This is a genomic window from Streptomyces sp. JNUCC 64, from assembly GCF_054484115.1.
Genome location: NZ_CM137015.1, coordinates 1,495,765 through 1,553,435, shown reverse-complemented (window position 1 = coordinate 1,553,435; position 57,671 = coordinate 1,495,765). Strand labels below are relative to the sequence as shown.

Below are 57,671 nucleotides of genomic sequence, written 5' to 3'. Positions count from 1 at the left end.
TGGTGCCCGGGATGTGCTTCTCCGTCGAGCCGGGCATCTACCTTCCGGGCCGATTCGGCGTCAGGATCGAGGACATCGTGACCGTCACCGAGGACGGCGGTCGCCGACTCAACGACAGCGCGCGCGAGATGGCCATCGTGCACTGATCCGCGCCATGGACCGGCCCTGGAAACGAGAGATGCAGCGACCTCCCACTGATGACCGGAGAAGCGTCGACTCAGCCCCGCCTCCCGGCCCCGAAGCGTTCCCCGACGACCGGACGTCCCCCGACCCCGAGACCGCCCCCGGCGGCCGACCACCCCACGCCCCGCCGCCGGGCCGCCCCCCGCGTCCCACCGACGAGGAGGCGCGGCGCCTGGTCCGCGCCGCCCTCGAAGGCGCCCCCACCGCCCCGGACGGCGCCGCTTCGGACGGCCCCCGGGTCCGTCCCGTCGACGAGGGCGGCGAGTTCTTCGGCTGGTGGGCGGGGGCCCGGCACGTGCTGCGCCTGGCACCCGACCGCGACGCCTCCCTGCGGCTCCGGCGCGAACTGCGGCTACGCGAGCTGATCCGCCGTCAGCTGACCGTGCCGGTCCCCGTCAGCGTCGCCTCCGGCCTCTGGAACGGCTCCCTCGCCTACACGCTCGACCAGCGGCTGCCCGGTGCCTCCGGGGAGGACGCCCCCGTGTCGGCGGCGGGGGAGTCGGACCTCGCGGCCCTGCTGTCCGGACTGCGGGAGACGTCCGCGCGGGACGCGCTGGCCCTGGGGGTGCCGAGGGTCCCGCCGCGCTCCCTGGACAAGCTGCGGGCGGACGCCCGGCACGCGGCGTGGCTGCTCGTCCCCGACCGGGAGTTCGACGTGGCGGGGCTCGCCCGACTGACCCCCCACGCCGTCGCGCAGCTCGCCCCCCACCCGGGCGAGACGCTGACCCACGCCGACCTCAAGGGGGAGCACCTGAGGGTCACCGGGGACGGCCGGGTCTGCGGCGTCCTCGACTGGACGGACGCCGGGGTGGGGGACCCCGCCGAGGACATCGGCGGACTGGCGGTCTCCGTCGGGGCCCCCGCCGCGGTCCGCGCGGCGACCCTCGCGGGCTACGGCGCCCGCGCGTGCCTGCGGGGCCTCTGGCTGGCCCGCTGCGACACGGTGATCCGCCTCGCGGAACGGCTGCACGGCACCGACGACAGCCCGGTGCCGCTGCTGCGCGCCCAGCTGGCCCGCGCCTGGGAGCCGATCCTGCTGGAGCTGCTGGGCGACGAGGACTGATCCCGGGGCGTCGCCCCTCCCGTCGCTTCCGTCCCCTCCGGCACCGCTGACGCCGCCGGAGGGGGCGCGCTCCCGGGGAGACCTGCCGCGTCCCGGAGCGAAACGCGGTGACGGCGCCCGACGCGCCCCCGCCCGGGGCGGGCCGGGCGCTCAGGTCTGGAGCAGCACGGCGCAGGACTCCCCCGGGACGGTGAGCAGTCCGTCCGGGCCGGGCGGGGCGAGCGCTTCCCAGGCGGCCAGCACCCGGGCGGGGCGGGTGCCGAACGGGACGGTGACCTCCCCGGCGGAGGCGTTGACGACCACCCGGACGTCCCCGCGCCGGAACGCGATCCAGCGGGCCTCCTCGTCGCACATCACCCGCACCGCCGTCAGGTCCGTGTCGGTGAGGTCGGGCAGCGAACGCCGCAGCGCGATCAGCTCCCGGTACCAGCCGAGCATCCGCGCGTGGACGCCCTCCGTCCGCTCCGGCCAGCGCAGACAGGCCCCCTCGCGGGTCGCCGGGTCCTGCGGGTCGGGGACGTCCCCGGGCGCCCAGCCGTGCGCCGCGAACTCCCGCCGTCTGCCGGTGCGCACGGCCCGCGCCAGCGCGGGGTCGGTGTGGTCGGTGAAGTAGGGCCAGGGCGTCGTCGCCGCCCATTCCTCGCCCATGAACAGCATCGGGGTGAACGGGCCGGTCAGGGTCAGCGCCGCCGCGCCCGCCAGCAGCCCCGGGGAGAGGGTCGCGGCGAGCCGGTCGCCGCGCGCCCGGTTGCCGATCTGGTCGTGGTTCTGCGCGTACCCCAGCAGCCGGTGCGCGGAGACCCGGGACCGGTCCAGGGGGCGGCCGTGGCGGCGGCCCCGGAACGACGAGTAGGTGCCGTCGTGGAAGAAGCCGCCGGTCAGCGTTTTGGCGAGGGCCTCGAACGGCGCTTTCGCGAAGTCCGCGTAGTAGCCCTGCTCCTCCCCGGTGAGCGCGGTGTGCAGGGCGTGGTGGAAGTCGTCGTTCCCCTGGGCGTGCACCCCGAGCCCGTGCCGCTCCCGGGGGGTGATCAGACGGGGGTCGTTGAGGTCGGACTCCGCGACGAGGAACAGGGGGCGGCCCGTCGCGCCGGCGAGGGCGTCCACGGCCGCCGACAGCTCCTCCAGGAACGGGTAGGCGCGGGTGTCCCGCAGCGCGTGCACGGCGTCCAGCCGCAGCCCGTCCAGCCGGTAGTCCCGCAGCCAGGCCAGCGCGCTGTCCCGGAAGTAGGACCGCACCTCGTCGGAGCCGGGCGCGTCCAGGTTCACCGCCGCGCCCCACGGGGTGTGGTGGGTGTCGGTGAAGTACGGGCCGAACGCGGAGAGGTGGTTGCCCGAGGGGCCCAGATGGTTGTGGACCACGTCGAGCACCACGCCGAGGCCCAGCTCGTGCGCCCGGTCGACGAACCTCCGCAGCCCCGCCGGACCCCCGTAGGGCTCGTGCACGGCCCAGGGCGCCACGCCGTCGTAGCCCCAGCCGTGCCGTCCGGGGAAGGGGCACACCGGCATCAGCTCGACATGGGTGATCCCGAGGTCCGCCAGGTGCTCCAGCCGCTCGGCCGCCGCGTCGAAGGTGCCCGCGCGGGTGAACGTGCCGATGTGCAGCTCGTACAGCACGGCCCCCGGCAGCCCCCGGCCGCGCCAGGGGACCCGCCACACATGGGCGTCCCCGTCGACGACGGCGCTGAGCCCGTCGGGGCCGTCGGGCTGGCGACGGGAGCGGGGATCGGGCAGCACCGGTCCGCCGTCCAGCCGGAATCCGTACCGGGTGCCGTCGGCCGCGTCGGCCTCGCCCGCCCACCAGCCCGCCCGGTCCGGGTCCCGCGCCAGCGCGCGCACCGCGTCGTCCACGTGCAGGACGACCTCGTCGGCTTGTGGTGCCCACACCTCGAACAGCACGGACGACGCTCCTCGTTCCCGGGTCTTCCGGGTTCTCTGGTGTTCTCTGGGTCCGGGTTCCGGGTCCCGGATTCCGGGTTCCCGTCCATGGTCGGGCACGGACGGCCCGGAAGGCCCCGCGCAGCGCCGGGAGCGGGCCGGAACCCGGCCGCCCGGGCGCACGGTTCACCGCACCGGGTGCCCCGGGCGGGGGCCGTCGCGGGGGAGGGGCGGGCGTGTGGACACCCCGGGGCGCGCTGTCCGACAATCTGCCCTGTGACGCCGCCCTCCGAGTCCTCCCCGCCGTCCCCGCCCGCGTTCCCCGCCGTCTCCCCGGAGCCCACCGGCGGCGACGGGCTCCCCGGGCATCCGGGCCATCCCGCGCGGATCTCCGACACCGACCGGGACCGGGCGCTGACCTCGTTGCGGGAGGGCGTGGCCCAGGGACGGCTGTCGCAGGACACCTACCAGCGGCGGATGGAACTCGCCCTGGTCGCCCGGCACGCCGACGAACTGGCCGTCCTCACCGCCGATCTGCGCTCCGAGCGGGGCTGGTCGCGGGCGGTGCTCGACGGGGTGTCCGCCGTCTCGGGGTTCAGGGAGCGGATGCGCCGGGCGTGGCGCGGCGAGCGGCTCCCCAAGCTCCAGTTGCCGGGCCACATGGCAAAGCAGCCGCTGCGGATAGGCCGGGACCCGGGCAACGGGCTGCGGCTGAACCACGAGACGGTGTCCCGGGTCCACGCGGAGCTGTTCCACCAGAGCGGGCTGTGGGTGCTGCGGGACCTGGGGTCGACCAACGGGACCACCGTGAACGGGCGGCGCGTCGTCGGCTCGGCGGTGGTGCGCGACGGGGACCACGTCGGCTTCGGCCATCTGGTGTACCGGCTCACCGCCGGGTGAGGCCGGGGCCGGGCGCCGGGAGGTGACGGGCCGTCGGTCTCAGGGCCCGGCGGGGCGGGCGTGCCGGGCGGCCGCCAGCACCGTGCGGACCTGGTGCTCCACCTGGTGCTCCAACGGTATCCACCGGGCCTGGAACCCTTCCGCGAACGTCTCGCACCACCGGGCGACCAGCCGTTCCAGCCGGGGCGCCGCGCGGTCGCCCTCGGCCTCCAGGGCGCGCAGCAGCATCGCGGCGGACCGCAGCGGCAGCCGCCGTCCGAAGGCGTCGACGTTGCGCACGTAGGCGGTGGAGGCGTCCGGGGGCGGGGGCCGGGACCAGTCCTCGGCGAGTCCGGGGGAGAGGTCCAGGGCCCAGCGGGCGGCCCGCAGCAGGGGGGCGTCCGGGGCGCGCAGCCGGGGCGCGGTCTCCTCGAAGAAGCCCGTCACCAGCCGGGCGTCGGCCCGCAGCCGCCCGGCCAGCCCGCGCAGTTCCCGGGCGGCGGCGGGGTGCGGGGTGTGGTCCCCGACCAGGTCGCTCGCCCACATCGGTACCTCGATCACGGCGGTCAGCCCGCCGTACCGGTGGGCGTGGTGCCAGGTGCTGGCGCGGGCGTCGTCGGGCAGGCTCGGGAACGCCACGTGGGAGCCGGGCGGCGGCATCACATGGACCCCGAGTCCGGAGGTGGGCCAGCCCGCCGCGTCCGAGGGGCCCACGTCCACCGGGATGTTCAGCTCCGCCGCGGACTTGCCGAACGGCTCCGCGAGTCCGGGGACGTCCCGGGTGAGCTGCACCCAGCTGCCACCGAGTTCGATGCTGTGCAGGGACACCTGGAGGTAGGGCCGGGTCCGGTCGATGACCGCCTTGATGGCCCGGGTCTCCGGCGGCAGCCTGCCGGGCGGCAGCAGGGACGGCGCCCACTCCGGCTGTTCGTGCCCCGGCGGACGGAAGAAGCGCCGGTGGTACTCCAACAGGGTGCGCGGCGCCGGGGTGCGGTGCAGGTCCGCGCCGTCCGGGTCGGCGCAGAGCAGGAAGTGCCAGGACAGACCGGTGCGCAGCGCCCGCTCGCGCAGCACCCGTTCGGCCAGTCGCAGGACCGTGGCGCCGCCGGTCGGCTCGTTGGCGTGGGCGCCCGCCACCACCAGGACGGCGGGCCGGGCGCGCCCCACCGACAGCAGATGGATCGGCCGTCCCCCTCGCGAGGTGCCGACCCTCCGCAGGGCGGCCGCCGAGGGCCGCCGGGCCGTCATCCGCCACGCCGCCGCCACCATCTCGGCCACCGTGGGATAGCGCTGCTCCGTCAGGTGACTCACCCCCGTTTGGTCCTCCCGCCGTGCATGCGCAGTAGTCCACGCGCGTGCGAGCCTGTCAAGGACATGACGCCCGCTCACCAGCCGAATCACTCCTTCGGGTGTATGCGGTGGTTACGTGGTTCGACGCAGGACGACCGGACGCGCGGGCCCGGACCCGGCCCCGCGAGGAGGGCCGGAAGGAGGCTGGACGGGACCGGGCGAGGGCCGGGCGGTGGACCGGAGCGAGGGCCGGACGGTGGACCGGAGCGAGGGCCGGACGGAGGGCGGGGCCCACGACCGGACGGGGGCGGGTCAATCACCAGGCGGGGCCGGGCCGACGACCGGACGGGACCGGGCCGACGACCGGTGGGGCGACCCGGGCGGGACTACCGGCCGGGACCGGGCAGGGAACGGCCGGAGACCGGGACGGAGGCCGGGGACCGGGCGGAGGGAGGGCGGCGCCGTACGCCGGACGGCGGGTCAGGGCGTGGCGTCCGCGCGCTGGAGGAGTGCCACCGGCAGGTCCGTCAGCAGCGCCCCCACCGGCACCGTCCCCGAGTGCGCCCGGCCCGGCGCCAGCAGGTCCCGCCAGCTGCCCCGGGGCAGCGTCACCGTGGTGGAGCCCCAGCCGCCCGCGTCGGCGAGCCGCCCCGACAGCCGGGTGACGGCCGTCAGCACCCGCTGGGCGCCTCCGGCGCGCGTGAACCCCACCCAGTGCCCGGCCGCGCGCCCCGTGGCGCGCAGCGGCGTGTAGGAGGCCCCGGCGCCGAACGCCTCCGGGTGCCGCCGTCGCAGCCGCAGCGCCACCGTCGTCAGGGCCGTCTTCTCGGCGGACAGCCCCCCTCCGGCCACCGGGCCGCCGCCCGGCTCCGGCGGCGGGCCGTCCGGCCCGCGCGCCGGACCCCGGTTGTCGGGGTCCACCAGCGCCAGGTACTCCTCCTCCGTCCCCTGGTACAGGTCCGGGACGCCCGGCACGGTCAGGTGCAGCAGCGCGGCCCCCAGCACGTTCGCCCGCACCAGGGGCGCCAGCGCCGCCCGGAAGGCGGCCACCCGCTCCGGCGCGGCGTCGCCCCCCGGGCCCGCCGTCACGAAGTCGGTGACCGCCCGCTCGTACCCCGGGTCCGGCTCGGTCCACGAGGTGCGCAGCCCCGCCTCGCGCACGTGCTTCAGCACCGCCCCCGCCAGCCTGCCCTCCCCCGGGAACCCCAGCGCCACCGCCGACTGCCAGGCCACCCACGCCACCCGGGGGTCCGGCGCCGGGCCGCCCGGGGCCCGCTCCGGGTCCCCGGTCAGCTCCGCCAGCAGCCCGGCCCACGCCGCCGGACGCTCGGTGAGGGCGGCCAGGGCGGCCCGGACGTCCCCGCTGCGCTTGGTGTCGTGGGTGGACAGCACCGTCCCGGTGAGCGGCCAGTCGCGCTGGACGCGCGCGTGGTGCGCGTGGAAGGCGTCGGGGTCCAGCGCGGGGGCGTCCGGGGCGCCGCCCACCTCGGTGGCCGACAGCAGCGGGGTGTACCGGTAGAAGGCGGAGTCCTCCACGGACTTGGCGCGCACCGCCGACGCGGTCTGCGCGAACCGCGCCCGGAACGCCTCCCGCTCCGGGCCGTCGCCGTCCGCCAGCAGCGACCGCACGGCGTCCACCGCCGTCGCCTCCTCCGCCACCGCGAACGCTTCCCGGGCCGCCCGTACGGTCTCCTCCGGCAGCACCCGCGCGGTGTCCCCGGCGCCGTAGGGGCGGTACACCCGCAGCCGGACCAGCAGCTCCCGCAGCGCGGTCCGCAGTGCCCAGGGCGCGTGGTCGCGCAGCGCCGGGTCCCCGGCGCACAGCGCGTGGCAGGCCCGGGTCAGCCGCGCCACCTCGGCGGCCAGCTCCCGGGTGACCACCCGGTGGGCGGCCCGGCGCGCGGTGGCCTCCCAGTGGCCGCCCCGGTCGGCCTCCGGGGCGACGAACTCCCGGTGCCGGTCGAGCAGCTCGCGGGCCCCGTCCGGGTCGGTGAGCACCCCGTCCACCGTCCGCAGCGCGTCGTACCCGGTGGTGCCCGCCACCGGCCACGAGGCGGGCAGCCGTTCCCCGGGGGCGAGGATCTTCTCCACGACCGTCCAGCGCCCGGCCGTCCCCGCGTCCAGCCGCCGCAGATACCCCTCCGGGTCGGCCAGCCCGTCCGGATGGTCCACCCGCAGCCCCTCCAGGACGCCCTCGCGCACCAGGGCCAGCACCTTGGCGTGGGTCGCCCGGAACACCTCGGGGTCCTCCACCCGCACCGCGATCAGCTCCGCGACGGTGAAGAACCGGCGGTAGTTCAGCTCGGTGCGGGCCAGCCGCCACCAGCCGAGCCGGTACCACTGGGCGGCCAGCAGCCGTTCCAGGGGCAGTCCCCCGGTGCCGGGGCGCAGCGGGAACGCGTGGTCGTGGTAGCGCAGCACGTCCCCGTCCACCCGCAGCGCGCCGAGTTCGTCACCGATCCGGCGGCCCAGCACCGGCAGCAGCACCCGGCCGCCCTGCGCCTCCCAGTCGATGTCGAACCAGCGCGCGTACGGGGACGCGGGGCCGTCGCGCAGGGTCTCCCACAGCGGCCGGTTGAGCCGGGGCAGCGCCGCCATGTGGTTGGGCACGATGTCCGCGACCAGCCCGAGCCCGTGGGCCCGGGCGGTCCGCGCCAGCGACCGCAGCCCGTCCTCGCCGCCGAGTTCGGCGCGCACCCGGGTGGGGTCCACCACGTCGTAGCCGTGGGTGGAGCCGGGCACCGCCTCCAGCACGGGGGACAGGTGCAGATGGGAGACGCCGAGCGCGGCGAGCCGGGGCACGGCCGCCTCGGCGGCGGCGAACGGGAAGGCGGGCTGGAGCTGGAGGCGGTAGGTGGCGGTCGGCGGGGCGGGCTCACGGGGCGCGACGGGCTGGGGGCTCATGGGCTCGTGGGTACCGGTGCGCCCGGCGCGCTGTCGCGGGGCCCGCCGGGGCGGTCACCCGGGCGGCGCGGCGGAGGGCCGCCGCAGGACCGCCAGGCTCCGGTCCACCAGGGTGATCCGCTCCCCGGCGGCCACCGGGGTTCCGCCGTCCGCCGCCACCGGCTCGGGGCGGGCCGTGTCGACGAGCAGCCGCCACCCCCGCCCGTGGCCGGTCGGCACCACGAAGTCCAGCGGCTCGGCGGAGGCGTTCACCATCAGCAGGAACGAGTCGTCGCGGATCCGTTCGCCCCGGGGCCCGGGCTCGGAGATCGCGTCCCCGTTCAGGAACACGCTCAGCGCGCGGGCCTGCGCCGCGCCCCAGTCCCGCTGGCGCATCACCTCGCCCTCCGGGGTGAACCACACGAGGTCCGACAGCTCGCCGGAGCCGCCCTCCACCGGACGGCCCCGGAAGAACCGCCGCCGCCGGAAGACCGGGTGGTCGCGGCGCAGCCACACCATCGCCCGGGTGAAGGCGAGCTGGCGCCGGGCGAGGGCGTCGTCCCCGTCCTCCCCGTGGCGGTCCCCGCCGCCTCCGCCGTCGCCGTGGCCGTCACCGGCCCGGCCGTCTTCGTCGGGTGCCGGCGCCGTGCCTGAGGGGCCCGTCCCAGAGGGGCCCGTCCCGGAGTGACCGGTGCCGGGGTCCGTCCCGGGGGAGTCCGTCCGGGAGGAGACCCCTGCGGAGGGGGCACCACCGGAGGAGCCCGTCCCGGTGGGCCAGCGGACCCAGGACACCTCGTTGTCCTGGCAGTAGGCGTTGTTGTTGCCGCGCTGGGTGCGGGCGAACTCGTCGCCGTGGCTGAGCATCGGCACCCCCTGGGACAGCAGCAGGGTGGCCGTCATGTTGCGCATCTGGCGCTCCCGCAGCGCGCGCACCCCGGGGTCGTCCGTCTCGCCCTCCACCCCGCAGTTCCACGACCGGTTGTGGTCCTCGCCGTCCCGGTTGTCCTCGCCGTTGTCCTCGTTGTGCTTCTGGTCGTACGACACCAGGTCGCGCAGGGTGAAGCCGTCGTGGCAGGTGACGAAGTTGACGGAGGCGTGGGGGCGCCGCCCGTCGTCCTGGTAGAGGTCCGAGGAGCCGGTCAGCCGGGACGCGAACTCCGCGAGCCTGCGGGGTTCGCCGCGCCACAGGTCGCGGACCGTGTCGCGGTACTTGCCGTTCCACTCGGTCCACAGCGGGGGGAAGTTCCCGACCTGGTAGCCGCCCTCGCCCAGGTCCCAGGGCTCGGCGATCAGCTTCGCCCGGGACACCACCGGGTCCTGCTGCACCAGGTCGAAGAACGACGACAGCCGGTCCACCTCGTGGAACTGCCGGGCCAGGGTCGCCGCGAGGTCGAAGCGGAAGCCGTCCACCCGCATCTCGGTGACCCAGTAGCGCAGCGAGTCCATGATCAGTTGCAGTACCTGCGGGGAGCGCATCAGCAGCGAGTTCCCGGTGCCGGTGGTGTCCGTGTAGTGGCGCCGGTTCTCCGCGAGCCGGTAGTAGGACGCGTTGTCCAGTCCGCGGAAGGAGAGCGTGGGGCCGAGGTGGTTGCCCTCCGCGGTGTGGTTGTAGACCACGTCGAGGATCACCTCGATGCCCGCCTGGTGCAGGGCCCGCACCGCCGACTTGAACTCCAGCACCTGCTGCCCCCGGTCGCCCCAGGAGGCGTACGCGTTGTGGGGGGCGAAGAAACCGATGGTGTTGTAACCCCAGTAGTTGCCGAGTCCCATCCCGACGAGCCGGTGGTCGTGGACGGACTGGTGCACCGGCATCAGTTCCAGCGCGGTCACCCCCAGCTCCGTCAGGTGCTCCAGGACCGCCGGATGGGCGAGCGCCGCGTAGGTGCCGCGCAGCTCGTCCGGCAGCGCCGGGTGCGTCATCGTCAGGCCCTTCACATGGGCCTCGTAGACCACGGTGCGGTGGTACTCCGTCCGGGGCGGGCGGTCGTCGCCCCAGTCGAAGTACGGATTGACCACCACCGAGGCCATGGTGTGCGCCGCCGAGTCGAGGTCGTTGCGCCGGTCGGGCGACCCGAAGGGGTACCCGTACACCTCCTCCCCCCACTCGACTGTGCCGCTCATGGCCCGCGCGTAGGGGTCCAGCAGCAGTTTCGCGGGGTTGCAGCGCGGTCCGCGCTCCGGCGCGTACGGGCCGTGGACCCGGAAGCCGTAGCGCTGACCCGGCATCACCCCGGGCAGATAGGCGTGCCGGACGAACGCGTCCGTCTCGCGCAGCTCCACCCTGGTCTCGGAGCCGTCGTCGTGCAGCAGGCACAGCTCCACGCGGTGGGCGGCCTCGGAGAAGACCGCGAAGTTGGTTCCGGCGCCGTCGTACGCGGCACCCAGCGGATACGCCTGTCCCGGCCAGACCTGCATGGGGGTGTCGGTCCCCTTCCCGCCCCCGTGTTCACAGAGGCCACTCGGGTACCAGAGTCTTCCCCAAACGAAGGCAACCTCCTAGGACGTCGATCCGTCCTACCGGGTGACCGCGATCGTTCGATTGACGGTTTCACGCAGGGGGGAGTTGGGGGAGCAGTGCGTCAACTGGTGAGACGCCATGTCGGGAAGGTCATGGCGGGTGGAGCCATAGCGGTGGCGGGAACGGCCGTGATGGTCGCCGTCACCCTGCCCGGAATGGCGGGCGCGGACGACAACAAGGCGACCGACCGTCCCACCCAGAGCCAGGGCGAAGCGCCCGGCCGGGGGGACGCCACCGTCACGGCGGACGGGGCCGCGGGCGAGGGCACGCAGGACGGGGCGAAGGGGAACTCCGGGAGCGCGGACACTCCGCCGCCGCCCGGCGAGGTCGCTCCGGTGGTCCCCGAGGGCAAGAAGGGCATCGGCAGCGACCCGCTGACCGACGACGAACTGAAGCGCGCCGAGGGCGCCGCCGAGGCGGACGACCTGCGCCGCACCGCGCGGGACGTCGAGGGGAAGAAGGGCCCGGAGCACCTCTACACCAGCCTCCAGGAGCCCGACCCGGACGCTCCGGCGGGGCAGACCGGCCGCCGGGCCGAGGTCGTCTTCTACGACTACGAGCAGGAGGGCACCGTCACCAAGACGGTGGACCTGGACTCCGGCGAGGTGGTGGACACCGCCGTCTCGCGCGGCACCCAGCCCCCGCCCAGCGAGGGCGAGCTGGCCGAGGCGGCGCGGCTGCTGATCGCCCACCCGCTCGGCGCGGACCTCAAGAAGGACTTCCGGCACGCCACCGGCAAGGAGCTGACGGACCCCGCCCAGGCGGAGCTCACCGGGATGATCTTCACCAAGCAGACCACGCTGAAGGTGCCCGGCACCCTCAAGGACTGCGGTAAGAACCGCTGCCTCAGCGTCATCTTCAAGGTCAAGGACGGCCCCTGGTTCGACACGCGCAGGAGCGTCGTCGACCTCAGCGCGCGCACCGTCGCCCGCATCGGCTGACCCTTCCCCGACCCACCTCCCGACGAGGAGTTTTCCCACATGCAGGACCAGAGACTTCCGCGTGCCCGGAAAGGCGCCGGACTCGCCCTCGCCGTGACGGCGCTCGTGGGCGGCACGATGGCGGGCACCGCCCAGGCGTCCGCCCCGCAGGCACCCCGCACCGCGCCCGCCGCCCCGGCCGCCGACTGCAGCGCCGCCAACCGCGTCGAGCAGAAGCTGGACGGCGGCACCACCTGGCGGATGTGCTTCCGCCACGACCCGCTGGCCGGTGTCGTCCTCGACAAGGTCAGCTACCAGCCCAAGGGCGAGGCCCAGCCCATCCGGGTGCTCAACAGCGCCCGCCTCGCCCAGATCCACGTCCCCTACGACGACGGCCAGGCCGAGTACGAGGACGTCACGGGCACCAACTTCGGCAACGAGCTCCAGGCCCTCAAGGGCGGCGAGTGCCCCGGCGGCACCATCCGTCCCGTGAAGGTCGCCTCGCGCGGCGACGTCAAGGGCCTGTGCACCACCACCCGCGCCCGCGGCCACGCCTACCGGCTCGCCAACGACACGGGCACCAAGGTCTGGCAGGCCCAGGGCACCGACCTGCTGGTCTACTCGATCAACAAGGCCGCCTGGTACGAGTACATCACCGAGTGGCGGTTCTCCTCCGACGGCACCATCACCTCGAACGTCGGCGCCACCGGCATGCTCTCCCCGTACGACTACGACGGCGGCGACGACCGGGGCTGGCCCATCGGCAAGAACAACGCCGCGAAGGCCGAGAGCCACAGCCACAACGTGTTCTGGCGGGTCGACTCCGCGCTGGACGGCAACACGAACAACCGCGTCGAGCAGTTCGACTCCACGGTGACGCCGGGCCGCAACGGGGCCTCCCCGACCACCAAGACCAAGCGCACCAAGGTCACCAAGGAACTGGCCGGGGACGCCAAGAACATGCGCTGGTGGCGCCTGGTCAGCACCACCGGCAAGAACAAGGACAACCACCCGCGCAGCTACGAGATCGTGCCGGGCCGCAGCGACAAGTTCCCCGGTCGCCCGTACACCAAGCACGACGTGTACTTCACCGAGTACAAGAAGTGCGAGAAGTACGCCAGCGGCAACCCCAGCTGCCCCACCAGCTCCCCCCGGAGCGTGGACAAGTGGGTCAACGGCCAGACCCTGAAGAACCCGATCACCTGGGTCAACATCGGCTTCCACCACATCGCGCGCGACGAGGACCAGGAGCCCATGCCGGTCCACTGGCAGGGCTTCTCGATGGTGCCGCGTGACGTGACGGCCATGAACCCGCTCACCCCGGCGGACCTGAAGAACCGCAACGGCAACGTCGGCCCGCTGCCGTAGCCGTCAACCCGGTTCACCCCGGAACGGACGACCCTGTCCATCCGGCTGCACCGCCGACCGCTCCCGGAGTACCCTTCCTTGATCGTTGACCAGGGGGGTCACACGGGGTGCGGAAGGCGGTGCGGCGGGTGTCGGGAGGGCTGCAGCTGCCGCCGGGTGACGGCGGTCAGCGGGAGGGCTCCCCGGAGGCCCCGCACACGGGGGTCTCCCTGGCCCGTCCCCTGGACACGGGCTCGCAGATCGGACCCGAGCTGGACTGGGGCCCCGAGCAGTGGACCGAGGTCCGCACCCGCGCCCAGCGCGCGGGGCGGGCCTACATCTGGCTGAACCTGGTCGAGCAGCGGCTGCGCGCGGTCGTGGGCGCCGTGCTGCGGCCCGTCTACGAACCCGTCCACGGGGACGACTGGGTCGTGGCCGCCGCCGGACCCGCCGGACAGGAGTGGGTGCAGCGGGCCGTGGCGGTCCGCGAGGTCAGCAGACGCAAGGGCTACCTCCTCGACCCGGCGGACGACAACGTCCTCAGCTTCCTGACCCTCCCGCAGCTGCGGGAGCTGATGGTCCAGCACTGGCCGTGCTTCGAGCCGTACTTCGACGACCGCCGGGACGTCGAGCTGGCCCTGGACGAGCTGGAGGTCACCCGGAACGTCGTCTCCCGCAACCGGGCCCTCTCCGAAGCCGTCCTCGCCCAGGCCGAACGCGCCTCCGCGCGCCTCCTGGAGATGCTGGGCGCCGGGTCCGACGCCCCGTCCGGCGGACGGCTGCCCGTCGACGCCGTCGAGGACCTGGTGGGGGACCGCTACGCGGACGTGGTCGCGGTCCACCCGGACCGGGTCCGGCTGCTGCGGCAGTTCCCCGCGGAGGACATCTTCGGCGGCGCCCGCCGCCTCGACGCCACCGGCATCGGACTCAACCTGCTGGTGCAGAACTTCTCCGGACGGCGGCTGGTGCGGCTCGCCGAGTCCGGCTGCCGGGTCCGGCTGCTCTTCCTCAACCCCGCCTCCAGCGCCATCAAGCGCCGGGAGCGGGAGCTGGGGCTCAAGCGCGGCGAACTGAGCCGCTCCGTGGAGATGAACATCCTGCACATGCGCCGGGTGCGCTCCCGGCTGCGGGACCCGGGCGCCTTCGAGATCCAGGTGTTCGACGAGACCCCCCGGTTCACCGCCTACCTGGTGGACGGCGACGGGGCGGACGGAGTCGGCGTCGTCCAGACGTATCTGCGGCGCACCCGGGGTATGGAGGCCCCTGTACTCGTCCTGCGGGGCGGCGGCCGGGTGGTCAAGCCCGGCGAAGCGGGTGAGAGCTGCCTCTTCGAGACGTACCGCGAGGAATTCGACCTGGCGTGGAGCGACTCCCGGCCGGTGTCCTGACCCCCGGCCGCGGCGGCCCGCCGTCCGGTTGTCAGTGGCACGTGCGAGGGTGAGGTCACCGGGGGAGAGCACCACGAGGAGGGGGCCCACATGAGCTGGTACCGGGAACGGCTGGTCGGCTTCGATCTGGAGACGACCGGCACCGACGTCGAGACCGACCGCATCGTGACCGCGGCGCTCGTCGCCCTCGGACCGGACGGGCGGGTGACGGACGAGCGCACCTGGCTGCTCGACCCCGGGGTCGCCATACCCGACGAGGCCGCCGCCATCCACGGGGTCACCACCGGACACGCCCGCCGGCACGGGGCGCCCGCGGCCACCGCCGTCGCGGAGATCACCGGGGCCCTCGCCGAGGCACTGCGCGACGGCGCCCCGCTGGTGGTCATGAACGCCCGTTACGACCTCTCGCTGCTGGACCGCGAGTGCCGCCGCCACCGGATACGGCCGCTCTCCGAGGACCCCGCCACCGAGGCGTTCCCCGTGCTGGACCCGCTGGTCCTGGACAAGCACGTGGACCGCTACCGCAGGGGGCGGCGCACCCTCCAGGCGCTGTGCGCCCACTACGGCGTGGAGCTGGACAGTGCCCACGAGGCCCGCTCCGACGCGGTGGCCGCGGTCCGGGTGGCGCGCCGGATCGGGGAGGAGCACACGACGGTGGGCACGGTGCGCCCCGCCGAGCTGAGGGAGCTGCAGGTGCGCGCGGCGGCCGAGCAGTCCGCCTCCCTGGAACGCTTCCTGCGGCGCACCTCCGACCCCACCGCCCGGGTCGAGTCCGCCTGGCCGGTGATCCCCGCCCAGCGCCCGGCGCACGGACCGGCCGACCAGCCGGCCGGTGAACCGGCGCGCGGACCGGTGGACCGCTGACGGGTCCCCGACGGCTCGCTGACGGGCCGCCCGGGAGCGCCCGGACGGGCGCCCCGCCCGGGCGTGTCCTGACGGCACGGCCATGACGGGATCAGCCCGGTCGGGAACCGTGCTGACGAGGGGTCCGTCCGGAGGGACCGCACCGCCGGGAAGGCGCCGGAGGACGCGCCGGACGGGAAGGGCCGGACGGGAAGGCACCGCAGGACGCGCGCCGGGCGGGACGGCGGTCCGCTGTCAGAACGGGTACCAGCGCACCGTCTCGTCCCCGTCCCGCAGCGAGGCCACCCGACGGCGGAACTCGACGAGGGCCCGGGGATTGCCCGGCGCGTGCTGCGCCACCCACGCGCAGCTCGCGGTCTCCCGGGCGCCCCGCAGCACCGCGCAGCCCTCCCAGTCCCGCACGTCCCAGCCGTAGACGTCGACGAAGGCGGCGTAGGACTCGTCGGGCAGCCCGTAGCGGTCGTGGGAGAGGGCCATCACCACCAGGTCGTGTTCCCGCAGATCGTGGGAGAAGGTCTCCAGATCGACCAGCACGGGTCCGTCCGGCCCCACCTGGACGTTGCGGAGGAGGGCGTCCCCGTGGATCGGGCCCGGCTCCAGCCGGGGCACCAGCGCGGCGGCGGCCTCCGCGAAGCCGTCCCGGCGCTCCCTCAGGAACGCCGCGTCGGCGGGGTCGACCGCGTCCCCGGCCAGCCGCAGCCAGCGCTCGACCCCGCCGAGCAGCTCCCGGCGGGGCAGCGCCAGCGCGGGCGCGGGCAGGGCGTGCACCCGGCGCAGCAGCTCCGCGAGGTCGTCGCCCCGGGCCGGGCGGACCGCGTCGGGCAGCCGGTGCCACACCGTCACCGGGTGGCCGTCCACCAGCAGCGCGTCGGGGCGGGCCGCGCGGACCGCGGGGACCCCGGCCCCGGCCAGCCAGCCGGCGACGGCGACCTCCCGCCGGGCCCGTTCCCACAGGGTCGCGTCCCGGCCGATCTTCACCACCAGGCCGTCGGCCGCGAACACCGCGTTCTCCCCGAGGGCCAGCAGCCCGGCCCCGGTGCCCGGCGGCAGCACCCGCGCCGCCTCCAGCACCCGCCGTGCCCGTGCCTCGTCCATCGCCAGCCTCCCGGTCCGGTGCGCCGCCCGGGTCCGCCGGTCCGTCCGGCGGGGGCGATCGTCGCCGCAAGTGTCGCATCAGCCCTGTTCACGGGCGTCCGGCGGGCATCCGGACGCGCGCATGGCAGTGTGGCGCGTTTCCGTCAGGCCCGGGGAATCGCCTTGGCCCGGGGAGCGACCCCTTCCTACGGTGACGGCATGACCACCTCCCGACCCGCACACATCGCCATGTTCTCCATCGCCGGTCACGGACATGTGAACCCGAGCCTCGACGTGATCAGGGAGCTGGTGGCCCGTGGCCACCGCGTCACCTACGCCGTCCCGCCCGTCTTCGCCGACAAGGTCGCCGCCACGGGCGCCGAGCCGCGTCCGTGGGACTCCGTCCTGCCGCTGGACGAGACACCCGGGACCTTCGAGGACGGCGATCTGATAGACAACATCGGGCCGTTCTTCGCGGACGCCCGCCAGGCGCTGCCCCAGCACCTGGCCGCGTACGAAGGGGACGAACCCGACCTCGTGCTGTACGACGCGGGTGCCTTCGCCGGGCGGGTCCTGGCCCGCCGCTGGGGCGTCCCGGCGGTCCAGCTGTCGCCCAGCGTGGTGGCCTGGGAGGGGATCGAGGAGGAACTCCTCCGGCCCGTCGCCGAGCCGCTGAAGCAGACCCCGCGGGGCAAGGCGTTCTACGAGGAGACCGTCGCCTGGCTCACCGAGCACGGCGTGGACGTGACGCCGGAGCACTTCGTCATCCGGCCCGACCGGGGGATCGTCCTCGTCCCCCGGGCCCTCCAGCCCCAGGCCGACCGGGTCGACGAGACCCGGTTCTCCTTCGTCGGCGCCTGCCATGGCGAGCGTGCCGAGGAGGGCGCCTGGCGGCGTCCGCCCGGCGCGGAGAAGGTGCTGCTGGTGTCGCTGGGCTCCTACTTCACCCACCGGCCGGACTTCTACCGGGCCTGTGCCGAGGCGTTCGGGGACCTGCCCGGCTGGCACGTGGTCCTCCAGATCGGGAGGTTCACCGATCCGGCGGACCTCGGGGAGCTGCCCGCCAACGTCGAGGTCCACTCCTGGGTGCCCCAACTGGCGGTCCTGCGGCAGGCCGACGCCTTCGTCACCCACGCGGGAGCGGGCGGCAGCCAGGAGGGCCTGGCGACGGCCACCCCGATGGTCGCCGTCCCGCAGGCCGTCGACCAGTTCACCAACGCGGACACCCTCCAGGCGCTCGGCGTGGCCCGGGTGCTGCACACCGGGGACGTGACCGCCGAGTCCCTGCGCGCGGCCGTCCTCGGGGTCACGGACGACCCGGAGGTCGCGCGGCGGCTGGCGGAGGTCCAGCGGGAGACGGCCGCCGAGGGCGGCACCCCGCGTGCCGCCGACCTGATCGAGGCGGAACTCCCCGAGGCGCTCCGCCCGCGCCGCTGACGCACCGCCCCCGCCCCGGGCCCCGCCCCGCGCGCGGCCCGCACCGGCCCGTCCCTGATCCGGCCCGGGCCCGTCCCTGATCCGGCCCGGGTCCGCTCCGGTCCCGTCCCGGACCCCACATGGACCCGGGACGGGCGGAACGCGGTGGTGGAGTGGCCCTGGGGCCCGTCCCACCACCGCGTTTCCACCCTCCTGACACCGGCCGCCTCCGGGGGCGCACAGCGTCCCGGGTCCGCTTCCGGTCCGTGCGGACCCGGGACGGGCCGGGCGCGATGGCGGGGCGGCCCCTGAGGCCCGCTCCACCACCGCGTCCCGCCCCTGGGCACGGACCGCCCCGGGGCACCGCGCCCCGCCCCTCGGGCACCGACCGCCCCTGGGCACCGCGTCCTCCCGGGACGTCCACCGTCCCGGGCGCGCCGGGTCCTAGACCCCGATCCGGGTGCCGTTCCCGGTGACCTCCGCCGTTTCGGTCTGCCGCGCCCCGGCGGTCACCGCCGGGACCGGCTCGGGCGTCTCGTCGTGCGACAGGTCCGGCAGCCAGCGGAGCCACCGGGGGAAGTACCAGTTGGCCTCCCCGAGCAGGGCCATCACCGCGGGCAGCAGCACCCCGCGGATGACGGTCGCGTCGATCAGCACGGCCGCCGCCAGGCCCACGCCCATCTGCTTCATCGACTGCATCGACAGCGTGGCGAAGATCGCGAACACCGCCACCATGATGACCGCCGCGCTGGTCACCACCCCCGCCGTGGTGACGACCCCGTGGGTGATGGCGTCCCGGGTGGCGTAGCCACGGGTCCGCGCCTCACGGATCCGGGACACCACGAACACGTGGTAGTCCATCGACAGCCCGAACAGGATCACGAAGAGGAACAGCGGCAGCCAGGTGACGATCGCGCCCACGCCCTCCGCGCCGACCAGCGAGGCGCCCCAGCCGTGCTGGAAGACGGCGACGAGGATGCCGTACGCCGCGCCCACCGACAGCAGGTTGAGGACGATCGAGGTGACGGCGACGGTCAGCGAGCGGAAGCACAGCAGCATCAGCAGGAAGGCGAACACCACCACGAAGGCGAAGACCGGGACGACGGCGCCCGTCATCTGGTCGTTGAAGTCCTTCGAACCGGCGACCTGACCGGTGACCGGCGCCTCCACTCCGTCCACCGCGCCCAGCGTCGCGGGCCGTACCTCGTCCCGGATCAGGGCGAGGCTCTTCTCCGCCCGGTCCAGGTCGGAGCCGCCGACCAGCGGCACGGACACCAGGGCCACGTTCTCCTCCGCGTGCACCTTGACGTCGACGGGCCCGCGCGAGGCGCCCGAACTCACCACCCGCTCACGGAAGTCGGCGAGCGCCGCCTTCACCCGGGGGGAGTCGACGTCCTTCGCCCGGACGACGACCGTGGCCGGGTCGGAGCCCCCGGGGAACGCCTCGTTCAGCCGGTCGTAGGTGGCGACGATCGGCACCGAGGAGCCGAACTCCTGGTTCAGGGTGAGTTCCTGGGTACGCATCCCCAGCGCGGGGGCCGCGACCGCCAGCAGGACGCCGCCCGCCAGGGCCAGGGACAGTCCGGGCCGCGCCAGGACGACCTTCAGCACCGACTTCCAGATCCGGGACCCGTCCCGCGCCGCATTGCTCCCGCCCCCGCGCCGACGGCGCCGGTCCGGGTGGAGGAACGGGAGCCGTCCGGTCTCCACGCGCTTGCCGAGCAGCGACAGCAGCGCGGGCAGCACCGTCACCGAACCGACCATCGCGACCGCCACGGCCATCAGTGAGGCGAGGCCCATCGCCTGGAAGTCCGCCAGCCCGGTGAACATCATGCCCGCCATGGCCACGCACACCGTCACCCCGGAGACGATCACGGCCCGACCGCTGGTGGCCGCCGCGATCCGCAGCGCCGTGGCGGCGTCCCGGCCCGCCGCGCGCTCCTCGCGCTCCCGCCGCAGATAGAACAGGCAGTAGTCGACGCCGACCGCCAGACCCACCAGCAGCATCACGGAGTTGGCGGTGTCGCTCATCGGCTGGAGGTGGCTGACCACGCCCATCAGCCCCATGGTCGCCATGATGGCGGTGATCGCGAGGATCACCGGCAGCAGCGCGGCGACCACTGCGCCGAACGCGATCAGCAGGATGCCGAGGGCCACCGGCACCGCCGAGTACTCGGCCTGCTTGAAGTCCTCCCCGAAGGCGTCGTCGAAGGTCTTGCCCATGCTGGCGCCGCCGATCTGCTCGATCCGCAGCGCGTCGTGGTCCTCCTGGACCTTGGCCACCGCGTCGAGGACCGGCTCCACCCGCTCGCTCGCGGTGTCGCCGTCGCCCTTCATCTCGAACTGGACCAGCGCGGTGCGGCCGTCCCCGGAGACGCTGCCCGTGTCGTACGGGGAGGTGACGGCGGTGACCTCGCCGGTGGCCTCCACGGCCTTCATCACCTGGGCGACGGCGGCGCGGAAGCCCGCGTCGGTGGCCTTGCCGCCCGCCTCCTCCGTCTGGACGAGGACCGACTCCCCGGCCGGTTCCGCGACGCCCGCGTCCTCGATGATCCGGGCCGCCTGGCTGGTCTCGCCCTTCAACTGGTCACCGGACGACACGTCCACCCGGCCCATCGCCGACCCGGCGGCCATCGACAGGACCACGAACAGCACCCAGATCCCGACGGCGGCCCACCGGTGCCGGGCGCTCCACCCCCCGGCCCGGGCGGCGAAGCCCCGTACGCGTGCGTCTCTGTGTCCCATGACGGGATGTGCCCCCTCGGCCGTGGCGGGGGCCGTGCGCCGCGCCGCCTGACCCCACGAAGTTACGTCCGCCGGAAGGGGGTTGCCGTCGTACCGCCCGCCGATAAGGAGGGCGCCCGGGTAGGCACCGGGGAGGACTCGTACCCCGAGGTTCCTCAGGGGCGGCCGGGGCCGCCTCTCGGGGGCGCCCGGGGTCCCTGAACGGCGCGCACCGTGCCCCGTACGGCCCGGAGCGACCCTGAGAGGGTCCGCGTCTCCCCTAGGAGGTGTCGTCGAGCGTGACGCCGTGTCAGGCGCGGGGCCCACGGCCGCTGGTAGAACGGGGCCGTGCCCGCCCCGGGGCCGACGCCCGACGGCTCCCCTTTCCGGCGGCCCCTCTTCCCCCGCTCGCACCCTGGAGACCGCTGTGCCCTTGCGGACAGGTACCACCCGCCCGATACCCCTGCTCCTGGCGACCGCGCTCGTCGGCGTGACGCTCACCGGCTGCTCGTTGATGGACCTGGCCGCGGACTGCGAGGGGACCGACGGCCGGGTGAAGGAGCTGGCCGCGCTCGGCATCCTCGACTCCCGGCCCGACGGGGCCACCGTCCCCCGGGGCTTCGAGGAGGTGGACGCCGGTTGCTGGGCCGACAGCGGCGACGTCGTGGTGCACGCCGAACGGACCTACGCCTTCCCCGGCACCCGGGCCGAGGTGACGGCGCACTACCGGAAGGCGGCGGCACGGGACGGCTGGACCAAGGCCCCCGACGCCCCGCCCGGCGGGCTGTGCTTCACCAGGGAGGGCATGGCCCTGTGGGTCGGCTTCCTCACCGCCGAGCGCCTCGCGGAGGACGGCCACGGCAAGCGCCCCGACCTCACCACCGGGGCCGGTTACTCGGTCGGCGTCGACACGTATGTGAACAGCGGTGCCCAGGCGGGTTGCTAGCGCCGTCCCCTCCGTGTGCCCGACCGGCGGACCACGGCCGGGGCGTCCTGGCGGGACCACGGCCGGTACCCGGGCGGCCGCCCCCCCCGGGCCCGGCGACCGAGGAGCCCTCGGTCGCCGGGCGTAGGTCCCCCGCCCCATGCGCGCGACGGGTCCGCTGGCTAGGGTCGGCACCCATGCGGACCACGGAGATCGTTCGCCGTCGGACGGCGGAGCGCAGACGGGACACTCTGGAACGGCTCGTCGCCGAGCGGGACGTGTGGGTGTCGACGGCGCACCCCGATCGCGGGCCGCACCAGGTCCCGCTGTGGTTCCTGTGGGACGGGCGCGCGGTGTGGCTGTGCACCAGCGCCACGTCCGTGACCGCGCGCAACGTCCGCGAGGAGCCGCGCGTGCGCCTGGCGCTGCCCGACACCTTCGACGTCGTGCTCCTCCAGGGCGAGGCGGAGTGCTTCCCGGACCGGGAGGTGCCCGACGAGGCGGCGGAGGCGTTCGCCGCCAAGTTCGGATGGGACCCGCGTGCGGAGGAGGGTCCCTTCCTGTACGTGCGCGTGGTGCCGGGGACCGTGCGCGCCTGGCGCGGCGAACCGGAACTGCGCGGCAGGGTCATCATGCGCGACGGCACCTGGCGGGAGTAGCGGCCGTCCGCCGCGCGGGCTCAACCGTCCTCGCCGTCCGGGCGGTCGGCGGCGGCCGCGCGCGCGGCGATGCGGTGGGCGAGGCCGTCCAGATAGATGTCGAGCTTGTCGGTGAACCAGCCGCGGCCGTGCCAGGTGGCGTGGGCGGTGAACTCGGCCGCGAACGGGGCGGTGGTCGACCAGCTGTCGCGGTACTCCTCCCGTACGGTGCGGCCGTTCCCGGCGCCGGTCTCCCGGTCGAGGTGGCGCATCGCGACCCAGGAGGTGACGACGAGTTCGCCGACGAAGTCCACCGAGACGACGGCCTCGCGGTCGGTCAGCCCGGCCGCGACCAGGTTCCGGGCGTAGCGGACCAGGCGCTCCACGATGGCCGGGGGGCTGCCGGGTGTGGTCAGCACGGCCTGGGCGAACCCCGGATGGGCGTCGCACAGCTCCCAGATCCGGTCGGCGAACTCCTTCAGCAGCTCCCGCCAGGGCAGTTCGGTCTCCGGCCAGCGGGAGCCCTCCACGGCCAGCCCCATCGCGGTGCGCACCAGGTCGTCGCGGTCCTGGACGTAGCGGTAGAGCGTGGAGTGGCTCACCCCGAGGCGGGCGGCGACGCCGGGCATGCTGAAGTCCGCGAGGCCCTCGGCGAGGGCGGCCTCGGCGACGGCCCGGGTGGTGAGCGACCGGGAGCGGCCGGGCCGCCGGCCGGGCGATGCCGCCCGGCCGGCGGCCCGGCCCGTTCCGGAGCGCCGGACCCCGGCCGCGCCGGGACCCGGTTCCCCCGTACCCGCTTCCGCGTCGCGGTCGGCGGCGTCCGTCATGAGCGGGCCGTGGTGATCCGCCATCCCGCGGCCCGGCTGCGCTGGTGCCAGAACCGCGCGTAGTGCCCGTCGAGGGCGAGGAGATCCGTATGGGTGCCGCGCTCGGCCACCCGTCCTTCGTGGAGCACCACGATCTGGTCCGCTGTCATCACGGTGCTCAGCCTATGGGCGATGACCAGCAGGGTGCTGTTCGCGCGCAGTTCCTCCAGGGCGCGTTGCACCGCCGCCTCGTTCTCCGGGTCGAGCGCGGCCGTGGCCTCGTCCAGCAGCACCACGGGCGCGTTCTTCAGCAGGGCCCGGGCGACCGAGACCCGCTGGCGCTCCCCGCCGGACAGCGCCCGGCCGCCCTCGCCGACCCGGGCCGTCCAGCCGTCGGGGAGCCGGGCGACGATCTCGTCCACCCCGGCGAGCCGGGCCGCGTGGCGGACCTCCTCGTCGGTGGCGTCGGGGCGGCCGATCCGGATGTTGCCGATCAGGGTGTCGTCGAAGAGGTGGACGTCCTGGAAGACCAGGGCCAGCTGGGCCATCAGGTCCTCGGTGCGCTGGTCCCGCACGTCGGTGCCGCCGACCCGGACGGTGCCCTCGCGGACGTCGGAGAACCGGGCGATGAGCCGGGTCACGGTGGTCTTCCCGGAGCCGGAGGCGCCCACCAGGGCGGTCATGGTGCGGGGCGGCACGGTGAAGCCGACGCCGTCGAGGACGTCCGGCCCGTCCCCGTACCCGAAGCGCACCCCGGACAGTTCGACCTCGCCCGGGACGCGGACCGGGGCGGAGTCCGCAGGGGTGGGCAGCGGCGGCTCGTCCAGGACCTCGCGCACCCGGCGCAGATCGTTCCCGGCCATCCGCAGCACCCCGGCGAACTCGCCCACCTCGGTGAGCGGCCCGGTGAAGCGCGCCACCAGGGCGAGCAGGGCGACGAGTTCCACCGGGTCGACACGGTCCCCGAGCGCCAGCAGCGCGCCCACGCCGATCAGGGCGGAGAAGCAGAGCTGGACGGCGAAACCGCTGAGCAGCGTGCCGGGGATGGAGAGCAGGACCTGCCGCCGGGCGGCGGCCCGCTGGCTCTCCAGGGCCTCCTCCAGCGGTCGGTAGCCCTCGGTGGTGCGCCCGTAGGCCCGCAGGACGGTCTGGTCACGGGCGAACTCCAGCACCCGGTTGGCGGCCTCCACCCCGGCCCGGTCGTTCTCCTCGTCCGCGCGGGACATCAGACGGACGGAGAGCCGGGCGGACAGCAGGATCAGCGGGGAGCACACGAGCACGGCGAGACCGAGCCGCCAGTCGTGCCAGAACATCACCACGACCACGGTCGCCGGGGCGAGCACCCCGGTGACCAGCGGCTGGAGCAGATGGGCGCAGCTCCCCGAGATGGACAGCACGGACTTGGTGCCGATCCGGCTGAGCCGTCCCACCGCGGTGCCGTCGAACCAGCCGAGCGGCAGGGTCACCGCGTGGTCGCCCAGCCGGTGGTGGAGCGTCGTCAGGATCACCAGGGCGAGCCGGAAGCCCAGCATGGCCTGGGCGTAGTGGGTGAGCAGCGAGAGGACGACCGCCCCGCCCATCCAGGGGAACCACGCCAGGGCGCCGTCCGTGTCCCCGGTCAGCAGCTTGCCCAGCACCGGGACGAGGAAGGCGACGGCGGCGCCCTGCGCCACCCCGTTGAGGACGAGGGTCCCCAGATAGCGGACCAGGGTGGGACGGTGCTCGGGGCCGAGGACGGCCGCCAGGTCGCGGATCATGAGCCGGTCCCTTCGTGGGTCGCCCACAGCCGGGCGTAGCGGCCGTCGGCGGCCAGCAGTTCGGTGTGGGTGCCCCGCTCCACCAGGCGCCCGCCGTCCAGGACGGCGATGGTGTCGGCGGTGGTGACGGTGGAGAGCCGGTGCGCGATCACCAGGACGGTCCGTCCGGCGATCAGCGGGGCGATGGCGTCCTGGATCTCGGCCTCCGAGGACGGGTCGGCGAAGGCGGTGGCCTCGTCGAGGACCAGGACGGGGGTGTCGGCGAGGAGCGCGCGGGCGATGGAGACCCGCTGCGCCTCGCCGCCGGAGAGGGCCAGTCCCTCGCCGACGACCGTGTCGTAGCCGTCGGGGAGGGCGAGGATCCGCTCGTGCACCCGTGCCGCCTCGGCGGCGGCCCGTACCTCCGCGTCGTCGGCCCCGGGCTTGCCGAGGCGGATGTTGTCGCGGACGGTGCCGCGCACCAGCCGGACGTCCTGGAGGACGAAGCCGACGGTGCGGTAGAGCGCGGCGGTGCTCAGCTCGCGGACGTCCACGCCGCCCACGGTCACCCGGCCGCCCGTCACGTCGTGGAAGCGGGTGACCAGGGCGGCGAGGGTGGACTTCCCGGCGCCGGACGGGCCGACGAGCGCCGTCAGGGTGCCGGGCGCGAGCCGCAGGCTCACCCCGTCCAGGACCTGCCGGGTGCCGTCGTAGCTGAACGACACGTCCTCCAGGGCGACCTCGTGGCCCTGGGGGAGCCGGGGGGTCTCCGGTTCGGGCAGCACGGGCACCGAGAGGACGGCGTCGATCCGCAGCGCGGCGGCGGCCGCCTCGCGCTTGGCCTGGGCGCTGAACCCCAGGGTGTGCAGCGCGCTGGGGAGGATCATGGCGACCAGGGAGGTGGCCAGGGCGTCGACGGGCGTCACCCAGCCCTGGGAGACGAACCAGACGCCGCCGCCCAGGGTGACCAGCAGGACGACCGGCGGTGAGACCGCCATCGAGGCCACCGCCTCCAGCTTGAGCATCGGACGCACCCAGTCGCTGTAGTCGCGGCCGAAGCGGGTGGCCGCCTCGCGGTAGCTCGCGTGGGCCCGGCCGGTGCGGCCGAACGCCTTGACCACGGCGATGCCCTGGACGAACTCGACGATGCTGCGGTTGACCGCGGCCACGCCCGCGTCCATCGCGGCCATCTGCGGGCCGAAGTCCCGCATCATGAACGCGTACGCGCCGAGGTACACGGGCAGGGTGACGACCGCGAGCAGGGCCAGCCGCCAGTCCAGCCACAGGAGGTAGCCGAACCCGGCGACCGGGACGGTGGCCGCGCCCACGGACTCGACCGCGCTGTGGGCGACCAGGTGGTGCAGGTCGTGCACGTCGCTCTGGGCCGCCTTGCGGACGGTGCCCGAGGAGTTGGCGTCGAACCAGCCGAGCGGCACCCGCCCCAGCCGGTCCACGATCCGGCGGCGCAGGGACGCCTGGAGCCGGACGTCGGCGAAGTGGGTGACGGCCAGGGCGGTGGCTCCGAAGACCCCCCGGACGGTGAGGCCGAGCAGGGCGATCAGCACGGCCCGGCGCACCGCGTCCTCGTCGGTGGGCCCGGCGGCCAGCAGGGTCCGGGCCAGCTCGGCGAGGGCGATGAAGGGGACGACCGCGGCGGCCGAGCCGATCACCTGGAGCCCCATGCCGATCAGGGTCGGCACCCGGACCGGCGCGAGCAGTTCCCTCAGGACGGCGCGCGCCCGCTCGCGGTCCCCGGCGCCGGAACCGGCGTCGGAGGCCGGGCGGGGCGGCGGGGCCTCGTCGGGAGGCGGTCCGCCGCTCTCCTGGTGGGGGGCCGTGGTGTCGGTCAGGGCCATACCGCCTCCTTTAACAGACAGGCTGTCTTCTTTGGGTGAGGGTAGCCTAAGTTGGAGAGGGGTGGAATCGCCGCCGGAGGATGGGCGCCACCGTGGGCCGAAGGCCGGGATGAGTCCGGCCCGGCAGCGGTCACGGCCTAGGGTGGCCCGTATGACGACCTATGCGGCACTCCTGCGGGGGGTCAACGTGGGAGGCCACCGGAAGGTCCCGATGGCGGACCTGCGCGAGGTGATCGAGGGCCTCGGTCACCGGGACGTGCGGACCCACCTCCAGAGCGGCAACGCGGTGTTCACCGTGCCCGACCCGGAGGGCGCCACCACGGACGGCCTCGCGGCGGACCTCGCCGGCGCCCTCGCCGACCGCTTCGGCTTCCCCGTGGACGTCCTGGTCCGCGACCACGCCTACCTCCGGGCGGTGGTGGCCGACTGCCCCTTCCCGGTGGACGGGATCGAGGGCCGCCAGCTCCACGTCACCTACCTCTCCCAGGACCCCGGGACGGAACGGTTCGCCGGGATCGACGCGGAGGCGTTCCGCCCGGAGGAGTTCCGGACCGGCGACCGGGCGCTCTACCTGTACGCGCCCGAGGGGCTCGGCCGGTCGGCGCTGGGCGCCGTCCTCGCCCGTCCCGCGCTCTGGAAGGGCGTCATCGCCACCACCCGCAACTGGAACACCGTCACCCGCCTCGTGGAGCTGACCCGATGACCGGCGCCCCGTCCGGCGATCCGTCCGGCGTCCCCTCCGGCCCCCTGCCGGGCGACTCGTCCGGCGCCCCGTCCCCGTCCCCGGCCGGGCCGGACGCCGCCGTCGAGGCCGCGGTCCAGGGCGAACTGCGGCTGCTGGACCCCGAGGTCAGACCGTCACCGGAGCTGGTCGGCGAACTGCTGCACCCGGAGTTCACCGAGATCGGCGCCTCCGGGCGGCTCTGGGACCGGGCGTCGATCATCGCGGCCCTCGCGGACCGGCCCGGCGGCGGGGTCCGTCCGATCACCACCTCCCGGATGCGGGGCACCCGGCTCGCCCCGGACTTGGTCCACCTCACCTTCGACACCGACAACAACGGCCGCCTGGCACACCGCAGTTCGCTGTGGCGGCGGACCGAAGGGGGCTGGCGGCTCTTCTTCCACCAGGGCACGCCGTTCATCGACGACGAGGAGATGTGACGGTTCCTCAGCCGGTGGGGGCGTGCCCGGCCCCGTCCGCTCCCGCCAGCCCGTCTGCGCCTGTTCCCGCCCGTCCGTCCTTGTCCGTCCCCGCCCACCCGTCCTTGTCTGTTCCCGCCCACCCGTCCCTGTCCGTCCCCGTCCGCCCCGCCCCGCCGTCCTCCCGGTGCCGCCACCGCACCGGGTCCACCACCCCCGCCCGGGGGTCCGCCCCCGGCCCGGCGCCGGACGCGGCGGCCCCGGCGGACGGCGCCCGGTACCCCGCGCACGACAGCACCAGCATCTCGCTCGCGCCGGGCAGGAACGCGTACTCCACCCGCTCCAGCGCGCTCGGGACGCCGAGCCCGGCCAACTCCGCCCGCAGCCGGTCCAGCGGGCCGTACCGCGCCCCGCCGGTGTGCGGCACCACCGGGAAGAGCCGCACCTGCCACCGGGCCACCCGCACCAGACCGAGCAGGGCGCGGCGGTGGAACTCCTCGTCCAGCCGCGCCCCGTACGAGAACAGCAGATGGGAGCTGAGCACCAGGTCGAACGACCGGTCGGGGAACGGCAGCCGGGGCAGCGACCCCGCGACGTACCGCTCCGGCCGGGCGGCGGCGTCCCGGACGAACGCGCGGGCCGCCCCGGTCCGCAGCCGGAGGTACCGCCCGGGGCCCCCGAACCACGTCCAGTCGTACGCCGGGGCGTCCCGCGTCAACTCCGCCTGCTTGTACCGGACCTCCCGCAGCGCCAGCCCGCCGAGCCGCTCCGGGCCGTCCGCGTACTCCGGGTCGACGGCCACCGCGTCCGTGCCCCGGTGCCCCGCCCCGGCCACGAAGCCCGCCGCCCCGCCGGGGCAGTCCAGGATCCGGCGGCCGAGGTCCCGCCCGGTGAGCGCGAACATGGCCCGGTACTCCTCGAAGGAACGCGCGCTGACCAGCACCGCTCAGCCGCGCCCGACGAACGGCATGGTGGTCGGCAGCACGGTCAGCGACTGCACGTTGGTGTCCAGCGGCATGGACGCCATCAGCAGCAGCGCCTCGGTGAACCGGGCCACCGGGATGGTGGCCTCCACCGCCCGCGTTCCGTCGGCCTGGAGCGCGGCCGGCTGCGGACCGCCGTCCAGCGGGGTCACGTTGCCGGTGTCGATCTGACCGCAGGCGATGCCGTGCGCCCGGCCGTCCAGGGACAGCACCTTCGTCAGCCCGAGCAGGGCGTGCTTGGCCGCCGTGTAGGCGGGGGTGTTCGGCCGGGGGACGTGCGCGGAGGGCGCGCCGTTGTTGATGATCCGGCCGCCCGCCGGGGACTGCGCCCCCATCACCCGGAACGCCTCCCGGGCGCAGAGGAAGGCCCCGGTGACGATGGTCTCCAGCACCAGGTTCCAGTCCTCGACCGGGGTGTCCGCCACGGGTCGGCGCGGGGCCGCCGCGCCCGCGTTGTTGAACAGCAGGTCCACCCGGCCGAACCGGTCCACCGCGCTCGCGAACAGCGCGGCGACCTGCTTCTCGTCGCGGATGTCGGTGGGGACGGCCGCCACCCGGGACGGGTCGGCGCCGGAGAGGTCGGCGGTCTCCTTCAGCGCGTCCTCGCGCCGCCCGGCGAGGGCGACGGACCAGCCCGCGTCGAGCAGGGCCAGCGCACTGGCCCTGCCGAGTCCGCTGCCGCCGCCGGTGACGATGGCGATGCGGCCGTGTTCCCTGGCGCCGGTGGTCACGTGTCCTCCGTGGGTCGTCCGCCGCCCGCGACGGACGCGCGGACGGGCTGTCGGGATGTCGGGGTTGCTCGGTGCGGGATCGGGATCGGGGTCGGGGTTGTAGGCGCTCGGCGTGGGCCGTGGGCCGTGGGGCCTCTGGTGTTCTGTGCGCGTGGGTGTCCGGTCAGTTCCGGCCTGCCCCGGTCCCACCGGTCCCGTCGGCTCCGCCGGCCCCGTCCATCCAGAGCCTGAGCACCCGCCGGGCGCGGGGGCCGGGCTCGTCGACGTACGGGGAGCGGCCGTGGAGCACCCGGTCGTTGCGGATGACCAGCAGGTCGCCCGCCGCCAGCGACAGCCCGAACGCGATCTCCGGCCGGTGGAGCACCTCGTCGAAGAAGTCCAGCGCCTCCCACTGGCGCGGGCTCAGGGGCGGTCCGCCGCGCTCGGGCGAGGAGCGCACCGTCCGGGTCTGGTAGTAGCAGCCGACGGTCCCGTCCTCCTGGGTGAACAGGATCGGGGAGACGATGACCTGCCGCCCGGCCCGGCCCGTACGGTCGAAGGTCCAGTCCTCGCCGAGGGTGCGGAGCACGTCCGGCCGCTCCCGTCCGATGAGGTCGTGGACGTGGCGCGCGCTCGCCACCTTGGTCAGTCCACCGCCCCGCACCGCGGGTTGCAGACACAGCAGCACCAGCAGATCACAGGTGTCGCAGTGGAACCCCAGCTCGGTGTTGCCGTCGCCGTCGTGGTCCCGGAGCACCTGGCTCAGATCGCCCCGGGCGTTCTGGGGGACGACCTTCCCGAAGTCCCCCAGGGCGAACGCCAGGGCGTCCGCCAGTTCCTCCTCGGGGGCCGACGGGTCCAGCACCCCGCCGATGTGCGCGAAGCCCACCGCGCCGGTGGCCTCCGTCACGAAGGAGCGGAGCCGTTCGCGGACCGGTTCGTTCCCGTCCCAGCTCCCGGCCCGGGCCGCCGCCCCCAACCCCCGCCGGTCGTCCGCCCCGAACGGCAGCGACCAGAGCGCGCGCCGGGCCGTCAGATCCGCACTGCCCCAACCGATCTCGGACACCGTGTCGTCGACCATCTCGTGAACCACTTCCTCCGTCGTGGACTCAGGAACCGTGGACTCAGGAACCCCGGGAGACCCCGGGAACTCAGAAACCCCGGGCGACTCCGGGAACTCAGAAACCCCGGGCGACTCCGGGAACTCAGAAACCCCGGGCGACTCCGGGAACTCAGGAACCCCGGGCGACCCCGGGACATCAGGAACCCCGGCGACCCCGGGGAAGTCACGCACCGCGCGGGAACCCGGGGCCCGCCCGGGCGCGCCCCGGCGGACCGGCTGCCGACCGGCTACCGACCGGCCGCCGTGGCGAGGGCCTTCGCCCACAGGGCCACCGCCTCGTCGATCTGCTCCGCCGTCACCACCAGCGCCGGGATCATCCGCACCACGTTGAGGTCGGTGCCGCAGGTCAGCAGCAGCAGACCCAGCTCGGCCGCCGCCCGCTGGGCGGCCCGCGCGGTGTCCGGGTCGGGCGAGCCGTCGGCGTGCCGGAACTCCACGCCCGCCATCAGCCCGAGCCCCCGCACGTCCGCGACGGCCGGGACCCCGGCGGCCACCGTCCGCAGCCCGTCCAGCAACCGGGCGCCCTGCGCGGCGGCGTTGGCGACCAGGTCCTCGTCCCGGATGACGTCGAGGGTGGCGAGCGCGGCGGCGCAGGCCAGCGGGTTGCCGCCGTAGGTGCCGCCCTGGGAGCCCGGCCACGCCCGGCTCATCAGCGCCTCGGGCGCCGCGATCGCGGACAGCGGCAGCCCGCTGGCCAGGCCCTTGGCGGTGATCAGCACGTCCGGGACGACCCCGTCGTGGTGCTGATGGGCCCAGAACCGTCCGGTCCGTCCGAAGCCGGTCTGGATCTCGTCCACCACCAGCAGGAACCCGTGCCGGTCCGCGCGCTCCCGCAGCCCGGCCAGGAAGCCCGCCGGGGCCGGGACGTAACCGCCCTCGCCCAGCACCGGCTCCACGAACACCGCCGCCGTCTCGGCGGGCGCGCTGACCGTGGCGAGCACCCGGTCCAGTCCGCGCAGCGCCGCCTGGACCGCCCGCTCCCCGTCCAGACCGAGCCGGAACGCGTACGGGAACGGGGCCACCGCCACCCCGGGCATCAGCGGGCCGATCCCGGCCCGGAACCGGGTCCCGGCCGTGGTCAGGGACGCCGCGCCCAGGGTGCGGCCGTGGAAGGAGCCCTCGAAGACGATCACGTTCTGCCGGCCGGTGGCGTGCCGGGCCAGCCGGAGCGCCGCCTCCACCGCCTCGGTCCCGGCGGTCGCGTAGAACACCGAGTCCACCCCGGACGGCAGCACCTCGCCCAGCCGCTCGGTCAGGGTGAGCAGCGGATCGTGCAGGACGGTCGTGTACTGGCCGTGCAGCAGCCGCCCGGCCTGCTCCCGGACGGCCTCCACCACCCGGGGGTGGCAGTGACCGGTGCTGGTCACCCCCACCCCGGAGGTGAAGTCCAGATAGCGGCGCCCTTCGGCGTCGAAGAGGTGGACCCCCTCGCCCCGCGCGGCGACGACGGGGGTGGCTTGCTTGAGCACCGGGGACAGCTGGGACACGGATCTCCGCCTTCGGTCGGATCGGTGGGACGTCGGGCGCCGGGGCGGGTCGCCGGGGCGCGGCCGGGCATCGGGGGACACGGGCGTGTCCGGGCGTCAGGGGAACAGGAGGGTGCCGTCGGAGGGCCGGACGGGCGGCAGGAAACCGGCGTCCGCCGCCCAGGTGAGCGCGGCCGACCACCACCGCGCGGTCGGCTCGGTGAACCGGACGCCCAGCCGGTCCAGCGCCGCCACCGTGTACGCGCGGTCCACGGCGACGTTCCGCTCCTCCTGGAGCGACCAGGCCGCGGCCACCCCCGCCTCGGCCGGATGACGGCGCTCGGCCCGGGCGAGCGCCGCGGCGAACGTCTCGTCGTCGGTGAGCGCCACCCGGTAGCCGTGCCCGGCGAGCCAGTCGACCAGCCGGTCGTGCGGGGTCTCGTACGGGGTCTCCACGTGGTACGCGCCGGGCGCCGCGAGCGGGTCGACGGCCAGCGCCGCGATCCCGGCGGCCACCGTGTCCACGTGCGAGAAGGCGAAGGACGCCCCCGGCCGCCGGGGTGCCGCCCCGGCCAGCAGATAGCCGCGCACCAACTGGTAGATCCGGTTGTCCCCGGCGTTGGCCTGGAACGCCCCGGTGCGGCTGTGGGCCGCGATGTGCCCGCTGCGGTGGACGTAGGCGGGGTGCCCGGTCGCGGCCCAGGCCCGGACGGTCTCCTCGGCGTCGAACTTGGTCCGCTCGTACGGGGTGCGGAACCGCTGGCCGATCCACAGGTCCGCCTCGCCGAACCGGCGGACGGGACCCTCCACCCCGCCCGACACGGCGAGCGTGGAGACGTGGTGGAAACGGGCGTCCGGGGCGTGCGCGGTCACCCACTCCAGCAGCCGCCGCACCGCCGTGTGGTTGGTCCGCGCCAGTTCGGCGGGCGAGGCCACCAGCCGGACGTCCGCGGCGGCGTGCACGACGACTTGGGCGTCCCGGGCCCGGGCGAGTCCGGCGGGGGAGAGGCCGAGCCCGTCCCGGCGGATGTCCCCGGCGACGACCTCGATCCGTTCGTGGTCGGCGCCGAGCCGTCGCACCGCCGCCTCGTCGTCGTCCGCGCGCACCAGACAGACGACGTGCGCCCCGCGCCGGGTGAGCGCGGTGAGGAGGTGGCCGCCGAGGTAGCCGGTGGCCCCGGTGAGCAGCACCCGGGCGGGTTCGGTGACGGCGAGCCGTCCACCGGCCGTCCCACCGGTCTCCAGCCGCCCCGTCAGGAGCAGCTGTCCCGAGGTGGACAGGGGGCTGCGGACGGGCGCCCCGGCCGTCGCCCCCGCCTCCCGGGCCACGGCCCGCCCGAAGTCGCGGACCAGCTCCGTCGCGACCCGGTCCGCGATCCGGGGCGCGCCGTACACCAGGTCGCACACCAGCCGTTCGCCGACCACCCGGGCGGTGAGCCGCAGCGCGTAGAGCGGGTCCCCGCTGACGCACCGCGCGGTCCCCGCCTGTTCGTCCGCGACCGTCCAGTCCAGGGCCGGTTCGTCGGGCGGCCGGAAGGTGCCCAGGAAGTTGAAGCCGGTCTCCGGCGCGGGCTCGGCGGTGTCCATCGGGAGCACCGGCGCCCGGCGCAGGGCCTCCCTGGTCTCCTCGGCGCGCGCGGTCAGGGACCCCGCCCCCGCCGGGGTGCCCGGTGCCTCGGGGGCCCGTACCGTCACCCGTTTCACCGCCGTGAACCAGCCGACGGTGTCCAGGTGGTCGCCCGGGTCGCCGACGGCGTCCCGGCCGTGGGTCTCGACCTCCACGGTGAGCCGGGGGCGGCCGGTCGCCCCGGTCACGGCGTCGGTGAAGGCGGTCAGCAGGAACGCCTCCAGCCCCGGTCCGGCGCCGTGGCGGGCGATGAGCCGGGTGGTCCCGTCCTCGTCGAGCGTCCAGACGATCGCCTTCGGCGCGGTGGCCGTGGTGGCCGTGGTGGTCGTGCCGGCCGTGACGGCTCCGGGGCTGACGGGGTCGGCAGGGCCGACCGGGCTGGCCGGGCTGACGGCGGCGGCGGGTCCGGCGGGCGGTGGCGGTGGTGTCCGGGCGGCCCAGGCGTAGAAGTCCGGGGTGGGCGGCAGCGCGGTGGGTTTGCGGTCGACGGCGGCCCGGTAGGCGTGCGCGAGGTCGTCCAGCAGGACCCGCCAGGACACCCCGTCGACGACCAGGTGGTGGACGATCAGGGCCAGCCGGTCGTCGGTCCCGGGCGGACCGGTGAACAGATGGGCGCGCAGCAGCCGTCCCGCCGCCGGGTCCATGCCGCGGTGCAGCGCGGTGCAGAGCCCGGCGACGGTCCGGGCCAGCGCACCGGCCGCCCGGGGCAGCCGGGAGAACGACAGCGGGTCCAGCCCGGCGACCGGGCGCGGCTCGCCGTAGCCGTCGGCGGTGAGCGGACGGCGCAGCGCGGGGTGGCGTTCGAGGACGGCGGCCAGGGCGGTGGCGAGCGCGGTGGGGTCCACCTCGGCGCGACAGCGCAGCACGACCGACTGGTTCCAGTGCCGGAGGTCGTCCAGGGGCTGCCGCAGCAGCCAGCGCTGCGCGGGCGCCAGCCGTCCGGCACCTTCGCCCTCCGGGGCGGGTGAGGCGGGCGCGGCGTCCCCGGTGGCCCCCACGGTCCCGGCGTCCCCGGTGGCGTCGTCGTCCCCGGTGTCCCGGGTGGCGGTCGCCGCGAGCGCGGCGGCCGTCGGGTGCCGGTAGAAGTCGTCGTAGCCCACCCGCAGTCCCGAGCGGCGCAGCAGGGCGATGGTGCGCATGGCGAGGATGGAGTCCCCGCCCAGTTCCAGCACGTCGGCGTGCGGTCCGACGAGGGCCAGGCCCAGCGCGCCCGCCCAGAACTCGGTGAGGGAGCGGACCAGCGCCCGCTGCCGCAGATCGGCCGGGGCGGCCGGTTCCGCGCCCCCGGGCCCGGCGCGCCCGGCCCGGGCCTCGATGACCTCGGTGACCAGCGCGGCCAGCCGCTCCCGGTCGAGCTTCCCGTTGGGGCTGACGGGGAAGCGGGGGAGGACCAGGATCGGCTGGGGGACGGCGTAGCCGGGCAGCCGGTCGCGCAGATGGACGCCGAGCCGGGCCAGGACCGCGCCCTCGGCCTGGGGGCCCCGGTCGTTCCCGGGGGCCTCGCCGCCCCCGGAACCCTCGCCGTCCGGGCGCACACCGTCCGGAGCGTCCCCGGAACCCCCGGAGCGCTTGGAGCGCTTGGAGTCGATGGAGCCGATGGGTCCGTGGGAACCCCCCGGCCCCCCGGAGGAACTCCCGGAGCCGTCGGACCGCCCGGATTCCCCGGCGCCCCCGGACCGCCCGGACTCCCCGGCCTCGTCGGTGAGCCGGACGGCGGCCACCAGCTGGTTGCCTAGCGCGGTGTCCCGGACGAGGACCGCGCAGCCGCCCACGCCGGGGAACGCCTCCACGGCCCGTTCCACCTCGGTGAGGTCGACCCGGAAGCCCCGGACCTTGACCTGGCGGTCGGCGCGCCCCAGGAAGACGATGCTCCCGTCGGGCCGGCGGCGGCACAGGTCGCCCGTCCGGTACAGCAGGGACCCGTCCCGCCGGACGAAGCTCCGCGCGGTCTCGGCGGGGCGCCCGAAGTACCCGGCGCTGACCCCGCGTCCACCGATGAACAGTTCCCCGGCCGTGCCGTCGGGGACCGGCCGTCCGGCGCCGTCCAGCAGCCGCAGCTCGACCTCGCCGATGCCGGTGCCGATCGGGACGGTCGGCTCCTCCTCCGGCAACTGCCCGGCGGAGGTGGCGAGGAAGCAGGTGGCGCCGACGGTCGTCTCGGTGGGGCCGTAGTGGTTGCCCACCCGGGCGGCGACCCCGGTGTCCAGCAGCCCGGCGGCGAGCGCGCGGGGCAGGGCCTCGCCGCCCAGCAGCACGGTGTGCAGCGCGGGGGCACCGGACGGCCGGCCCTCCAGCAGCGCGCCGAGATGGGACGGGGTGGTCTTCAGCACGTTCACCCCGGCGGTGCCCAGGGCGGCCCAGAAGGCGTCCGGGTCCCGCACCTCCCCGTCGGGGACGAGGTGCACCGAACCGCCGACGGCCAGGGCGAGCAGCCAGGCGGTGTGGCCGAGGTCGGCGGCGAGCGTGGTGACGTGGGCGACGCGGACGCCGTCGTCCGGGCCGAAGCCCAGCCGTTCCGTCAGCGCCCGCGCGTAGTGCACCGCGTTGGCGTGGGTGACGGCCACCGCCTTCGGCGCGCCGCTCGAACCGGAGGTGAAGGAGAGGTAGGCCAGATCGCCGTCGGCGCCCCGGACGACGGGCCGCCGCCCGAGGGGTCCGGCCTCGGCCCAGCCGTCGACGTCCAGCCAGTGCGCCGGGCGGCGGCGCGGTCCGCGCACCGCCGCCTCGGTGGTGAGGACGTGACGGACCCGGACCGCGTCCAGCCGTCCGCCGAGGTCGGCGGGCGACCACTCGGGGTCGGCCATCACCGCGGTGGCGCCCGCCCGCAGCACCCCGTGGAGCAGCGCGAGGACCCGGGCGTCCCGGGGGCCCAGCAGGGCCACCCGGTCGTCCCGGCCGATGCCGAGCGCGTCCAGCCGGTCCGCCACCCGGTCGGCGACGGCGTCGAGCGTGCGGTAGTCGAGGGAGCGGACGCCGTCGGCGAGGGCGGTGCGGTGCGGATGGAGCCGGGCGGCGTGGGACAGGAGCTCGGACAGCGAGCGGGCGGACCGGGTCAACGGGACGTGCCGCGTCGCGGAGGTCACTCCGCCGGGTCTCCCGTCCGGGTGGCGACGGGCGGCGGCGGATCGCCGACGAGGTAGCCGTCGAGCTCCGCCCGGTCGGGCAGCCGCCCGGCCAGTTCCCAGGCGAGCATGCGGTGCAGGCCGTCGATGTGGATCAGTCCCTCCCGGACCTTGAGGTCCGAGTAGTCGGAGTGGTCGATCGGGCGGGTGCTCAGATAGAGGGGGGTGAACGGGGCCCGCTCCAGCAGGACGAGCTTCTCGGCGCAGACCGGGTTCGCCCCGGTCCACACCTCCCCGCCGGAGCGGATCCGTTCCGCCGCCTCCGCCACCGTCAGCCCGCTGCGGGGGACGAGTTCCAGCGCGCCGCCCTCGCTGAGGTGCCAGGGCAGGACGACGCCGAGGACGTCCGCGCGCGAGAACCGGACCCGCCACCAACTGCCGAACATCCCGTCGGCGAGTTCGAGGGCGGCCTTCCCGTCGGAGTTGGTGTTCGCCTGGTGGGCGCGCTCCAGGGGGTGGTCCCGCCCGTAGGCGTCCTGGACCTCGGAGAAGGGGACGGAGGTGACGATTTCCACGGTGACGCTCTCCTCAGACCGCTCGGGTGTACTCGGTGAAGTGTCGCTCCGCGAACAGCTCCGGCCATTCACCACCGGCCAGGTCGAGTTCGCGGGCCCGGGCGAGCATCTGCCGCCAGTACGGTTTCACGGGCCGCCAGCGCGCTCCCACCTGGCAGTAGGAGGCGTCGACGAAGTAGCGGGGCCGTCCCGGGCCCTCCGGGGCGGGCCGCCGGGTGTGGAACAGCGCCGAGTTGAGCAGCACGGTCGTCCCGGCGGGCAGCCGGTCGAGGACGGCCTCCCCGGGGAGTTCGCCCGTGCCGTGGTGGGCGAGCGCGTCCTTGCCCACCTGACGGCGGTGCGAACCGGGCAGCACTCCGAGGCTGCCCACCTTCTCGTCGAGCCCGCCGAGGTAGTGCAGCGCGTGCACCATCAGCAGCGAGGTGTCGGAGCGGTCGTTGGGTTCGTAGTCGTGGTGCCAGGGCTTGCCCGCGATGCCGGGGGCCTGCCGGTCGCTGTGCAGGTGGTGGAAGACGAACGACGGTCCGAGCAGCTCGGCCAGGGCCCGCAACAGGGGCGGATGGGTGAGGAGTTCGCCGTGCGCGGTCAGCTCCAGTTCCAGGAGCGGCGGCGGCCCGTGGGTGACCGGGTCGGCGCACGCGGCGATCGAACGGGCCCGCAGGCCCTCGTCCACCCAGCGGTCCACCTCGGGGACGAGCGCGGTGCGCAGGGACTCCGGGATGAGCCCGGGGAGGACGAGGTACCCGGACTCCGAGAACTGACGTCGTTGCGCTGCGTCCAGGGCCTCATGCCCCGTGGGAGACGACGGCACCGGGTCGGTCCACCCCCTTCGGACGACGGGTCGTTCGGCGGGGTGGCGTGCGGTGGGGGGAAACGGATTCGGATAAGTGCACGGAACCATCCAGACGTCGGGCGGCGTCGAGCTCTTCGGTGGAACCGGGACCGGAGGGCGTCACCACGCAGGGGAGTGACCGGTCACGCAAAGTAGTTCGCCGGGAGTATCACCCGCCTTTCGCGCCGAAAACAAGACCGCTGTCCGCCCAGGGGACGCCTTCGCGCCACCGCGCCGCACGGGCGCTGCCGACCAGCGGCGTCGTCCTCCGGACGGCCTTCCGCCGGAGCCGGGGAGGGCCCGGCGACCGGTCCCTCCCGGCCCGTGCGGACGGCCTTCCCGGCCCGGTCCGCGCGGGGGCGTCACGCTCCGCGCTCCGGCGGAGGCGGTGGACGGCGGGAGCCCACCGGACGTCCGTGGCCAGGGGCGCGGGGTCGGTTCCCGGAGGCCGCCGGTGGCGGTCACGGGGACCGACCGGTGCGGGAGTTTCCGGTCATACTCGGTGAACGAGGGATCCTCACCGCCCTTTTGCCCATCCGGCCCCATCCGGCCCCGGCCGTTCCCGGACGATGCCCGCGCGGCGTGGGGCGCGACGGGGCGCGGACGGCCTCGGTGGCGGCGGACCACGGCGCGACGAGGCGAAGCCCCGTCAGTATCCGGCCACCCGTTCGAATGGTGGACATCTCTCCGTGCGGGGCGCGGGCGCCGTTCCCGGAGCCGTCGGGGGATCGCCGGGGCGGAGTGGTCCCGAGCCCTCGCGCGACCGTCCGGCCGGGCGGGTCGCGCTCCCCGGGCCGCCCTCTCGCGAGTGCGCGGGAGCGCTCGGCCGACCGTCCGGGTGGGGGTCCGGGGCCGTCCGGCGGGGCGTGCGGATCGGGGATCCCGTCTGGGGGGAGGGGGCGGGGTCGGCGCGCGGGGTTCGCGAAAGGAGACATGTGTTCGAACTCATGGGGGTGGGAGGTCCGTCTTTCCCCCGGTAACACCCCATCGGGGTGGCCGACTTCTTTCCTCACGCCCCCCGGTGGAGGGGCCCCGGTGCGTCCCGGCGCCGCGCGCCCGCCCCGGTGCGTCAGGGGCGGACGGGGCGACGGAAGACACCTGACCGGAACGACGGGGCAGGGAGGGGCGAGTGGGGCGGACGGGGTGTCGGCCCCGGACGCCCGGACGGCCGCGCGCTCCCCACGGGTACCCGGCCGTGGGTCCGGCCCGCACCCGCTCCGAGGGACGGCGGATGGACGGGAAACGGACAGCGGACGGGAGCCGGGCGGGCCGAGGGGACCGAGGGGGCCGAAGAGCGGACGACCGGGCTTCCCGGCGTTCCGCGGGGCCGCCGAAAGCCCCAGCGGGAAGCCCGGCGAGCCCCGGAAGCCAGGAGGCCGGGCACCCGTCGAACACCCTCCGGCGAGGGAGACGGCCCGTACAACGGCCGGACCCGCCCCGTACACCGTCCGGGCCCGGACGGACACCGTCCGGGCCCGCCCGTACACCACAGTGCCCCGGACGACCGGGTGGTCGTCCGGGGCACCTCGTGCGGATCGTCCGGGGTTCAAGCCCCGAGCCTTGGGGTCCGGGCCCGAGCGCCGGGGTTCAGACCCCGAGCCGCGCCACCGACCGGAACGCGGCGTCCTGGACCCCGTACGGAGCCCGCGCCGCCGCGTCGTACCGGGCCAGCAGCACCCGCGCCACCTCCGGGGCGTCCCCCAGCACCCCGGCGATCACATCGGCCCCCGCCTCGGCCGCGCCCCGCGCGATCCGGTCCGGCAGGAAGCCGGGGGCCAGGACGTAGGGGGCCACCGCGATCCGGCGGACCCCCTCCGCCCTCAGCTCCCGCACCGCGTCCTCGGTGCGGGGAAGGCACGCGGAGGCGAACGCGGGTCGCACGGCGCACCAACCGGTGTGCCGCCACTCCCGCGCGATTTCTGCGATCACCGCGATCGCCTCCGGGTCTGTGGAGCCCGCCGACGCGAGGACGACCCCGGTCGTGGGCTTGTCGCCGGGCGTGAGCCCGGCCTCGTACAGCCGCCGTTCCAGCACGGCCGTCAGCAGGGGGGAGGGTCCCAGGACCCCGGCCTGTCGCACCCGCAGTCCCGGCGGCGCCTGACGCAGCAGCGCCGGGACGTCCGCCTTGGCGTGGAACGCGCGGGTCAGCAGCAGCGGCAGCGCCACCACGTCCCGCACGCCCCGGGCGGCCAGCGACTCCAGGACCGACGCCGCGGACGGCACGTCGAAGTCCAGGAAGCCGGTCTCCACCCGGAGTCCGGGCCGCAGCGACCGCACCCGCTCCACCAGGGAGCGCACGGTCGCCGCGTGCCGCGGATCGCGGCTGCCGTGGGCGAGGACGACGAGGACGGGGTCGTTCATGGGATCAGCTCTTCACCAGCAGGCCACGGCTGCGCAGCACCCACCGCTCCAGCGGACTGAAGATCAGCAGGTCGATCGCGATGCCGACGATCAGGATCAGCAGGATGGCGAGGAACACCATCGACATGCTGCTCGCGTTGCGGCCGTTCTCCAGGAGCTGCCCCAGCCCGACGCCCAGGTCCGGCGAGGAGGCGATGATCTCGGCCGCCATCAGCGACCGCCAGGAGAACGCCCAGCCCTGCTTGAGCCCGGCGAGGTAGCCGGGCAGCGCGGCCGGCATGACGATGTGCCAGGTGTGACGGAGCCCCGTGGCGCCCAGGGTGCGTCCCGCCCGCAGGAACAGCGGGGGCACCTGGTCCACTCCGGAGACCAGCCCGTTGGCGATCGACGGCACCGCGCCCAGCAGGATGACGGCGAACATCATCGAGTCGTTGAGCCCGAGCCAGATCACCGCGGGCGGCACCCACGCCACCGACGGCAGCGACTGGAGCCCCGACAGGATCGGTCCGATCGCCGCCCGGACGAACCGCACCCGGGCGACCAGCAGACCGAGCGGGGTGCCGATCGCCAGGGCCAGCAGGAACCCGAGGAGACCCCGGGACACACTGGTCCAGATGTACTCCAGCAGGGTGCCTTCCTGCCAGGCCGTGACGACCTCGTCCCCGACCTCGGACGGGGCCGGCAGCTTGTAGCTGTCGGTCACCTCGGCCCAGACCAGGATCTGCCACACCAGCAGCACCAGGCCCACCGCCACCAGCGGCGGCAGCACCTTGCGCACCAGCGTCTCGCGCAGCGGAGTGCGGCTGCTGGGCTGGACGGAGTCGAGCGCGTCCAGACCGGCGAGGTCGTGCGGTTCGTCCTTGTCCCGGGAACGTTCCCCGGAGCCCCGGGGGCCGGAGCCGTCCCCGGGAGCGCCGTCCTCGGCGACCGTGCCGGCGGGCCCGCTGCCGGTGCCCGTGCCGTCCTGGTCGGCCGTCGTGTCAGTGCTGGCCATGGCGGCGGATCTCCCCACGCAGTTTCTCGGTGATCTCGATGGACAGCTCCGCGACGGCGCTGTCCTCGATGCGGCGCGGCTGCGGGATGTCCACCCGCCACTCGTGCTCCACCCGGCCGGGCCGGGACGACAGCAGCACGACCCGCTCGGCGAGCCGCACCGCCTCACGGACGTTGTGGGTGACGAACAGCACCGACACCCGGGTGGTGCGCCAGATGCGGGTCAGCTCGTCGTGCAGTACGTCCCGGGTGATGGCGTCGAGCGCGGCGAACGGCTCGTCCATCAGCAGCAGCTGGCTGTCCTGCGCCAGCGCGCGGGCCATCGCGACCCGCTGCCGCATCCCGCCGGACAGCTCGTGGACCCGCTTGCCGTGCGAGCCCTTGAGCCGGACCAGTTCCAGCAGCTCCTCGGAGCGCTCGCGGCGCTCCGCCTTGGGCACCCCCCGCAGCTTCAGGGCGAGTTCGATGTTCTTGCCCGCGGTGAGCCACGGGAACAGGGCGTGCTCCTGGAACATCAGGGCGGGACGCCCCCCGGTGGCGATGGTGCCCTGGCTGGGCTTGTCCAGCCCGGCCACCAGGTTGAGCAGGGTGGACTTGCCGCAGCCGGAGGCCCCCAGGAGGGTGACGAACTCGCCGGGCGCGACATCGAGACTGATGTCGTCCAGGACGAGCTGCGGCCCGGCGGGACCGTCGAAGGACTTCGAAACGTGCTCGATGCGTGCCGCGGGAGCGGCCGTCTGGGTACCGTCGGCGGCCTTGGCGAACGTCGTGGCCATGGTGGTCACCTTCCTGGGGTCGTCAGTCCGCTACTTCACGCCGAGTCCGGCGTCCTCGACCGCGGGCTCGCCCTCGGCCTTCAGGACCTTGTTCAGCGTCGACAGGTCGTAGATCCCCTTGAGGTCGGGCTTCTCCAGCAGACCGGCCTTCACCGCGTGGTCCGCCCCGGTCTTCAGGGTGGAGGCCAGCGGGTCGTTGGTGAACTCGATCGACGGCCACGCGTCGTTGAGGACGTCGTCCGGCAGGGCCTTGCCGGAGAGCGCCTTCAGCTTCTCGTTGGCGGTCTTCTTCGCCTCGTCCGGGTTCGCCTTGATCCACGCGTTGGTCTTCACCGTGCCGCGCAGCACGGCCTCGACCACGTCGGGGTGCTTGTCGAGGAACTTCTGCGACACGATCACGTGCGTGATCACGAACTTCTTGTCCGGCCACAGGTCGGACTCGTTCAGCAGCACCTTGCCGCCGAGCGACACCAGCTTGGCCGCGGTCGGCTCCGGCACCCAGGCCCCGTCTATGGAGCCCGAGGAGTAGGCGTCCGGGGTGATCTTGTTGTCGGTGCGGACGACGTTCACATCGCCCTTGCCGCTCTGCGCGTCGACCTTCCAGCCCCGCTCGGCGGCCCAGTTGAGGAGCGCCACGTCCTGGGTGTTGCCGAACTGCGGGGTGGCGATCTTCTTGCCCTTGACGTCGTCCAGGGACTTGATCTTCTTCGGGTTGACGACGAGTTTCACGCCGCCGGACGCCGAACCGCCGACGATCCGCAGGTTGGTGCCGTTGGACTTCGCATAGCCGTTGATCGCCGGGTTGGGGCCGATCCAGCTGATGTCGATGGAGCCCGAGTTCAGCGCCTCGATCGCGGAGGGACCGGCGTTGAACTGCGAGTACGACGCCTCGGTGCCGCCCAGTTCCTTCTGGAACAGACCGCGGTGGTCACCGACGAGGGCGGTGGCGTGGGTGAGGTTCGGGAAGTAGCCGATCCTGACTCTGTCGGCGGAGAGCTTCTTGGCGTCGGCGGCCGGGGCCGCCTTGTCGCCGTCCTTCTTGTTCTCGTCCGACTTGGAGCCGTAGCCGCAGGCGGTGGCGGCGACCGCGAGCAGCGGGAGTGCGACGGCGGCGGCCAGTCCGCGTCGCAGGGTGGTGGAACGGAGGGTTGCAGGCACGGGAGGTATTCCCCTCGTCGGCCCGGCGTTCACGTACTCATGTCGTGGCCGGGAGATCGGCAGGTCTTCGTCTTGCTCGGCACAGCGAGTGGGGGGTGAGGGCGCGCAAGCGGTGCGCGTACGTCTTCACGCACATCGCCCGACGCCGCCCTGCCCACTGCCGAGCGCGCCACTGCCGACGCGTCCCCCCTCTTTCGCGAACGTCGCGAAGACGTCCACACCGGTCGTCGTCGTGTCCACGGGACCGGCCACCTCCCCCTGTCTGCGCATGCTCAGAAGTCCCACCCCTCGTCGTCGACGCCCCCCTCGGCGTCGGCGGTCTTCTCGGTACGGGTCGTGGTGAACGACTCCCCGGCCATGCCCGCGGCCAGGGTCGTTCCATCGGCCGGATCGATCAGCAGGAACGATCCGGTGCGCCGGGACTCCGCGTAGGCGTCCACGGCGAGCGGCTCCGCGGTGCGCACCCGCACCCGGCCGATCTCGTTGGCGACCAACCGGCCGGGCTCGCGGTGCTGGGAGAGGTCGTCCAGGGTGAGCCGGGACGGGATCTCCTTCACCAGGGCCTTGACCGTACGGGTCGTGTGCTTCAGCAGCACCCGCTGGCCCACGGCCAGCGGGGTGTCGGCCACATGGCACACGGTCGCCTCGATGTCCTGGGACGTGGCGGGCGCGTCGGCGCTCGGCACGATCAGGTCACCGCGTGAGATGTCGATGTCGTCGGCGAGCAGCAGCGTCACCGACTGCGGGGTCCAGGCCACGTCGACCGGCTCGCCCAGCAGGTCGATCCCGGTGATCTCGGAGGTCCGCCCGGACGGCAGTACGGTCACCCGCTCGCCCACCCGGAACGTCCCGGCCGCGATCTGTCCCGCGTACCCCCGGTAGTCGGGGAGTTCGGCGGTCTGCGGCCGGATCACGTACTGCACCGGCAGCCGGGCGTGGCACTCGGCCAGGTCATGGCTGACGGGGACGGTCTCCAGGTGCTCCAGCACCGTGGGACCGCCGTACCAGTCCATGTGGGCCGAGGGGTCCACCACGTTGTCCCCGGCGAGCGCCGAGATCGGGATGGCGGTCACCTCGGGCACGCCCAGCTCGGTGGCGTAGGCGGTGAACTCCTCCGCGATCCGGGCGAACACCGGCTCGGCGTACTCCACCAGGTCCATCTTGTTGACCGCGAGCACCACGTGCGGCACCCGCAGCAGCGCGGCGATGGCCGCGTGCCGCCGGGTCTGCTCCACCACGCCGTTGCGGGCGTCCACCAGGATCACCGTCAGCTCGGCGGTGGAGGCGCCCGTCACCATGTTCCGGGTGTACTGCACATGGCCCGGGGTGTCCGCCAGGATGAACCGGCGGCGCGGGGTCGCGAAGTAGCGGTACGCCACGTCGATGGTGATGCCCTGCTCCCGCTCGGCGCGCAGCCCGTCGGTGAGCAGCGCCAGGTCGGGGGTCTCCTGACCGCGGTTGCGGGAGGCGTGCTCGACGGCTTCCAGCTGGTCCGCGAGGACCGACTTGGAGTCGTGCAGCAGCCGTCCCACCAGGGTGGACTTGCCGTCGTCCACCGAACCGGCGGTCGCGAAGCGCAGCAGGGTGGTCGCCGAGAGAACGGCGTGCTCCCCGGCCGTCGTGGTGCTGTTGGTCATGGCTAGAAGTACCCCTCGCGCTTGCGGTCTTCCATCGCGGCCTCGGACAGCTTGTCGTCGGCGCGGGTGGCGCCCCGCTCGGTCAGCCGGGACGCGGCGATCTCCGTGATCACGGCGTCCAGCGTGGTGGCGTCCGAGTCGACGGCCCCGGTGCAGGACATGTCGCCGACCGTCCGGTAGCGCACCAGCCGCTTCTCGACGGGCTCGCCGTCCTTGGGGCCGCCCCACCCGCCCGCGGTCAGCCACATGCCCGACCGGCGGAACACCTCGCGCTCGTGCGCGAAGTAGATCTCCGGCAGCTCGATGGACTCCCGGGCGATGTACTGCCACACGTCCAGCTCGGTCCAGTTGGAGAGCGGGAAGACCCGGACGTGCTCACCGGGGGCGTGCCGCCCGTTGTAGAGCTGCCACAGCTCGGGGCGCTGGCGGCGGGGGTCCCACTGGGAGAACTCGTCGCGCAGCGAGAACACCCGCTCCTTGGCCCGGGCCTTCTCCTCGTCCCGCCGTCCGCCGCCGAACACCGCGTCGAAGCGGTGCTGCTGGATCGCCTCGGTCAGCGGCACGGTCTGGAGCGGGTTGCGGGTGCCGTCGGGGCGCTCGCGCAGGGCGCCGCGGTCGATGTAGTCCTGCACCGAGGCGACGTGCAGCCGCAGCCCGTGCCGGGCCACCACGCGGTCGCGGTAGTCGAGGACCTCGGGGAAGTTGTGGCCGGTGTCCACGTGCAGCAGGGTGAACGGGACGGGCGCCGGGGCGAACGCCTTCAGCGCCAGGTGCAGCATGACGATGGAGTCCTTGCCGCCGGAGAATAGGATCACCGGCCGCTCGAACTCGCCCGCCACCTCCCGGAAGATGTGGACGGACTCGGACTCCAGCGAGTCGAGGTGCGAGAGCGCGTAGGGGCTGCCGGGGCCGGTGGCGCCGTGCCCGGCGCGCACCTCGTCGCCCTGGCCCTCGCGGGCGGTGGCCGTGGTCGCCGTCATGCCAGTCCCCTCTCGGTGAGCAGCGCGTACAGCGCGGCGGCGGACTCCTGGACGGTCTGGTCCTGCGACTCGATCCGCAGGTCCGGGGCCTCGGGTGCCTCGTAGGGGTCGTCGACCCCGGTGAGGCCCGCTATCTCCCCGGCGGCCTGCTTGGCGTACAGCCCCTTGACGTCGCGCACCGCGCACACGTCCACCGGGGTGGCCACGTGGACCTCCAGGTACGGGGTGTCCGCCTTGGCGTGGCGCTCCCGCACGGCCTGACGGCTGTCGGCGTAGGGGGCGATCACGGGGACGAGGACCAGGACGCCGTTGCGGGCGAGGAGCTCGGCGACGAAACCGATGCGCTGCACGTTGGTGTGACGGTCCGCGCGGTCGAAACCGAGGCCCGCGGAGAGGAACTCGCGGATCTCGTCGCCGTCGAGGACCTCGACCCGGTGACCGTCGGCGCGCAGCCGCCCGGCCAGTTCGTACGCGATCGTCGTCTTGCCCGCGCTGGGCAGGCCCGTGAGCCAGACGGTGGCTCCGCTCACGTGAGTCTCCTCGGCATTCTGGGTCTCCTGGTGTGGGGGGCGGGGGGTGGTGTCCCCGGGGCGGGCGGCGGTCATCCGTGCAGCCCGCATTCGGTCTTGCCCCGGCCCGCCCAGCGTCCGGCGCGGGCGTCCTCGCCGTCGAGGACCCGCCGGGTGCAGGGCGCGCAGCCCACGGAGGCGTAGCCGTCCATGAGCAACGGGTTGGTCAGCACGCCGTGTTCGAGGACGTACCGGTCGACGTCGTCCTGGGTCCAGCGGGCGATGGGGGAGACCTTCACCTTGCCGCGTCGCGCGTCCCAGCCGACGACCGGGGTGTTCGCCCGGGTGGGCGACTCGTCGCGGCGCAGTCCGGTGGCCCACGCCTCGTAGCGGGTGAGGCCCTCCTGGAGGGGGGCGATCTTCCGCAGCGCGCAGCACAGGTCGGGGTCGCGGTCGTGCAGCCGCGGTCCGTGCTCGGCGTCCTGCTCCGCGACGGTCCGACGGGGCGTCAGGGTGATGACGTTGACGTCCATCACGACCTCGACCGCGTCCCGGGTGCCGATGGTCTCCGGGAAGTGGTAGCCGGTGTCGAGGAAGACCACGTCCACGCCCGGCCGGGCGCGGGACGCCAGGTGCGCGACCACCGCGTCCTCCATGGAGGAGGTGACGCAGAAGCGGTCGCCGAAGGTGTCGGCGGCCCAGGTGACGATCTCCAGGGCGGAGGCGTCCTCCAGGTCGCGTCCGGCCCGCTCGGCGAGGGTCCGCAGCTCGGCCGCGCGCTCCTCGCCGGGGTGGCCGTCCGTGTCGTGCGGTGCGGTGGTTCCCGTGGCGGTCATATCGAGTCCCCTCCGGTGTCCTGGCGTCGGAGTCCCCGGGCGAGCAGCCCGAGGAACTTCAACTGAAAGGCGCGGTTGCACGCCGCGCATTCCCAGGCGCCGTGGCCCTGCTCGTTGGGACGGAGGTCCTCGTCCCCGCAGTAGGGGCAGTGGAAGGGGGCTGCGCGCTCGCTCATGACAGGGCCTCTTCCGAGGCGCGGGTCACCCAGGTGGCGAACCGCTCGCCGTCCTCGCGCTCGGCCTCGAAGCGGCGCACCACGCGCTCCACGTAGTCGGGCAGCTCCTGCGAAGTGACCTTGAGGCCGCGGACCTTGCGGCCGAATCCGGCCTCCAGGCCCAGCGCGCCGCCGAGGTGCACCTGGTAGCCCTCGACCTGGTTGCCCTCGTCGTCCAGGACCAGCTGGCCCTTGAGACCGATGTCCGCGACCTGGATGCGGGCGCAGGCGTTGGGGCAGCCGTTGAGGTTGATGGTGAGGGGTTCCTCGAACGCGGGGAGCCTGCGCTCCAGTTCGTCGATGAGGGAGGCGGCGCGCGCCTTGGTCTCGACGATCGCGAGCTTGCAGTACTCGATGCCGGTGCAGGCCATGGTGCCGCGGCGGAACGGGGACGGCGTCACCCGCAGGTCCAGCGCCTCCAGGGCGGCGACCACGGAGTCGACCCGGTCCTCGGTGACGTCGAGGACCAGCATCTTCTGCTCGGCGGTGGTGCGCAGCCGTCCGCTGCCGTGGTCCTCCGCGATCTGCGCGATCTTGGTGAGGATGGTGCCGTCCACCCGGCCGACGCGGGGCGCGAAGCCGACGTAGAAGCGGCCGTCCTTCTGCCGGTGCACGCCCACGTGGTCGCGCCAGCGCTCGACGGGCTGCTCGGGGGCGGGGCCGTCGGCCAGCTTGCGCAGCAGGTACTCGTCCTCCAGTACCTGGCGGAACTTCTCCGGGCCCCAGTCGGCGACCAGGAACTTCAGCCGGGCGCGGTTGCGCAGCCGGCGGAAGCCGTAGTCGCGGAAGATGCCGATGACGCCCTCGTAGACGTCGGGCACGTCCTCCAGGGAGACCCAGGTGCCCAGCCGGACGCCGAGCTTGGGGTTGGTGGAGAGCCCGCCGCCGACCCAGACGTCGAAGCCCGGGCCCAGTTCGGGGTGGCGGACGCCGACGAAGGCGATGTCGTTGATCTCGTGCGCCACGTCGAGCAGCGGGGAGCCGGAGATCGCGGACTTGAACTTGCGGGGCAGGTTGGAGAAGTCCTTGTTGCCCACGATCCGGCGGTAGATCTCGTCGATGGCGGGGGTGCCGTCGATGATCTCGTCCTCGGCGATGCCCGCGACGGGGGAGCCGAGGATCACCCGGGGGGTGTCACCGCACGCCTCGGTGCTGGACAGACCGACGGCTTCCAGCCGCCGCCAGATCTCCGGGACGTCCTCGATGCGGATCCAGTGGTACTGGATGTTCTGCCGGTCGGTGATGTCGGCGGTGCCCCGGGCGAACTCCTGCGAGATCTCGCCGATCACCCGCAGCTGCTCGGTGCTGAGCCGTCCGCCGTCGATGCGCACGCGCATCATGAAGTACTTGTCGTCCAGCTCCTCCGGCTCCAGGATCGCGGTCTTGCCGCCGTCGATCCCGGGCTTGCGCTGGGTGTACAGACCCCACCAACGCATACGGCCGCGCAGGTCGTTGGGGTCGATCGAGTCGAAACCCGTCTTGGAGTAGATCGTCTCAATCCGTGTCCGGACGTTGAGACCGTCGTCGTCCTTCTTGAACTGCTCGTTGCCGTTGAGGGGGGTGAAGTGGCCCTTGGCCCACTGGCCTTCGCCACGGTGCCGTCCCACCTTGCGGCGGGCCGCGGCGGCGGCGGGCTTCTGCGGCGGCGTCGAAGCCGAGGAGACCATGGGAATACGTCCTTCGGACAGGCAGGAAAGCGGCTCTTACCTGCGCATACGGAACAGCACGGAGATGCGGGCATCCGTGCGCGGCACTGCGCAGTACAGGGGTGGCGGCGCAGCCGGCCCGGGGAGGATCCGGGGGCTGTCACGGCGCCGGAGGTGCGGAAGTCGCTCGGGGCTGTGTGGGGTGAACGGCGAGGGCGAACGGCTCGACTGAAGGGCGGTCAGAGCGCCGGACAGATGGCGCTGGACACGCGGACGAGGTCGACGTGGCGTCGACTCACCAAGGCAATTCCAGCTGGAGACATGACGGAAGCGTGGCACGGCGTCGTCCGACCGGTCCAGCGTTATCCGCTATGTGGACATCCTTGTCCCGAATCGTGAGACGGAGTGTCGTTGGTCACACGGAGCGCGCCCCCGGGGTCGCGAGGGGGTCGCGGTGGGGTCGCGAAACGGTCTCAGACCGGGCCCGCGCCGGGCCACGGACCGGGGGTCGCGACCTCCGGCTCCTCCTCGGTCCGGGTCTCGTAGAGCCGGAAGCCCCGCCGCAGGTAGTTGTCCATCGCGTACGGGCCGTCCTTGCTGCAGGTGTGCAGCCAGACCCGGCGGGTGGGGGTGAGATCCGGCCAGCGGGACGCCAGGTCCCAGGCCCGGGCCGTGCCCACGGTGAGCAGGTGCCCGCCGATCCGGCGCCCCCGGAAGGCGGGGATCAGACCGAAGTACACGATCTCCACCGCCCCGTCCGCCTGGGCCTCCAGCTCCACGTACCCCGCCGGGGTGCCCCGGTCGTAGGCGACCCACGTCTCGGTCCCCGGCCGCTCCAGCCGCTCCCGCCAGTCCGCGTACGCCAGCGGGAGCCGGTCCGTCCAGCGGATGTCCCCGCCCACGGCGGTGTACAGGAAGCGGCTGAACTCCGGCGACGGCACCTCCGCCCGGACGATCCGGACGTCGCCGTCCGGCTCCTTGGCGGGGACCAGGTCGGCGGGCGCGGTCTGTTCCAGGGACCAGGTGGTCACGGTGATGCTCATGGGGCCCAGGGTACGGAGGGGGTTCCCGTCGCTTCCGCCGGGTCCCCCGTGGAGGCGGGGGCGGCTCCGGCCCCGCCCGTCGGGCCCGTCGCTTCCGCCGGGTCCTTGTGGGTGCGGGGGTGGCTCCGGCCGTTCCCGCCGGGTCCGTCGCTTCCACCGGGTCCTTGTGGGAGCGGTGGGGGTGGCTCCCACCGCTCCCACCACTCCCGCCGCTCCCGCTGCTCCCGTCGCTTCCGTCGGGCTCCGTGGCCGCCCCTCTGGTTCCCCGGCCCTTCCCGTTGCCCGGCTTCCGCTCCCGCCCCTCCCGTCGTGGGCTCTCCTTCCCCCGGCCCCTCCGGTTCCCCGGGTTCCTTCCCCTTCCCTTCGCCTCCCCTTCCCCTCCCCTCTTCCCCGTGCCCCCGGCGCTCGTCGGGGCTTCCGGGCGGCGCGGGCCCGCCGATCGGGCGGCCCCCGGCGTCAGGGGGTCCGGATCTCCGGGGCCGTCGAATGGGGGAGCAGGTCCCCGTGGCGTTCGGGCAGCGCCAGTTCCACCGTCACGTCCTCGCGGAACCGGTACGGACGGTGGAGGAGCAGCCCGCCCAGGTACTTGCGCACCCGGGACAGCTCGGCCCGCACCGTGACCGTCCGGCCCCGGTCCCCGAACACCGCCGCCGCCAGCTCGGCCGCGCTGCGTCCGGGCCGGTGCGCGGCCAGCAGGTACAGCAGCTCGGCGTGGCGCGGCGTCAGCTCGTGCGTCCACCCGCCCGCCTCCCCGGACACCGTCACGTGCCACCGGCGCGGCTCCGAGACGTCCAGCCGCACCCGGGTGGCGGGCGCCTCCTCCGCCTCCTCCGGCCGCAGCAGCCACCCTCCGGGCAGCGCCTCCACCCGGCACCGCCCGAGCGGAGGCAGCCAGCTCTGCCCCGGGCCCAGTCCCCGGGGCAGCGCCACCCGGTCCACCGGGGCCAGCCCCGTCACCCCGGCCGTCCAGCCGTCCCGGTCCACGGCCAGGGCCCGGCCGCCGATCCGCGCCAGCATCGGCGCCGCCACCGACCGCAGCCGGTCCAGCCCGGTCAGGTGCCGCTCCCGCAGCGCCGCCTCCGCCAGCTTCGCCACCGACGCCACCAGCGCCAGCGCCGCCGGGTGCTGCGTCTCGTACGGGCCGCTCACGTCCACCGCGCCCAGCAGCCTGCCGTCCCGGGGGTCGGTGATCGGCGCGCCCGCGCACGACCAGGGGTGCTGGGCGCGGACGAAGTGCTCGGCGGAGTGCACCCGCACCGGCCGCCGGGCCACCAGCGGCGTGCCCATCCCGCTGGTGGCCACCACCGCCTCGCTCCAGTCCGCCCCCGGCTCGCACCCCAGCAGATCCGCCCGGCGCAGCACCCCCGGGTGCCCCTCCCGCCACAGGACGCGGCCCTCCGCGTCACAGATGAACATGATCGCCTGGGAGGTGCCGGTGAGCGGTTCCAGCGCCTCCCGCAGCAGCGGCAGCACCGTGCGCAGCGGGGAGCGCCGACGGTGCTCCGCCAGTTCCTCCGGGGTGAGCAGGGGCCCCTGGCAGACCTGGTCGGGGTCGAGGCCGCAGCGCGCCGCCCGGTCCCAGGACGCGCCGATCACCGGCCGGGGCGCTCCCGGGGGCCGGTCGCCCGTCAGGGCCGCCGCGTGGACGTCCCGGAGCAGCCGCGCCGACCGCTCCGGGTCCACGGCGGTCAGCCTCGCCCTCTCGACGCCCGACGGCATCACCACACGCCTCCCCCTCCGGGCACCACCCGTGCGCACCGCCCGCCGGTGGGAGCGGTCCCGTGCCCCCATGGTGCCCGGCCCGGTGATCGTTCCGCGCGGGCGGGGTTGCAACCTCCTGCAACTCTGGCGGACGGTCGGGCGGTGCTCAAAGCTGGGTGCGGCGCCGCTCGTTCGGCGCGGGCTCCGGGTCACGGGGCCGAAGCGGGGGTGGCGCCGTGTCGGCGCGGCGCCACCCCCGTGAGCCTTCGGGGGTGGCCGTCTTTCCGGTGGGGCTCCCGCCTCGTCCCGTCCGGCCACGGGTCCGTGGTGGGCCGCCCGCGCCGTTCCCCGCGCCCCTGACGGGGCCTTCCGGACGGTGTTCGGCTCGCTGTCGTGGAGGGTCGCCCGCGCAGTTCCCCGCGCCCCTACGGGGCACCCCGTAGGGGCGCGGGGAACTGCGCGAGCAACCGTCCACGGTCCGCACTCGAAGATCCGGAGGCGCGGGAGCGTCGTACGGCGGACCGCGCCCGGAAGGGGCGGGGGCTCAGCCCAGGGGCGGGCGGGCCCGGTCGACCACCCCGGCCAGGTCCAGGGTGTGGGCGAGCGTGCCGAACGCCGCGCCCCGGTCCCCCGCGAGCCGCGAGGAGCAGAACGCGTCCGCCACCGAGGGCGGCGCGAACCGCACCAGCAGCGCCCCCTGGAGCACCAGGGCCATCCGCTCCACCACCCGCCGGGCCCGCGCCTCCAGCCCCGCCAGATCGGCCAGCTCGGTCAACAGGTCCCGGATGGCCCGGTCGAGCCGGTCGTCCGCGCCCCGGGCCCGTCCCACCTCCACCAGGAACGCGTTCAGCGCCTCCGGCTCCCGGCCCAGCGCCCGCAGCACGTCCAGCGCCTGCACATTGCCCGAGCCCTCCCAGATGGAGTTCAGCGGTGACTCCCGCAGCAGCCTCGGCAGCCCGGACTCCTCCACGTACCCGTTGCCGCCCAGGCACTCCAGCGCCTCGGCCACCAGAGGGGTGCACCGCTTGGTGACCCAGTACTTGGCGACCGGCACCGCGAGCCGCAGCAGCGCCCGCTCGGCGGCGGCGTCCGGGTGCCCCGGGTCCTCCGCCGCGTCGTACGCCGCCGCGAGCCGCAGCGCCAGGGTGGTCGCCGCCTCCGACTCCACCGCCAGGTCGGCGAGGACGTTGCGCATCAGCGGCTTGTCCACCAGCGGCCCGCCGAACGCCTCCCGGTACGTGGTGTGGTGCACCGCCTGGGCGACCGCCTGCCGCATCTGCGCGGCCGAACCGAGCACGCAGTCCAGCCGGGTCGCCGCCACCATGCCGAGGATGGTGGGCACCCCGCGCCCCTCCGGACCGACCCGGTGGGCCAGGGTCCCGTCGAACTCGACCTCGGCGGAGGCGTTGGAACGGTTGCCCAGCTTGTCCTTCAGCCGCTGGAGCGCGAACGCGTTGCGGGTCCCGTCCTCCAGCACCCGGGGCACCAGGAAGCAGGTCGGCCCCTCGCCGGTCCGCGCCAGCACCAGGAAGCCGTCCGACATCGGCGCCGAGCAGAACCACTTGTGCCCGGTCAGCGCGTACTCCCCGGACCCGTCCAGCGGCCGGGCCATCGTGGTGTTCGCCCGGACGTCGCTGCCGCCCTGCTTCTCCGTCATGGCCATGCCGAGCAGGGCCCCGGCCTTCAGCGCCGCCGGACGCAGCCCCGGGTCGTAGGTCCGGGAGGTCAGCCGGGGCTCCCACAGCGCGGCCAGGGCGGGCTCGGCGCGCAGCGCGGGCACGGCCGCGTGCGTCATCGACAGCGGACAGCCGTGCCCGGCCTCCACCTGCGACCACACCAGGAACCCGGCCGCCCGCCGCACGTGCCCGCCCGGGGTGGTCCAGGCCGCCGTCAGCCCGGCCCCGACCCCCTTGCCCAGCAGCCGGTGCCACGCCGGGTGGAACGCCACCTCGTCGATCCGGTGGCCGTAGCGGTCGTGGGTCCGCAGCCGGGGCGGGTTCTCGTTGGCGAGGGCGCCCCACTCCTGGGCCTGGGCCGACCCCGCGGCCCGCCCGAGGAACGAGAGTTCGGCGGTCGCCTCCGCCCTCAGCGCGGGGTCCAGATGCCGGGTCACCGCCTCCGAAAGCGCCAGGTCACCGGCGAACACGTCATACCCGGTCAAGGGTGGGGGCTGGTTGGTCACGGTGTGGGTGCTCGCTGCCATGCCCGATACGGTAAGGACGTGCGCGAGGCGAAAGAAACACCTGACCGGCCAGCCGGTCGTCTTCATCGGGCCAAAGCCCTGTACCGGGACGTATCCAAACGCAGGACCGCCTGGCTCCTGCTCAAGGACACGGTCAACTCGTGCATCGAGTACCGCATCCTCGGTCTGGCCGCCGAGGCGGCGTTCTTCACGCTGCTGTCCGTCCCCCCGCTGCTGCTGAGCCTGATCGGGCTGCTCGGGTACGTCGACTCCTGGACGGGCGCCTCCACCATCGCCAGCGTCGAGGCGAACCTGCTGGAGGCGTCCCGCACGGTCCTGTCGGACAAGGGCGTCAACGAGATCGCCCGGCCGATCCTGGACGACGTGATGGAGGGCGGCAGACCCGACGTCATCTCCATCGGCTTCCTGTTCGCCCTGTGGTCGGGCTCCCGCGCGGTGAACGTCTTCATCGACACCATCACCGTGATGTACGGGCTGGACGGCGCCCGGGGCATCGTGAAGACCCGGCTGCTGGCGTTCCTGCTGTTCATCGTGGCGCTGCTGATCGGCTCGGTGGCGCTGCCGCTGCTGGTCGCCGGGCCGGACGCGGTGGTGAAGGTGGTGCCCTGGTCCACGACGGTGGTCCAAGTGCTCTACTGGCCCGTCGTCATCGTGCTCTCGGTCGCCTTCCTGACGACGCTCTACCACGTCTCGGTGCCGGTGCGCTCGCCCTGGGTGGAGGACGTGCCGGGGGCCCTCGTCGCCCTCGGGATGTGGGTGCTCGGCAGCTTCCTGCTCCGCATCTACCTGACGAACACCGTCGAGGGGCCCACCATCTACGGCTCCCTCGCCGCCCCCGTCGCGGTGCTGCTGTGGATCGGCGTCTCCGCGTTCGCGGTGCTGGTGGGGGCCGCCGTGAACGCGGCGATCGACCGGGTGTGGCCGTCCGTCGCCACCGCCGCCGCCCGTGCCGCCCAGGAGCGGGCCAAGCGGGAGCAGATCGCCGAGTACATGGCCCGCGCCGCCGCCTGGCGCCGTCACGGCGGTGAGCAGTACTCCGTCTTCCCCGACTTCCCCGGGGACGGCGGCGACCCCACCGGGTACTCCGACGACGCGGACTACGCGGACTACTCCGACGACCCCGACATGCCCTCCGAGTTCCCGGAGCGCTGGTCGAGGTTCCTGCCCCCGGAGGACGTCGGCTCCCGGCTGCTGACCCCGCTGCGCCGCGCCCACGAGCCCGGCACCCCGCCCGCCGACGACGGCACGGCGCACACGACCGGGAACGGCACCGGGAACGGCACCGGGACCGGGAGCGCCGCTCCGAACGGCACCGGGCCCGGGACCGGAAACGCCACCCTGAACGGCAACGGCAACGGCCCTGAGCCGGGCCATGGCCACGGGCACGGCCGTCACCACGGGCAAGGCCACGGTCCCGGGACCGCGAACGGGTCCGGGACGTCCGGCGGCGGGTCGTACGGCTCGCCGCCCGCGACGCCTCCCTCGCCGCCGACCGCCCCGCCGCCCCCCGTGGTCCCCCCGCTCCCCCCGGCCGCCCCCGGCACCCCGTACGGCCCGGACCCGGGCATCCCGTACGGCGCCGCCTCCGGCACCCCGTACGGGGCCGACCCGGACGCTCCGTACGGCGCCGCCCACGGCCCGGACCCCAGGACCACGTCCGGACGGCACGCCCGGCGCGACCCCCGGGCCTGACCACCACCGACGCGCGGACCGGGGCCTTCGGGGACGGAAACGTCCCCGAAGGCCCCGGTCCGTCCCGTCCGTCCCCGCGCTCCGTCCCCGTACCCTCCCGCCCGGCGCGACCGCCGCCCCGCCGCTCGCCTACCCTGACCCGCATGGACGCCCTCGCCGGTCTGCTGGAAGGCCCCCGGGCGCGGGGTGCCTTCCTCATCCGCGCCTGCCTCGACCCGCCCTGGTCGGTCCGGGTCGAGGACCGCGCCCCGCTCTCCCTGATGGTCATGGCCCGGGGCGAGGCGTGGATCGTCCCCGAGCACGGCGGGCCCGTCCTCGTCCGACCCGGGGACGTCGCCATCGCCCGTGGCCCCGACCCGTACACCTGCGCCGACGACCCCGCCACCGAGCCCCTGGTGCACTGCCTGCCCGGCGGGATCTGCGCCACCCCCGACGGCGAGCCGCTGCACGGGCTGATGGACCTGGGCGTACGGACCTGGGGCGATCGGGCCGACGGCTCCGTCGCCCTGCTCATCGGCACCTACCAGGCGCCCGGCGCGATCGGCGGACGGCTCCTCGACGCGCTGCCCCCGCTGCTCACCCTCCCGGCCGGGGAGTGGGACGGCGGACTGCTGGCGCTGCTCGCCACCGAGATGGTCCGCGACCAGCCCGGCCAGGACGTCGTCCTGGACCGGCTGCTCGACCTCGTCGTCATCCAGGCCCTGCGCACCTGGTTCTCCCGCCCCGGGGCCGACCCGCCCGGCTGGTACGCGGCCCTCGCCGACCCCGTCGTCGGACGGGCCCTGCGGCTCCTCCAGGACGACCCGGCCCGCCCGTGGACGGTCGCCGCGCTCGCCGCCCGCTGCGGGGTGTCCCGGGCCGCGCTCGCCCGCCGGTTCACCGCGCTCGTCGGCGAGCCGCCGATGGCGTACCTCACCGGCTGGCGCCTCGCGCTCTGCGCCGACCTGCTGCGGGACACCGACCTCACCCTCGGGGCCATCGCCCGGAAGGTGGGCTACGGCACCGCGTTCGCGCTCTCCGGCGCCTTCAAACGGGAGCGCGGGATGAGCCCCAGCGAGTACCGGGAGCACCGGGCTACCGCCCCGCTCCCGGTGCCGTAGTCCGGGCCCGTGGGGTACGGGGAACGTCCGTCCCGGGTGCCCGGGGCGGTGGTGTGGAGCGCTCGGCCGCCGGAGGGCGCCGTCCGGTCCGCGCCGCCCCGGCCCGTGCTGCCCGACGGCTGTACGGACCTGCTCTGGAGCGGGGGACGGCTGCTGGTGGCCGGACCCGACACCCGCGCCCACCCCCCGGACGGCTCCGCCCCGTACACCGGGGTGCGCTTCGCGCCTGGCACCGGGGCTGCGGTGTTCGGCGTCCCCGCGCACGCCCTGCGCGACCGCCGGGTGGACCTCGCCGACCTCTGGCCCGCCGCGACGGTCCGCGCGCTCGCCGGACGGATCGCGGCGGCGTCCGACCCGGCGGCGGCCCTGGAGGCCGTGGCGGGGGAGCGGTGGGAATCGGCGGGCGGGACGGATCCCCTGGTGGCGGGGATCGTCGCCGGACTGCGCGCCGGACACCGGGTCGGCGAGGTGGCCGACCGCACCGGTCTGGGGGCGCGCGCCCTGCACCGCAGATCGCTGGAGGTCTTCGGCTACGGGCCCAAGACCCTGGCCCGGGTGCTGCGCTTCCAGCGGGCCCTGGCCCTGGTCCGGGCGGGCACCCCCAGGGCGGCCGCCGCCCTCGCCGCCGGATACGCGGACCAGGCCCATCTGGCCCGCGAGACCCGCGCGCTGAGCGGGACCACCCTGGCCCGTCTCCTGCCCTGACCGGCCCGCTCACGACCCGTCCGGGCGGGGTTCGGTCCGTCCGGACGGGTCGGGACGCGACGGGCGGGATGGACAGGACCGGCGATACGGGTGGGACCGGCGGGGCGGGACGGTCAGGAGGGCAGCGGCGCGAAGAGGTCCACCCCGTTGCCGTCCGGGTCCGCTACCAGGGCGTACCGCTGTCCCCAGGGCGCGTCCCACGGCGCGCGCAGC

45 protein-coding genes and 1 pseudogene (2 of these 46 only partly in view) are annotated in these 57,671 nt (G+C 74.8%); 15 read left to right on the top strand and 31 right to left on the bottom strand.

Translation table 11 applies throughout. The features are described 5' to 3' along the window. Together ACVWNX_RS06160 and ACVWNX_RS06155 are read left to right on the top strand one after the other, a co-directional pair. Window positions 1-146 carry the 3' end of a M24 family metallopeptidase gene (locus tag ACVWNX_RS06160; RefSeq protein ID WP_454412856.1) on the top strand. It extends 982 nt beyond the left edge of the window, so only the last 146 of its 1,128 coding nucleotides appear in the window; its start codon lies off the left edge, out of view; its stop codon occupies window positions 144-146. Window positions 147-178: 32 nt separating this feature from the next. Continuing rightward, complete coding sequence (locus tag ACVWNX_RS06155; protein ID WP_454412855.1) at window positions 179-1,246, top strand: aminoglycoside phosphotransferase family protein; 1,068 nt, start codon at window positions 179-181, stop codon at window positions 1,244-1,246. A 150-nt stretch (window positions 1,247-1,396) separates the two neighbouring features. On the opposite strand, the gene treZ is transcribed toward ACVWNX_RS06155, so the two are convergent. Then, a complete protein-coding gene (treZ, locus tag ACVWNX_RS06150) occupies window positions 1,397-3,142 on the bottom strand; it encodes a malto-oligosyltrehalose trehalohydrolase (protein WP_454412854.1) in 1,746 nt (581 codons plus the stop codon). A 366-nt stretch (window positions 3,143-3,508) separates the two neighbouring features. Here treZ and ACVWNX_RS06145 point away from each other — a divergent pair, with 366 nt between their 5' ends. Beyond that, on the top strand, window positions 3,509-4,021 hold the full coding sequence (locus ACVWNX_RS06145) for a DUF1707 and FHA domain-containing protein (RefSeq protein WP_454414649.1): 513 nt from the start codon (window positions 3,509-3,511) through the stop codon (window positions 4,019-4,021). Window positions 4,022-4,060: 39 nt separating this feature from the next. Here ACVWNX_RS06145 and ACVWNX_RS06140 read toward each other — a convergent pair whose 3' ends face one another. From ACVWNX_RS06140 to glgX, 3 genes are all read right to left on the bottom strand, one after another. Then, on the bottom strand, window positions 4,061-5,311 hold the full coding sequence (locus tag ACVWNX_RS06140; protein ID WP_454412853.1) for a M14 family zinc carboxypeptidase: 1,251 nt from the start codon (window positions 5,309-5,311) through the stop codon (window positions 4,061-4,063). Between the two features lie 459 nt (window positions 5,312-5,770). Then, complete coding sequence (treY, locus tag ACVWNX_RS06135) at window positions 5,771-8,194, bottom strand: malto-oligosyltrehalose synthase (RefSeq protein ID WP_454412852.1); 2,424 nt, start codon at window positions 8,192-8,194, stop codon at window positions 5,771-5,773. A gap of 54 nt (window positions 8,195-8,248) precedes the next feature. Then, window positions 8,249-10,588 carry a glycogen debranching protein GlgX gene (glgX, locus tag ACVWNX_RS06130; protein ID WP_454412851.1) on the bottom strand — a complete coding sequence of 780 codons (2,340 nt, stop codon included), beginning with the start codon at window positions 10,586-10,588 and terminating at the stop codon, window positions 8,249-8,251. Window positions 10,589-10,783: 195 nt separating this feature from the next. On the opposite strand from glgX, the gene ACVWNX_RS06125 reads away from it, so the two are divergent. The 4 genes from ACVWNX_RS06125 (at window position 10,784) to ACVWNX_RS06110 (ending at window position 15,210) form a co-directional block, all read left to right on the top strand. Then, window positions 10,784-11,632: a Tat pathway signal sequence domain protein gene (locus tag ACVWNX_RS06125; protein WP_454412850.1), complete on the top strand. Its 849-nt coding sequence runs from the start codon at window positions 10,784-10,786 to the stop codon at window positions 11,630-11,632. A gap of 39 nt (window positions 11,633-11,671) precedes the next feature. Continuing rightward, window positions 11,672-12,979, top strand: coding sequence for a copper amine oxidase (locus ACVWNX_RS06120; RefSeq protein WP_454412849.1), 1,308 nt, complete (start codon window positions 11,672-11,674; stop codon window positions 12,977-12,979). Window positions 12,980-13,107: 128 nt separating this feature from the next. Continuing rightward, window positions 13,108-14,346: an SAV2148 family HEPN domain-containing protein gene (locus tag ACVWNX_RS06115; protein WP_454412848.1), complete on the top strand. Its 1,239-nt coding sequence runs from the start codon at window positions 13,108-13,110 to the stop codon at window positions 14,344-14,346. Window positions 14,347-14,436: 90 nt separating this feature from the next. After that, window positions 14,437-15,210 carry an exonuclease domain-containing protein gene (locus ACVWNX_RS06110; RefSeq protein WP_454412847.1) on the top strand — a complete coding sequence of 258 codons (774 nt, stop codon included), beginning with the start codon at window positions 14,437-14,439 and terminating at the stop codon, window positions 15,208-15,210. Between the two features lie 234 nt (window positions 15,211-15,444). Here the strand turns inward: ACVWNX_RS06110 and ACVWNX_RS06105 are convergent, their stop codons facing one another. Then, window positions 15,445-16,305 carry a phosphotransferase gene (locus tag ACVWNX_RS06105; protein WP_454412846.1) on the bottom strand — a complete coding sequence of 287 codons (861 nt, stop codon included), beginning with the start codon at window positions 16,303-16,305 and terminating at the stop codon, window positions 15,445-15,447. Between the two features lie 198 nt (window positions 16,306-16,503). Here ACVWNX_RS06105 and ACVWNX_RS06100 point away from each other — a divergent pair, with 198 nt between their 5' ends. Further along, entirely contained in the window at window positions 16,504-17,721 is a 1,218-nt protein-coding gene (locus ACVWNX_RS06100) for a macrolide family glycosyltransferase (protein WP_454412845.1), read from the top strand. 423 nt (window positions 17,722-18,144) lie between these two features. Here the strand turns inward: ACVWNX_RS06100 and ACVWNX_RS06095 are convergent, their stop codons facing one another. Beyond that, complete coding sequence (locus tag ACVWNX_RS06095) at window positions 18,145-20,445, bottom strand: MMPL family transporter (protein ID WP_454412844.1); 2,301 nt, start codon at window positions 20,443-20,445, stop codon at window positions 18,145-18,147. Between the two features lie 406 nt (window positions 20,446-20,851). On the opposite strand from ACVWNX_RS06095, the gene ACVWNX_RS06090 reads away from it, so the two are divergent. Further along, a complete protein-coding gene (locus ACVWNX_RS06090; RefSeq protein WP_454412843.1) occupies window positions 20,852-21,370 on the top strand; it encodes a hypothetical protein in 519 nt (172 codons plus the stop codon). A 176-nt stretch (window positions 21,371-21,546) separates the two neighbouring features. Next, window positions 21,547-22,008, top strand: coding sequence for a pyridoxamine 5'-phosphate oxidase family protein (locus ACVWNX_RS06085; RefSeq protein ID WP_454412842.1), 462 nt, complete (start codon window positions 21,547-21,549; stop codon window positions 22,006-22,008). A gap of 20 nt (window positions 22,009-22,028) precedes the next feature. Here ACVWNX_RS06085 and ACVWNX_RS06080 read toward each other — a convergent pair whose 3' ends face one another. The 3 genes from ACVWNX_RS06080 to ACVWNX_RS06070 are packed head-to-tail and all read right to left on the bottom strand — an operon-like array spanning window position 22,029 to window position 26,385. Then, the gene (locus tag ACVWNX_RS06080; RefSeq protein ID WP_454412841.1) at window positions 22,029-22,814 is read right to left on the bottom strand and encodes a TetR/AcrR family transcriptional regulator; all 786 of its coding nucleotides are present in this window, start codon (window positions 22,812-22,814) and stop codon (window positions 22,029-22,031) included. Further along, window positions 22,811-24,550 carry an ABC transporter ATP-binding protein gene (locus ACVWNX_RS06075; RefSeq protein WP_454412840.1) on the bottom strand — a complete coding sequence of 580 codons (1,740 nt, stop codon included), beginning with the start codon at window positions 24,548-24,550 and terminating at the stop codon, window positions 22,811-22,813. The genes ACVWNX_RS06080 and ACVWNX_RS06075 overlap by 4 nt, the downstream gene beginning before the upstream one ends. Beyond that, window positions 24,547-26,385, bottom strand: a complete 1,839-nt coding sequence (locus ACVWNX_RS06070) for an ABC transporter ATP-binding protein (protein WP_454412839.1) — start codon at window positions 26,383-26,385, stop codon at window positions 24,547-24,549. The genes ACVWNX_RS06075 and ACVWNX_RS06070 overlap by 4 nt, the downstream gene beginning before the upstream one ends. Before the next feature lie 151 nt (window positions 26,386-26,536). Here ACVWNX_RS06070 and ACVWNX_RS06065 point away from each other — a divergent pair, with 151 nt between their 5' ends. Together ACVWNX_RS06065 and ACVWNX_RS06060 are read left to right on the top strand one after the other, a co-directional pair. Then, the gene (locus tag ACVWNX_RS06065; protein ID WP_454412838.1) at window positions 26,537-27,088 is read left to right on the top strand and encodes a DUF1697 domain-containing protein; all 552 of its coding nucleotides are present in this window, start codon (window positions 26,537-26,539) and stop codon (window positions 27,086-27,088) included. After that, on the top strand, window positions 27,085-27,546 hold the full coding sequence (locus ACVWNX_RS06060) for a nuclear transport factor 2 family protein (protein WP_454412837.1): 462 nt from the start codon (window positions 27,085-27,087) through the stop codon (window positions 27,544-27,546). The genes ACVWNX_RS06065 and ACVWNX_RS06060 overlap by 4 nt, the downstream gene beginning before the upstream one ends. Before the next feature lie 7 nt (window positions 27,547-27,553). On the opposite strand, the gene ACVWNX_RS06055 is transcribed toward ACVWNX_RS06060, so the two are convergent. From ACVWNX_RS06055 to ACVWNX_RS05955, 21 genes are all read right to left on the bottom strand, one after another. Beyond that, complete coding sequence (locus ACVWNX_RS06055; RefSeq protein WP_454412836.1) at window positions 27,554-28,468, bottom strand: methyltransferase domain-containing protein; 915 nt, start codon at window positions 28,466-28,468, stop codon at window positions 27,554-27,556. A gap of 3 nt (window positions 28,469-28,471) precedes the next feature. Next, on the bottom strand, window positions 28,472-29,239 hold the full coding sequence (locus tag ACVWNX_RS06050) for an SDR family oxidoreductase (protein ID WP_454412835.1): 768 nt from the start codon (window positions 29,237-29,239) through the stop codon (window positions 28,472-28,474). 163 nt (window positions 29,240-29,402) lie between these two features. Beyond that, on the bottom strand, window positions 29,403-30,299 hold the full coding sequence (locus ACVWNX_RS06045) for a TauD/TfdA family dioxygenase (RefSeq protein ID WP_454412834.1): 897 nt from the start codon (window positions 30,297-30,299) through the stop codon (window positions 29,403-29,405). 269 nt (window positions 30,300-30,568) lie between these two features. Beyond that, complete coding sequence (locus ACVWNX_RS06040) at window positions 30,569-31,828, bottom strand: aspartate aminotransferase family protein (protein ID WP_454412833.1); 1,260 nt, start codon at window positions 31,826-31,828, stop codon at window positions 30,569-30,571. Window positions 31,829-31,924: 96 nt separating this feature from the next. Further along, window positions 31,925-36,517 (bottom strand): amino acid adenylation domain-containing protein, encoded by a 4,593-nt coding sequence (locus ACVWNX_RS06035; RefSeq protein WP_454412832.1) that lies wholly within the window; start codon window positions 36,515-36,517, stop codon window positions 31,925-31,927. Further along, window positions 36,514-37,071, bottom strand: a complete 558-nt coding sequence (locus ACVWNX_RS06030) for a DUF6309 family protein (protein WP_454412831.1) — start codon at window positions 37,069-37,071, stop codon at window positions 36,514-36,516. Before ACVWNX_RS06030 ends, ACVWNX_RS06035 begins: the two co-directional genes overlap by 4 nt. A gap of 13 nt (window positions 37,072-37,084) precedes the next feature. After that, window positions 37,085-37,882, bottom strand: coding sequence for a phytanoyl-CoA dioxygenase family protein (locus ACVWNX_RS06025; RefSeq protein WP_454412830.1), 798 nt, complete (start codon window positions 37,880-37,882; stop codon window positions 37,085-37,087). Between the two features lie 1,608 nt (window positions 37,883-39,490). Continuing rightward, window positions 39,491-40,264: a sirohydrochlorin chelatase gene (locus ACVWNX_RS06020; protein ID WP_454412829.1), complete on the bottom strand. Its 774-nt coding sequence runs from the start codon at window positions 40,262-40,264 to the stop codon at window positions 39,491-39,493. Between the two features lie 4 nt (window positions 40,265-40,268). Then, window positions 40,269-41,258 (bottom strand): ABC transporter permease, encoded by a 990-nt coding sequence (locus tag ACVWNX_RS06015; protein ID WP_454412828.1) that lies wholly within the window; start codon window positions 41,256-41,258, stop codon window positions 40,269-40,271. Next, a complete protein-coding gene (locus ACVWNX_RS06010) occupies window positions 41,245-42,033 on the bottom strand; it encodes an ABC transporter ATP-binding protein (RefSeq protein WP_454412827.1) in 789 nt (262 codons plus the stop codon). Before ACVWNX_RS06010 ends, ACVWNX_RS06015 begins: the two co-directional genes overlap by 14 nt. 30 nt (window positions 42,034-42,063) lie before the next feature. Then, complete coding sequence (locus ACVWNX_RS06005) at window positions 42,064-43,191, bottom strand: aliphatic sulfonate ABC transporter substrate-binding protein (RefSeq protein ID WP_454412826.1); 1,128 nt, start codon at window positions 43,189-43,191, stop codon at window positions 42,064-42,066. Between the two features lie 272 nt (window positions 43,192-43,463). Beyond that, window positions 43,464-44,828: a sulfate adenylyltransferase subunit 1 gene (locus ACVWNX_RS06000; RefSeq protein WP_454412825.1), complete on the bottom strand. Its 1,365-nt coding sequence runs from the start codon at window positions 44,826-44,828 to the stop codon at window positions 43,464-43,466. 2 nt (window positions 44,829-44,830) lie between these two features. Next, window positions 44,831-45,808 carry a sulfate adenylyltransferase subunit CysD gene (gene cysD / locus ACVWNX_RS05995; RefSeq protein WP_454412824.1) on the bottom strand — a complete coding sequence of 326 codons (978 nt, stop codon included), beginning with the start codon at window positions 45,806-45,808 and terminating at the stop codon, window positions 44,831-44,833. Continuing rightward, a complete protein-coding gene (cysC, locus tag ACVWNX_RS05990; protein ID WP_454412823.1) occupies window positions 45,805-46,413 on the bottom strand; it encodes an adenylyl-sulfate kinase in 609 nt (202 codons plus the stop codon). The genes cysD and cysC overlap by 4 nt, the downstream gene beginning before the upstream one ends. Then, complete coding sequence (locus ACVWNX_RS05985) at window positions 46,410-47,153, bottom strand: phosphoadenylyl-sulfate reductase (RefSeq protein WP_454412822.1); 744 nt, start codon at window positions 47,151-47,153, stop codon at window positions 46,410-46,412. The genes cysC and ACVWNX_RS05985 overlap by 4 nt, the downstream gene beginning before the upstream one ends. Beyond that, a complete protein-coding gene (locus ACVWNX_RS05980) occupies window positions 47,150-47,329 on the bottom strand; it encodes a hypothetical protein (RefSeq protein ID WP_385493355.1) in 180 nt (59 codons plus the stop codon). The genes ACVWNX_RS05985 and ACVWNX_RS05980 overlap by 4 nt, the downstream gene beginning before the upstream one ends. Beyond that, the gene (locus ACVWNX_RS05975; RefSeq protein ID WP_454412821.1) at window positions 47,326-49,035 is read right to left on the bottom strand and encodes a nitrite/sulfite reductase; all 1,710 of its coding nucleotides are present in this window, start codon (window positions 49,033-49,035) and stop codon (window positions 47,326-47,328) included. The genes ACVWNX_RS05980 and ACVWNX_RS05975 overlap by 4 nt, the downstream gene beginning before the upstream one ends. 218 nt (window positions 49,036-49,253) lie before the next feature. Next, a complete protein-coding gene (locus ACVWNX_RS05970) occupies window positions 49,254-49,337 on the bottom strand; it encodes a putative leader peptide (protein WP_454414648.1) in 84 nt (27 codons plus the stop codon). Window positions 49,338-49,487: 150 nt separating this feature from the next. Then, window positions 49,488-50,057, bottom strand: coding sequence for a GNAT family N-acetyltransferase (locus tag ACVWNX_RS05965; RefSeq protein WP_454412820.1), 570 nt, complete (start codon window positions 50,055-50,057; stop codon window positions 49,488-49,490). A gap of 456 nt (window positions 50,058-50,513) precedes the next feature. After that, the gene (locus ACVWNX_RS05960) at window positions 50,514-51,779 is read right to left on the bottom strand and encodes a GAF domain-containing protein (RefSeq protein WP_454414647.1); all 1,266 of its coding nucleotides are present in this window, start codon (window positions 51,777-51,779) and stop codon (window positions 50,514-50,516) included. 523 nt (window positions 51,780-52,302) lie between these two features. After that, entirely contained in the window at window positions 52,303-53,961 is a 1,659-nt protein-coding gene (locus tag ACVWNX_RS05955; RefSeq protein WP_454412819.1) for an acyl-CoA dehydrogenase family protein, read from the bottom strand. Window positions 53,962-53,979: 18 nt separating this feature from the next. Here ACVWNX_RS05955 and ACVWNX_RS05950 point away from each other — a divergent pair. The 3 genes and pseudogenes from ACVWNX_RS05950 to ACVWNX_RS05940 form a co-directional block, all read left to right on the top strand. Next, window positions 53,980-55,185 (top strand): annotated as a pseudogene (locus ACVWNX_RS05950) (YihY/virulence factor BrkB family protein); the annotation flags it as partial. Between the two features lie 611 nt (window positions 55,186-55,796). Continuing rightward, window positions 55,797-56,753, top strand: a complete 957-nt coding sequence (locus tag ACVWNX_RS05945) for an AraC family transcriptional regulator (RefSeq protein ID WP_454412818.1) — start codon at window positions 55,797-55,799, stop codon at window positions 56,751-56,753. Window positions 56,754-56,801: 48 nt separating this feature from the next. After that, window positions 56,802-57,458, top strand: a complete 657-nt coding sequence (locus tag ACVWNX_RS05940) for a helix-turn-helix domain-containing protein (protein ID WP_454412817.1) — start codon at window positions 56,802-56,804, stop codon at window positions 57,456-57,458. A gap of 113 nt (window positions 57,459-57,571) precedes the next feature. Here the strand turns inward: ACVWNX_RS05940 and ACVWNX_RS05935 are convergent, their stop codons facing one another. Then, window positions 57,572-57,671 carry the end of a VOC family protein gene (locus tag ACVWNX_RS05935; RefSeq protein ID WP_454412816.1) on the bottom strand. The gene runs 296 nt beyond the window's last position, so 100 of the gene's 396 nt are visible here — the last part of the coding sequence; the start codon falls outside the window, past its right edge; it ends in the stop codon at window positions 57,572-57,574.

What these genes read in the sequence shown, in the direction of transcription:
- ACVWNX_RS06155 (WP_454412855.1), top strand. Translation starts at nt 179, where the DNA reads ATGCAGCGACCTCCCACTGATGACCGGAGAAGCGTCGACTCAGCCCCG.
- treY (WP_454412852.1), bottom strand. Translation starts at nt 8,194, where the DNA reads ATGAGCCCCCAGCCCGTCGCGCCCCGTGAGCCCGCCCCGCCGACCGCC.
- glgX (WP_454412851.1), bottom strand. Translation starts at nt 10,588, where the DNA reads ATGCAGGTCTGGCCGGGACAGGCGTATCCGCTGGGTGCCGCGTACGAC.
- ACVWNX_RS06125 (WP_454412850.1), top strand. Translation starts at nt 10,784, where the DNA reads ATGGCGGGTGGAGCCATAGCGGTGGCGGGAACGGCCGTGATGGTCGCC.
- ACVWNX_RS06120 (WP_454412849.1), top strand. Translation starts at nt 11,672, where the DNA reads ATGCAGGACCAGAGACTTCCGCGTGCCCGGAAAGGCGCCGGACTCGCC.
- ACVWNX_RS06110 (WP_454412847.1), top strand. Translation starts at nt 14,437, where the DNA reads ATGAGCTGGTACCGGGAACGGCTGGTCGGCTTCGATCTGGAGACGACC.
- ACVWNX_RS06105 (WP_454412846.1), bottom strand. Translation starts at nt 16,305, where the DNA reads ATGGACGAGGCACGGGCACGGCGGGTGCTGGAGGCGGCGCGGGTGCTG.
- ACVWNX_RS06100 (WP_454412845.1), top strand. Translation starts at nt 16,504, where the DNA reads ATGACCACCTCCCGACCCGCACACATCGCCATGTTCTCCATCGCCGGT.
- ACVWNX_RS06095 (WP_454412844.1), bottom strand. Translation starts at nt 20,445, where the DNA reads ATGGGACACAGAGACGCACGCGTACGGGGCTTCGCCGCCCGGGCCGGG.
- ACVWNX_RS06085 (WP_454412842.1), top strand. Translation starts at nt 21,547, where the DNA reads ATGCGGACCACGGAGATCGTTCGCCGTCGGACGGCGGAGCGCAGACGG.
- ACVWNX_RS06080 (WP_454412841.1), bottom strand. Translation starts at nt 22,814, where the DNA reads ATGACGGACGCCGCCGACCGCGACGCGGAAGCGGGTACGGGGGAACCG.
- ACVWNX_RS06075 (WP_454412840.1), bottom strand. Translation starts at nt 24,550, where the DNA reads ATGATCCGCGACCTGGCGGCCGTCCTCGGCCCCGAGCACCGTCCCACC.
- ACVWNX_RS06070 (WP_454412839.1), bottom strand. Translation starts at nt 26,385, where the DNA reads ATGGCCCTGACCGACACCACGGCCCCCCACCAGGAGAGCGGCGGACCG.
- ACVWNX_RS06065 (WP_454412838.1), top strand. Translation starts at nt 26,537, where the DNA reads ATGACGACCTATGCGGCACTCCTGCGGGGGGTCAACGTGGGAGGCCAC.
- ACVWNX_RS06060 (WP_454412837.1), top strand. Translation starts at nt 27,085, where the DNA reads ATGACCGGCGCCCCGTCCGGCGATCCGTCCGGCGTCCCCTCCGGCCCC.
- ACVWNX_RS06045 (WP_454412834.1), bottom strand. Translation starts at nt 30,299, where the DNA reads ATGGTCGACGACACGGTGTCCGAGATCGGTTGGGGCAGTGCGGATCTG.
- ACVWNX_RS06020 (WP_454412829.1), bottom strand. Translation starts at nt 40,264, where the DNA reads ATGAACGACCCCGTCCTCGTCGTCCTCGCCCACGGCAGCCGCGATCCG.
- ACVWNX_RS06015 (WP_454412828.1), bottom strand. Translation starts at nt 41,258, where the DNA reads ATGGCCAGCACTGACACGACGGCCGACCAGGACGGCACGGGCACCGGC.
- ACVWNX_RS06010 (WP_454412827.1), bottom strand. Translation starts at nt 42,033, where the DNA reads ATGGCCACGACGTTCGCCAAGGCCGCCGACGGTACCCAGACGGCCGCT.
- ACVWNX_RS06000 (WP_454412825.1), bottom strand. Translation starts at nt 44,828, where the DNA reads ATGACCAACAGCACCACGACGGCCGGGGAGCACGCCGTTCTCTCGGCG.
- cysD (WP_454412824.1), bottom strand. Translation starts at nt 45,808, where the DNA reads ATGACGGCGACCACGGCCACCGCCCGCGAGGGCCAGGGCGACGAGGTG.
- cysC (WP_454412823.1), bottom strand. Translation starts at nt 46,413, where the DNA reads ATGACCGCCGCCCGCCCCGGGGACACCACCCCCCGCCCCCCACACCAG.
- ACVWNX_RS05985 (WP_454412822.1), bottom strand. Translation starts at nt 47,153, where the DNA reads ATGACCGCCACGGGAACCACCGCACCGCACGACACGGACGGCCACCCC.
- ACVWNX_RS05980 (WP_385493355.1), bottom strand. Translation starts at nt 47,329, where the DNA reads ATGAGCGAGCGCGCAGCCCCCTTCCACTGCCCCTACTGCGGGGACGAG.
- ACVWNX_RS05975 (WP_454412821.1), bottom strand. Translation starts at nt 49,035, where the DNA reads ATGGTCTCCTCGGCTTCGACGCCGCCGCAGAAGCCCGCCGCCGCCGCG.
- ACVWNX_RS05970 (WP_454414648.1), bottom strand. Translation starts at nt 49,337, where the DNA reads ATGTCTCCAGCTGGAATTGCCTTGGTGAGTCGACGCCACGTCGACCTC.
- ACVWNX_RS05965 (WP_454412820.1), bottom strand. Translation starts at nt 50,057, where the DNA reads ATGAGCATCACCGTGACCACCTGGTCCCTGGAACAGACCGCGCCCGCC.
- ACVWNX_RS05955 (WP_454412819.1), bottom strand. Translation starts at nt 53,961, where the DNA reads ATGGCAGCGAGCACCCACACCGTGACCAACCAGCCCCCACCCTTGACC.
- ACVWNX_RS05945 (WP_454412818.1), top strand. Translation starts at nt 55,797, where the DNA reads ATGGACGCCCTCGCCGGTCTGCTGGAAGGCCCCCGGGCGCGGGGTGCC.